Origin of the sequence: Kitasatospora sp. NPDC101183, from assembly GCF_044767945.1 — a bacterium.
In the GTDB taxonomy this organism is placed as follows: Bacteria; Actinomycetota; Actinomycetes; order Streptomycetales; family Streptomycetaceae; genus Kitasatospora.
In genome coordinates this window covers 109,727-163,670 of record NZ_JBIWOW010000012.1, presented here as the reverse complement: position 1 = coordinate 163,670, position 53,944 = coordinate 109,727, and the positions used below count along the sequence as shown (strand labels likewise).

58 protein-coding genes and 1 tRNA gene (2 of these 59 cut by a window edge) are annotated in these 53,944 nt (G+C 72.4%); 36 read left to right on the top strand and 23 right to left on the bottom strand.

Features of this window, described 5'->3' with window-relative positions:
- The 6 genes from ACIRRS_RS18815 to ACIRRS_RS18790 all read left to right on the top strand — a co-directional run.
- A protein-coding gene (locus tag ACIRRS_RS18815) for a DUF2017 domain-containing protein (RefSeq protein WP_402971936.1) crosses the window boundary here: on the top strand, positions 1-538 show its 3' portion. Its footprint begins 38 nt before the window's first position; 538 of the gene's 576 nt are visible here — the last part of the coding sequence; its start codon lies beyond the left edge, outside the window; it ends in the stop codon at positions 536-538.
- A 218-nt stretch (positions 539-756) separates the two neighbouring features.
- Complete coding sequence (locus tag ACIRRS_RS18810) at positions 757-2,211, top strand: amino acid permease (RefSeq protein WP_402971934.1); 1,455 nt, start codon at positions 757-759, stop codon at positions 2,209-2,211.
- 54 nt (positions 2,212-2,265) lie between these two features.
- Complete coding sequence (locus ACIRRS_RS18805) at positions 2,266-2,697, top strand: Mov34/MPN/PAD-1 family protein (protein ID WP_402971932.1); 432 nt, start codon at positions 2,266-2,268, stop codon at positions 2,695-2,697.
- A gap of 139 nt (positions 2,698-2,836) precedes the next feature.
- Positions 2,837-2,959, top strand: coding sequence for a putative leader peptide (locus tag ACIRRS_RS18800; protein WP_267884022.1), 123 nt, complete (start codon positions 2,837-2,839; stop codon positions 2,957-2,959).
- A gap of 124 nt (positions 2,960-3,083) precedes the next feature.
- Positions 3,084-3,362, top strand: coding sequence for a MoaD/ThiS family protein (locus ACIRRS_RS18795; protein ID WP_402971930.1), 279 nt, complete (start codon positions 3,084-3,086; stop codon positions 3,360-3,362).
- A gap of 78 nt (positions 3,363-3,440) precedes the next feature.
- Positions 3,441-4,409 carry a PLP-dependent cysteine synthase family protein gene (locus ACIRRS_RS18790; RefSeq protein ID WP_402971928.1) on the top strand — a complete coding sequence of 323 codons (969 nt, stop codon included), beginning with the start codon at positions 3,441-3,443 and terminating at the stop codon, positions 4,407-4,409.
- An 8-nt stretch (positions 4,410-4,417) separates the two neighbouring features.
- Here the strand turns inward: ACIRRS_RS18790 and ACIRRS_RS18785 are convergent, their stop codons facing one another.
- Positions 4,418-4,858: a type II toxin-antitoxin system PemK/MazF family toxin gene (locus tag ACIRRS_RS18785; protein ID WP_402971926.1), complete on the bottom strand. Its 441-nt coding sequence runs from the start codon at positions 4,856-4,858 to the stop codon at positions 4,418-4,420.
- Positions 4,859-5,049: 191 nt separating this feature from the next.
- Between ACIRRS_RS18785 and ACIRRS_RS18780 the strand changes: the two genes are divergently transcribed.
- The 3 genes from ACIRRS_RS18780 (at position 5,050) to ACIRRS_RS18770 (ending at position 7,693) form a co-directional block, all read left to right on the top strand.
- On the top strand, positions 5,050-5,235 hold the full coding sequence (locus tag ACIRRS_RS18780) for a MerR family transcriptional regulator (RefSeq protein ID WP_402971924.1): 186 nt from the start codon (positions 5,050-5,052) through the stop codon (positions 5,233-5,235).
- A gap of 174 nt (positions 5,236-5,409) precedes the next feature.
- Positions 5,410-6,156, top strand: a complete 747-nt coding sequence (locus tag ACIRRS_RS18775; protein WP_402971923.1) for an MBL fold metallo-hydrolase — start codon at positions 5,410-5,412, stop codon at positions 6,154-6,156.
- 217 nt (positions 6,157-6,373) lie between these two features.
- Positions 6,374-7,693 carry a hypothetical protein gene (locus tag ACIRRS_RS18770; protein ID WP_402971921.1) on the top strand — a complete coding sequence of 440 codons (1,320 nt, stop codon included), beginning with the start codon at positions 6,374-6,376 and terminating at the stop codon, positions 7,691-7,693.
- Positions 7,694-7,731: 38 nt separating this feature from the next.
- On the opposite strand, the gene ACIRRS_RS18765 is transcribed toward ACIRRS_RS18770, so the two are convergent.
- The 4 genes from ACIRRS_RS18765 to ACIRRS_RS18750 form a co-directional block, all read right to left on the bottom strand.
- Positions 7,732-9,018, bottom strand: a complete 1,287-nt coding sequence (locus tag ACIRRS_RS18765; RefSeq protein WP_402971919.1) for an LLM class flavin-dependent oxidoreductase — start codon at positions 9,016-9,018, stop codon at positions 7,732-7,734.
- Positions 9,015-10,085 carry an LLM class flavin-dependent oxidoreductase gene (locus ACIRRS_RS18760; protein WP_402971917.1) on the bottom strand — a complete coding sequence of 357 codons (1,071 nt, stop codon included), beginning with the start codon at positions 10,083-10,085 and terminating at the stop codon, positions 9,015-9,017. The genes ACIRRS_RS18765 and ACIRRS_RS18760 overlap by 4 nt, the downstream gene beginning before the upstream one ends.
- A gap of 364 nt (positions 10,086-10,449) precedes the next feature.
- On the bottom strand, positions 10,450-11,721 hold the full coding sequence (locus ACIRRS_RS18755) for a PTS transporter subunit EIIC (protein WP_402971915.1): 1,272 nt from the start codon (positions 11,719-11,721) through the stop codon (positions 10,450-10,452).
- Positions 11,722-12,268: 547 nt separating this feature from the next.
- Positions 12,269-13,558 (bottom strand): PTS transporter subunit EIIC, encoded by a 1,290-nt coding sequence (locus ACIRRS_RS18750; RefSeq protein ID WP_402971913.1) that lies wholly within the window; start codon positions 13,556-13,558, stop codon positions 12,269-12,271.
- A gap of 397 nt (positions 13,559-13,955) precedes the next feature.
- Here ACIRRS_RS18750 and ACIRRS_RS18745 point away from each other — a divergent pair, with 397 nt between their 5' ends.
- From ACIRRS_RS18745 to rdgB, 4 genes are all read left to right on the top strand, one after another.
- Positions 13,956-14,189 carry a glucose PTS transporter subunit EIIB gene (locus ACIRRS_RS18745; RefSeq protein WP_063349220.1) on the top strand — a complete coding sequence of 78 codons (234 nt, stop codon included), beginning with the start codon at positions 13,956-13,958 and terminating at the stop codon, positions 14,187-14,189.
- 107 nt (positions 14,190-14,296) lie between these two features.
- Positions 14,297-15,025: a ribonuclease PH gene (gene rph / locus ACIRRS_RS18740; RefSeq protein WP_402971911.1), complete on the top strand. Its 729-nt coding sequence runs from the start codon at positions 14,297-14,299 to the stop codon at positions 15,023-15,025.
- A 164-nt stretch (positions 15,026-15,189) separates the two neighbouring features.
- Positions 15,190-15,579 (top strand): hypothetical protein, encoded by a 390-nt coding sequence (locus tag ACIRRS_RS18735; protein ID WP_402971909.1) that lies wholly within the window; start codon positions 15,190-15,192, stop codon positions 15,577-15,579.
- Positions 15,580-15,609: 30 nt separating this feature from the next.
- Positions 15,610-16,215 carry an RdgB/HAM1 family non-canonical purine NTP pyrophosphatase gene (rdgB, locus tag ACIRRS_RS18730; RefSeq protein WP_402971907.1) on the top strand — a complete coding sequence of 202 codons (606 nt, stop codon included), beginning with the start codon at positions 15,610-15,612 and terminating at the stop codon, positions 16,213-16,215.
- 64 nt (positions 16,216-16,279) lie between these two features.
- Here the strand turns inward: rdgB and ACIRRS_RS18725 are convergent.
- Both ACIRRS_RS18725 and ACIRRS_RS18720 read right to left on the bottom strand, forming a co-directional pair.
- Positions 16,280-16,361, bottom strand: a tRNA-Leu gene (locus ACIRRS_RS18725).
- Positions 16,362-16,422: 61 nt separating this feature from the next.
- Entirely contained in the window at positions 16,423-17,070 is a 648-nt protein-coding gene (locus ACIRRS_RS18720) for an HNH endonuclease signature motif containing protein (RefSeq protein ID WP_402971905.1), read from the bottom strand.
- 362 nt (positions 17,071-17,432) lie between these two features.
- Between ACIRRS_RS18720 and ACIRRS_RS18715 the strand changes: the two genes are divergently transcribed.
- Positions 17,433-19,793, top strand: coding sequence for a chitinase C-terminal domain-containing protein (locus tag ACIRRS_RS18715; protein ID WP_402972080.1), 2,361 nt, complete (start codon positions 17,433-17,435; stop codon positions 19,791-19,793).
- Positions 19,794-19,910: 117 nt separating this feature from the next.
- On the opposite strand, the gene bcp is transcribed toward ACIRRS_RS18715, so the two are convergent.
- Complete coding sequence (gene bcp, locus ACIRRS_RS18710; protein ID WP_402971903.1) at positions 19,911-20,387, bottom strand: thioredoxin-dependent thiol peroxidase; 477 nt, start codon at positions 20,385-20,387, stop codon at positions 19,911-19,913.
- Positions 20,388-20,542: 155 nt separating this feature from the next.
- Here bcp and ACIRRS_RS18705 point away from each other — a divergent pair, with 155 nt between their 5' ends.
- The 3 genes from ACIRRS_RS18705 to ACIRRS_RS18695 all read left to right on the top strand — a co-directional run bounded on the left by ACIRRS_RS18705 (position 20,543) and on the right by ACIRRS_RS18695 (position 23,576).
- Positions 20,543-20,884 carry a DUF3618 domain-containing protein gene (locus tag ACIRRS_RS18705; protein WP_402971902.1) on the top strand — a complete coding sequence of 114 codons (342 nt, stop codon included), beginning with the start codon at positions 20,543-20,545 and terminating at the stop codon, positions 20,882-20,884.
- Positions 20,885-21,073: 189 nt separating this feature from the next.
- On the top strand, positions 21,074-21,376 hold the full coding sequence (locus ACIRRS_RS18700; RefSeq protein ID WP_097240225.1) for a co-chaperone GroES: 303 nt from the start codon (positions 21,074-21,076) through the stop codon (positions 21,374-21,376).
- 103 nt (positions 21,377-21,479) lie between these two features.
- Entirely contained in the window at positions 21,480-23,576 is a 2,097-nt protein-coding gene (locus ACIRRS_RS18695) for a tetratricopeptide repeat protein (RefSeq protein ID WP_402971899.1), read from the top strand.
- Between the two features lie 21 nt (positions 23,577-23,597).
- Here ACIRRS_RS18695 and ACIRRS_RS18690 read toward each other — a convergent pair whose 3' ends face one another.
- Positions 23,598-24,320 (bottom strand): SDR family oxidoreductase, encoded by a 723-nt coding sequence (locus tag ACIRRS_RS18690; RefSeq protein WP_402971897.1) that lies wholly within the window; start codon positions 24,318-24,320, stop codon positions 23,598-23,600.
- A gap of 122 nt (positions 24,321-24,442) precedes the next feature.
- Between ACIRRS_RS18690 and ACIRRS_RS18685 the strand changes: the two genes are divergently transcribed.
- Both ACIRRS_RS18685 and ACIRRS_RS18680 read left to right on the top strand, forming a co-directional pair.
- On the top strand, positions 24,443-25,324 hold the full coding sequence (locus tag ACIRRS_RS18685) for a LysR family transcriptional regulator (RefSeq protein WP_402971895.1): 882 nt from the start codon (positions 24,443-24,445) through the stop codon (positions 25,322-25,324).
- Positions 25,321-26,496 (top strand): winged helix DNA-binding domain-containing protein, encoded by a 1,176-nt coding sequence (locus ACIRRS_RS18680; RefSeq protein ID WP_402971893.1) that lies wholly within the window; start codon positions 25,321-25,323, stop codon positions 26,494-26,496. The genes ACIRRS_RS18685 and ACIRRS_RS18680 overlap by 4 nt, the downstream gene beginning before the upstream one ends.
- 5 nt (positions 26,497-26,501) lie before the next feature.
- Here ACIRRS_RS18680 and ACIRRS_RS18675 read toward each other — a convergent pair whose 3' ends face one another.
- Positions 26,502-28,796 (bottom strand): transglycosylase domain-containing protein, encoded by a 2,295-nt coding sequence (locus ACIRRS_RS18675; protein ID WP_402971891.1) that lies wholly within the window; start codon positions 28,794-28,796, stop codon positions 26,502-26,504.
- A gap of 248 nt (positions 28,797-29,044) precedes the next feature.
- Between ACIRRS_RS18675 and ACIRRS_RS18670 the strand changes: the two genes are divergently transcribed.
- From ACIRRS_RS18670 to ACIRRS_RS18620, 11 genes are all read left to right on the top strand, one after another.
- Positions 29,045-29,842 carry an ABC transporter permease gene (locus ACIRRS_RS18670; RefSeq protein ID WP_402971890.1) on the top strand — a complete coding sequence of 266 codons (798 nt, stop codon included), beginning with the start codon at positions 29,045-29,047 and terminating at the stop codon, positions 29,840-29,842.
- Positions 29,843-29,846: 4 nt separating this feature from the next.
- A complete protein-coding gene (locus ACIRRS_RS18665; RefSeq protein ID WP_402972078.1) occupies positions 29,847-30,680 on the top strand; it encodes an ABC transporter permease in 834 nt (277 codons plus the stop codon).
- 76 nt (positions 30,681-30,756) lie between these two features.
- Complete coding sequence (locus ACIRRS_RS18660; protein WP_402971888.1) at positions 30,757-31,716, top strand: ATP-binding cassette domain-containing protein; 960 nt, start codon at positions 30,757-30,759, stop codon at positions 31,714-31,716.
- 157 nt (positions 31,717-31,873) lie between these two features.
- Positions 31,874-33,100: a glycosyltransferase family 2 protein gene (locus ACIRRS_RS18655; protein ID WP_402971886.1), complete on the top strand. Its 1,227-nt coding sequence runs from the start codon at positions 31,874-31,876 to the stop codon at positions 33,098-33,100.
- The gene (locus tag ACIRRS_RS18650; protein WP_402971884.1) at positions 33,097-34,410 is read left to right on the top strand and encodes a nucleotide sugar dehydrogenase; all 1,314 of its coding nucleotides are present in this window, start codon (positions 33,097-33,099) and stop codon (positions 34,408-34,410) included. Before ACIRRS_RS18655 ends, ACIRRS_RS18650 begins: the two co-directional genes overlap by 4 nt.
- A gap of 81 nt (positions 34,411-34,491) precedes the next feature.
- Complete coding sequence (locus ACIRRS_RS18645; RefSeq protein ID WP_402971882.1) at positions 34,492-35,787, top strand: DUF445 domain-containing protein; 1,296 nt, start codon at positions 34,492-34,494, stop codon at positions 35,785-35,787.
- A gap of 152 nt (positions 35,788-35,939) precedes the next feature.
- On the top strand, positions 35,940-36,992 hold the full coding sequence (locus ACIRRS_RS18640; RefSeq protein ID WP_402972076.1) for an adenosine deaminase: 1,053 nt from the start codon (positions 35,940-35,942) through the stop codon (positions 36,990-36,992).
- Between the two features lie 152 nt (positions 36,993-37,144).
- On the top strand, positions 37,145-37,738 hold the full coding sequence (locus tag ACIRRS_RS18635) for a YlcI/YnfO family protein (protein ID WP_402971880.1): 594 nt from the start codon (positions 37,145-37,147) through the stop codon (positions 37,736-37,738).
- Between the two features lie 92 nt (positions 37,739-37,830).
- The gene (locus ACIRRS_RS18630) at positions 37,831-38,670 is read left to right on the top strand and encodes a DUF4097 family beta strand repeat-containing protein (RefSeq protein WP_402971878.1); all 840 of its coding nucleotides are present in this window, start codon (positions 37,831-37,833) and stop codon (positions 38,668-38,670) included.
- Positions 38,670-39,635, top strand: a complete 966-nt coding sequence (locus tag ACIRRS_RS18625) for an ATP-binding cassette domain-containing protein (protein WP_402971876.1) — start codon at positions 38,670-38,672, stop codon at positions 39,633-39,635. Before ACIRRS_RS18630 ends, ACIRRS_RS18625 begins: the two co-directional genes overlap by 1 nt.
- The gene (locus ACIRRS_RS18620) at positions 39,632-40,426 is read left to right on the top strand and encodes an ABC transporter permease (protein ID WP_402971875.1); all 795 of its coding nucleotides are present in this window, start codon (positions 39,632-39,634) and stop codon (positions 40,424-40,426) included. The genes ACIRRS_RS18625 and ACIRRS_RS18620 overlap by 4 nt, the downstream gene beginning before the upstream one ends.
- 87 nt (positions 40,427-40,513) lie before the next feature.
- Here ACIRRS_RS18620 and ACIRRS_RS18615 read toward each other — a convergent pair whose 3' ends face one another.
- Positions 40,514-41,413, bottom strand: a complete 900-nt coding sequence (locus ACIRRS_RS18615) for a LysR family transcriptional regulator (RefSeq protein WP_402971873.1) — start codon at positions 41,411-41,413, stop codon at positions 40,514-40,516.
- 134 nt (positions 41,414-41,547) lie between these two features.
- On the opposite strand from ACIRRS_RS18615, the gene ACIRRS_RS18610 reads away from it, so the two are divergent.
- Positions 41,548-42,552: an NADP-dependent oxidoreductase gene (locus tag ACIRRS_RS18610; protein ID WP_402971871.1), complete on the top strand. Its 1,005-nt coding sequence runs from the start codon at positions 41,548-41,550 to the stop codon at positions 42,550-42,552.
- A 14-nt stretch (positions 42,553-42,566) separates the two neighbouring features.
- Here ACIRRS_RS18610 and ACIRRS_RS18605 read toward each other — a convergent pair whose 3' ends face one another.
- Positions 42,567-42,773, bottom strand: a complete 207-nt coding sequence (locus ACIRRS_RS18605) for a hypothetical protein (RefSeq protein WP_402971869.1) — start codon at positions 42,771-42,773, stop codon at positions 42,567-42,569.
- Positions 42,774-43,010: 237 nt separating this feature from the next.
- On the opposite strand from ACIRRS_RS18605, the gene ACIRRS_RS18600 reads away from it, so the two are divergent.
- Positions 43,011-43,505 (top strand): RICIN domain-containing protein, encoded by a 495-nt coding sequence (locus ACIRRS_RS18600; protein ID WP_402971867.1) that lies wholly within the window; start codon positions 43,011-43,013, stop codon positions 43,503-43,505.
- Positions 43,506-43,552: 47 nt separating this feature from the next.
- Here the strand turns inward: ACIRRS_RS18600 and ACIRRS_RS18595 are convergent, their stop codons facing one another.
- The 4 genes from ACIRRS_RS18595 to ACIRRS_RS18580 are packed head-to-tail and all read right to left on the bottom strand — an operon-like array spanning position 43,553 to position 44,996.
- Positions 43,553-43,738 carry a DUF397 domain-containing protein gene (locus tag ACIRRS_RS18595; protein ID WP_402971865.1) on the bottom strand — a complete coding sequence of 62 codons (186 nt, stop codon included), beginning with the start codon at positions 43,736-43,738 and terminating at the stop codon, positions 43,553-43,555.
- A gap of 5 nt (positions 43,739-43,743) precedes the next feature.
- Positions 43,744-43,929 (bottom strand): DUF397 domain-containing protein, encoded by a 186-nt coding sequence (locus tag ACIRRS_RS18590; protein ID WP_402971863.1) that lies wholly within the window; start codon positions 43,927-43,929, stop codon positions 43,744-43,746.
- Positions 43,930-43,955: 26 nt separating this feature from the next.
- Positions 43,956-44,141 carry a DUF397 domain-containing protein gene (locus ACIRRS_RS18585; protein WP_402971861.1) on the bottom strand — a complete coding sequence of 62 codons (186 nt, stop codon included), beginning with the start codon at positions 44,139-44,141 and terminating at the stop codon, positions 43,956-43,958.
- Positions 44,142-44,144: 3 nt separating this feature from the next.
- Positions 44,145-44,996 (bottom strand): DUF5753 domain-containing protein, encoded by an 852-nt coding sequence (locus tag ACIRRS_RS18580; protein ID WP_402971860.1) that lies wholly within the window; start codon positions 44,994-44,996, stop codon positions 44,145-44,147.
- Positions 44,997-45,167: 171 nt separating this feature from the next.
- Here ACIRRS_RS18580 and ACIRRS_RS18575 point away from each other — a divergent pair, with 171 nt between their 5' ends.
- Together ACIRRS_RS18575 and ACIRRS_RS18570 are read left to right on the top strand one after the other, a co-directional pair.
- Positions 45,168-45,533, top strand: coding sequence for an ATP-binding protein (locus ACIRRS_RS18575; RefSeq protein ID WP_402971859.1), 366 nt, complete (start codon positions 45,168-45,170; stop codon positions 45,531-45,533).
- Positions 45,530-45,793, top strand: coding sequence for a hypothetical protein (locus ACIRRS_RS18570; RefSeq protein ID WP_402971857.1), 264 nt, complete (start codon positions 45,530-45,532; stop codon positions 45,791-45,793). The genes ACIRRS_RS18575 and ACIRRS_RS18570 overlap by 4 nt, the downstream gene beginning before the upstream one ends.
- On the opposite strand, the gene ACIRRS_RS18565 is transcribed toward ACIRRS_RS18570, so the two are convergent.
- The 6 genes from ACIRRS_RS18565 to ACIRRS_RS18540 all read right to left on the bottom strand — a co-directional run bounded on the left by ACIRRS_RS18565 (position 45,756) and on the right by ACIRRS_RS18540 (position 51,199).
- Positions 45,756-46,526: a class I SAM-dependent methyltransferase gene (locus tag ACIRRS_RS18565; protein ID WP_402971855.1), complete on the bottom strand. Its 771-nt coding sequence runs from the start codon at positions 46,524-46,526 to the stop codon at positions 45,756-45,758. The two genes, ACIRRS_RS18570 and ACIRRS_RS18565, sit on opposite strands and share 38 nt — an antisense overlap.
- Positions 46,527-46,636: 110 nt before the next feature.
- A complete protein-coding gene (locus ACIRRS_RS18560; RefSeq protein WP_402971853.1) occupies positions 46,637-46,789 on the bottom strand; it encodes a transposase in 153 nt (50 codons plus the stop codon).
- Between the two features lie 40 nt (positions 46,790-46,829).
- Positions 46,830-48,278, bottom strand: a complete 1,449-nt coding sequence (locus ACIRRS_RS18555) for an amidase (protein WP_402971851.1) — start codon at positions 48,276-48,278, stop codon at positions 46,830-46,832.
- Positions 48,279-48,499: 221 nt separating this feature from the next.
- Complete coding sequence (locus tag ACIRRS_RS18550) at positions 48,500-48,886, bottom strand: VOC family protein (RefSeq protein WP_402971849.1); 387 nt, start codon at positions 48,884-48,886, stop codon at positions 48,500-48,502.
- 208 nt (positions 48,887-49,094) lie between these two features.
- Complete coding sequence (locus ACIRRS_RS18545; RefSeq protein WP_402971847.1) at positions 49,095-50,258, bottom strand: alpha/beta hydrolase family protein; 1,164 nt, start codon at positions 50,256-50,258, stop codon at positions 49,095-49,097.
- A 104-nt stretch (positions 50,259-50,362) separates the two neighbouring features.
- Complete coding sequence (locus ACIRRS_RS18540) at positions 50,363-51,199, bottom strand: SDR family oxidoreductase (protein WP_402971845.1); 837 nt, start codon at positions 51,197-51,199, stop codon at positions 50,363-50,365.
- Positions 51,200-51,275: 76 nt separating this feature from the next.
- On the opposite strand from ACIRRS_RS18540, the gene ACIRRS_RS18535 reads away from it, so the two are divergent.
- Entirely contained in the window at positions 51,276-52,754 is a 1,479-nt protein-coding gene (locus ACIRRS_RS18535; protein WP_402971844.1) for a serine/threonine-protein kinase, read from the top strand.
- Positions 52,755-52,767: 13 nt separating this feature from the next.
- Here ACIRRS_RS18535 and ACIRRS_RS18530 read toward each other — a convergent pair whose 3' ends face one another.
- Entirely contained in the window at positions 52,768-53,754 is a 987-nt protein-coding gene (locus tag ACIRRS_RS18530) for a zinc-binding alcohol dehydrogenase family protein (RefSeq protein WP_402971842.1), read from the bottom strand.
- Between the two features lie 111 nt (positions 53,755-53,865).
- Between ACIRRS_RS18530 and ACIRRS_RS18525 the strand changes: the two genes are divergently transcribed.
- A protein-coding gene (locus tag ACIRRS_RS18525) for an ArsR/SmtB family transcription factor (RefSeq protein ID WP_402971840.1) crosses the window boundary here: on the top strand, positions 53,866-53,944 show its 5' portion. It continues 260 nt past the right edge of the window; 79 of the gene's 339 nt are visible here — the first part of the coding sequence; it begins with the start codon at positions 53,866-53,868; its stop codon lies off the right edge, out of view.

Below are 53,944 nucleotides of genomic sequence, written 5' to 3'. Positions count from 1 at the left end.
CGCGCTCGCGCTGGACGAGCTGGAGGTCGCGATCCTGCGCACCTTCGAGGTGCAGATGCTGGAGCTGATCGGCCCCGGCCCGGGTGGCGAGGACGGGGGCGACCCGCTGGCCGCCCTGTTCGCCGAGGGCCCGACGGAGGCGCCCGCCGACCCGGCGGTGGCCCGGCTCTTCCCCGACGCCTACGGCGACCCGGCGAAGCCCGAGGACGCGGAGAGCCGGGAGGCCTCCGGGGAGTTCCGCCGCTTCACCGAGCCCGACCTGCGCACCCGCAAGCGCGAGGACGCGCTCGCCGTCGTCCACTCGCTGAACGGCTTCGGCGACGGCGGGCTCGTGAAGCTCGGCGCCCCCGAGTGCCTGCGCTGGCTGGGCGCGCTGAACGACCTGCGGCTCGTCCTCGGCTCGCGGCTCGAGGTCACCGAGGAGGACGAGCAGGGCCTCTACGACCTGCCGGACGGCGACGACCGCAAGGCGCTGGTCGTGGCCTACCTGTGGTTCGGGGCGCTCCAGGAGTCGCTGCTGGAGGCGATCACGGACTGATCGCGGACCGATCGGGAACCGACTGCGGACCGATCCTGCCCGTTTCCGGATACGCCCCGGCCGATTCGTCCAGTATCTGGACCATCGACCGGGGCGTATCCGTTCAAATCGGGCGAACCATACCAGTCCATGCTCAAATGTCGCTCAGATGAACACCGCTATCCGAACCCTGCGTGGTACGACTTCCCCACCCCACGACACCCACCAGGACGGTGCCCATGGCCGAGCAGTCGTACGACCAAGTGGTCGACACCAAACCGGACGAGGAGGGCTACCAGCGGGGGCTGGGCAGCCGTCAGATCCAGATGATCGCGATCGGCGGCGCCATCGGCACCGGCCTCTTCCTCGGCGCCGGCACCGCGATCTCCAAGTCCGGGCCGAGCCTGATCCTCTCCTACGCCGTCGCCGGCGTGGTGATCTTCGCGATCATGCGCGCCCTGGGCGAACTGCTCACCTACCGGCCCGTGTCGGGCAGCTTCGCCGAGTACGCCCGCGAGTTCCTCGGCCCCTTCGCCGGCTACGTCACCGGCTGGACGTACTGGCTGTTCTGGGTCGTCACCGGCATGGCCGAGACGACGGCCGCCGCCGTCTACGTCCGCTTCTGGGCCCCCGGCATCCCCCAGTGGCTCAGCGCCCTGGTCTTCCTGGTCATCCTCTACGCGGCCAACCTGATCTCCGTGAAGCTGTTCGGCGAGATCGAGTTCTGGTTCTCGATGGTCAAGGTCACCGCCATCATCGGCATGATCCTCATCGGCATCGGCGTCCTGACCCTCGGGTTCAGCAAGGCCGGTGACACCGCGTCGGTCACCCACCTGTGGGCCAACGGCGGCTTCTTCCCCAAGGGCATCGGCGCCACCGTGATGACCCTGCAGATCGTCATGTTCGCCTACCTCGGCGTCGAACTCGTCGGCGTCACCGCGGGGGAGAGCGAGAACCCGCAGAAGACCCTCCCGCGCGCCATCAACACCCTGCCCTGGCGCATCGCGCTGTTCTACATCGGTGCCCTGGCCGTCATCCTCGCCCTCGTCCCGTGGACCGAGTTCCAGCCCGGCGTCAGCCCGTTCGTCGCCGCCTTCGGCAAGATCGGCATCCCCGCGGCGGCCGGGATCATCAACTTCGTGGTGCTCACCGCCGCCCTGTCCTCCTGCAACTCCGGCATGTACTCCACCGGCCGGATGCTGCGCGACCTCGCCCTGCGCGGCCAGGCCCCCGCACGGCTCACCGGGCTCAACTCCCGCCGCACGCCCGCCTTCGCGATCACCGTCTCCTGCCTGCTGATGGGCGCCGGCGTGGTGCTCAACCGCCTCGTCCCGGAGCGGGCGTTCGAGTACATCACCTCCGTCGCCACCGTCTGCGGCATCTGGACCTGGGCGATGATCCTCATCTCCCAGATCCGCTACCGGAAGGCGTGGAAGGCCGGTCACCTGCCGGCGCCCACCTTCAAGGCCCCCGGCGGCACCTGGGCCAGCTGGGCCGCCCTCGCCTTCCTCGCGATGGTCGTGGTGCTCATCGCCCTCGACAAGGACAACCGCATCTCGCTGTACGTCTTCCCCTGCTGGGCACTGCTGCTGGTGATCGGCTACCAGGTCCTCAAGCGCCACAACCCGCAGGCCGCCCACGGCCTGGCCCACGACCACCTGCACGCCCGCGACGGCGGTACGGACGCCCGCTGACCGGAGCGCGGACGCCCCGGCGGCGTGATGCCGGGGCGTGTCTATCCTGGCCCCATGCTGACCATCACCCGAGAGATCCGCGACCGGATCGTGGCCCACGCCCGCGCCGACCACCCGGACGAAGCCTGCGGCGTGGTCGCCGGACCGGAAGGCAGCGACCGGCCCGAGCGGTTCGTCCCCATGCTCAACGCCGCCCGCTCGCCCACCTTCTACGAGTTCGACTCGGGCGACCTGTTCAAGCTCCACCGCGAGATGGACGACCGCGACGAGGAGTTCGTGATCGTCTACCACTCGCACACCGCCACCGAGGCCTACCCCTCGCGCACCGACGTGAGCTACGCCTCCGAGCCCCAGGCCCACTACGTCCTGGTCTCCACCGCCGAGGGCAACGGCGAGGAGGACCCGTACCAGTTCCGCTCGTTCCGCATCGTGGACGGCGAGATCACAGAGGAAGACGTCCAGGTCGTCGAGGCCTACCCGGCCTGACCAGCACCCACCTGGGCGAGGCCCGCCGACCCCGTGCGAGCGGTCGGCGGGCCCGTGTCGTCTCACCCCTGGGAACGGGAACATCCGCACCATGAGACGGGCATGTCGGAGCGGGCCCGGGAATCTATACGATGAGCCCATGCGTTCCGTCGATGTGAGCAACCAGGCCCCGGGCACCCGCCTCGTGGCGCGCCTGCACATCGACCTGTGCCGGCACGCCGGCGCGATCTGTCCCGGCACGCCCGCGCGCTCGCGCCGATAGCCCAGAGCCGCCCTCCCCACCCGGGCCCCGCCACCACCGCGGCGTCGAGCCCCGGGCTGACCGCCCGCCCCGCCGCGCCCGCTGCGGCCCACCCACTCCACACGACTCGCACAGGAGCGCACCCATGGCCATCGAGGTCCGCATCCCGACCATCCTCCGCACCTACACCGACGGCGCCAAGGCCGTCGAGGGCACCGGAACCAACCTCGGCGAGCTCTTCACCGACCTCGACGCCCGCCACCCCGGCATCGCCGCCCGCCTGGTCGAGGGCGGCGAGCTGCGCCGCTTCGTGAACGTCTACCTCAACGACGAGGACGTGCGCTTCCTGGAGGGCATCTCCACCGCCCTCGCCGACGGCGACAGCGTCACCATCCTGCCCGCCGTGGCCGGCGGCGCCAGCTGATCTCCCGGCTCCCCCCGCTGGTCGACGGTGGGGGGAGCCGTCCTCGCGCACCCTCATCGCCGTGGCCGGAGGCCTCCCTTGCGTTACGACAGTCCGCTCGAAGCCGTCGGCAACACCCCACTGGTCCGCCTGCCCCGGCTGTCCGCCGCCGTGCCCGGCAACGGCGAGGGCCTGGTGAACCTCTGGGCCAAGCTGGAGGACCGCAACCCCACCGGCTCCGTCAAGGACCGCCCCGCGCTGCACATGATCGAGCGCGCCGAGGCCGACGGCCGGCTCACCCCGGGCTGCACCATCCTGGAGCCCACGAGCGGCAACACCGGCATCTCGCTCGCCATGGCCGCCAAGCTCAAGGGCTACCGCATGGTCTGCGTGATGCCCGAGAACACCAGCGAGGAGCGGCGCGAACTCCTGCGCATGTGGGGCGCCGAGATCATCTCCTCCCCGGCCGCCGGCGGCTCCAACACCGCCGTGCGCATCGCCAAGGAGACCGCCGCCGAGCACCCCGACTGGGTCATGCTCTACCAGTACGGCAACCCCGACAACGCGGGCGCCCACTACGCCGGCACCGGCCCCGAGATCCTCGCCGACCTGCCGACCGTCACCCACTTCGTCGCCGGCCTCGGCACCACCGGCACCCTCATGGGCGTCGGCCGCTTCCTGCGCGAGAAGGTCCCCGGCGTGAAGATCGTCGCCGCCGAGCCGCGCTACGACGACCTGGTCTACGGGCTGCGCAACCTCGACGAGGGCTTCGTCCCGGAGCTGTACGACGCCGAGGTCCTCACCACCCGCTTCTCGGTCGGCTCCGCCGACGCCGTGCGCCGCACCCGCGAACTCCTCCAGCAGGAGGGCATCTTCGCGGGCGTCTCCACCGGCGCCATCCTGCACGCCGCGATCGGCGTCGGCCGCAAGGCCGCGGCGGCGGGGGAGCGGGCGGACATCGTCTTCGTCGTCGCCGACGGCGGCTGGAAGTACCTGTCCACCGGCATCTACACCGCCGGGACCACCGAGGAGGCCGTCGAGGCGCTCCAGGGCCAGCTCTGGGCGTAGAGGGCTTCCTAGCTCTTGAGGGCCCGCTCCACGCGGGCCCAGGTCTGCCGGTCCACCGTGCCCGCGCGGCGGCGGAAGTCGCGCAGGGCCACCTCGCGCAGCTCGTCCGTCTCCAGCCAGCTCGCCCGCCCCTGGCGGTCGCCCACCGTGCCGGGCGGCAGGGCCAGCACCCCGGGGCGGGCGTGCTGCTTGCTGGTGATCTTCGCGACCGTCGCCGTACGGCCGTTCACCCGCAGCACCAGACAGGGGCGGTCCTTCGCGCCCGGGCCGTCCTCGAACGGCACCTCCGCCCACCAGATCTCCTGCGGACGCGGCCCGGCCTGCGCCGTCCGGCCCGGCTCCTGCGGCGCCCCCGTACGGGCGCGGCGCACCAGCGCCCCCGCGACGGCCGCGACCACGGCCACGGCCGCCACCGCCAGGACCAGCGAAATGCCACTCATGCCACTCATGCCGCTCACTCGGCGAACCGTACCGGCCCGGCGGCGGCCGGGACCACTGTGACGGGTGCGACAGTTGGCCATTTGTCCGTACGGTGCTCCCGGTTCGTCACGGATCTGCCACGGCGCCCGTTCTGCCGTGAACACCACAGAACGTCCGGAAAGGCTGCCTCACGACACCCGATCCGCCCCCGGAGGTGCCCATGAGAAGCGAGCTGTGGTCCTACACCGAGATCGCCCGCCACATCAACGTCCAGCCCGAGACCGTCCGCAACTATCGCCGCCACGGCCTGCTCCCCGACCCGGACGTCATGGACGGCAGCGGACACCCCCGCTGGTACCCGGACACCATCCGCGTCTGGGCCCGCAACCGCCCCCGCCGACGCTGATCACCACGTCCCCGCCCTTCTGGTGATTCCAGCCACAGCCCGGCACGGGGACGGGGGCAAAGTGCCCCACCGCCCTTACCCTCGACACACCAACGCAGTGCTACCGGTCGGTCAACCGGCCCGGCCTGCCGTTTTCCAGCAGCAGCCAGGACGTGTCGGGGCGGAGGGGCTCGGATGAAACTGACCGTGGTGGGGTGCTCGGGGAGCTTCCCGTCCGCCGACTCCCCCTGTTCCAGCTACCTCGTCGAGGCGGACGGCTACCGCATCGTCCTCGACCTCGGCAACGGCGCCCTCGGCGCGCTGCAGAAGTACACCGGGCTGTACGACGTCGACGCCGTGCTCCTCAGCCACCTGCACGCCGACCACTGCGTGGACCTGTGCGCCTACTGGGTCGCCCGCAACTACCGCGCCGAGGGCTGCCCCGAACTCCTGCCCGTCTACGGCCCCACCGGCACCGCCGAACGGCTCGCCCGCGCCTACGACATGCCGGAGAACCCGGGGATGAAGGAGGTGTTCGAGTTCCGCACCCTCACCCCCGGCGCCTTCCTCCTCGGCCCGTTCCGCGTCGAGGTCGCCCGCGTCAACCACCCCGTCGACGCCTTCGCCTTCCGCGTCGAGCACGACGGCCGCTCCCTGGTCTACTCCGGCGACACCGGCGAGAGCGCCGAACTCGTCGAACTCGCCCGCGACACCGACCTGTTCCTCTGCGAGGCCGCCTACATCGACGGCCGCGACACCTACCGGGCCGTCCACCTCAACGGCCGCGAGGCCGGCGAGCACGCCACCGCCGCCGGGGCCCGCCGGCTCGTCCTCACCCACATCCCGCCGTGGACGGACGCCGAGCACAACCGCCGCGACGCCCGGGCCGCCTACGCCGGACCGGTCGACCTCGCCAGGCCCGGCGCGGTGTACGAGATCTGAATCCGCATCCGCATCCGCCCAGGTCGGGCGGGGTGTCGAGAGTTCCCGAAAAAACTTCGGAACCCACCTGCAACCCCCGTGGCCCCCACACGTCTTGAAGGGTGAGAGGCGGGAACACACCGCCGCACCGGCCGGCCCATCGGGCACGGCCGACGAACACACCCGACGACCAGGCCTGCTTCGTGCTGCCCGGACGCAGAATCCAGGGGGGATTCCCATGCGTACGACCAACCGCGCCCTGCGCCGCTCCCGCCGCCTCGTTCCGGCGGTCGCGCTCACCTCCGCCCTGCTCGCCGGCGGTGCCGTCCTCGGCGCCGCCCCGGCCTCCGCCGAGTCCGGGCCGCTCGGCCTGAGCGTCCACGCGCCGAACGAGATCGGCGGCGCGGGCGGGCCCGTCGAGTTCACCGAGACCGTCGGCAACCGGTGGGACCGGGACCTCGCCGTGACGCTGGAGCTCTCGATCGACAGCGAGATCGGTACGCCGCCGTACTCGCTGAGCCTCGACTACCTCGACGACCGGGGCGCCTGGCAGAGCGTGCCGCTGACCGCCCGCACCGAGGCGGACAGGACCGTGACCAGCGGCGTCACCGGCGCGATCCTCGTCCCCCACGGCGGCAAGGAGGTCCGCCTGCGCATCGGCGCCCCGATGGGCCGGCCGCACGACGGCGCCACCAACGGCGGCCTCGGACACACCATCGTCCTCCGCAGCACGGCCAGGGGCCCGCAGGACGTCCCGGCCGTGACGCTCACCGAGACCCGCACGATCGTCGTCGGGTGGATCTCCAACTCGGTCGTCGGGGTGCCGGGGACGGCCGTCGCGGGCGGGGCGCCGATCGAGTTCGAGGTGCAGCTCCGCAACCCGACGCCCTCCGCCTACACCAACCTCGGCAACGTGCTCTTCGCCGACCGCCACGCCAAGGTCGAGGCCCGCGGGGCCGACGGCGCCTGGGCCCCGGTCGCGCCGGCCATCGGCATCCCGGACGACCCGGCGGGCTTCTACATGGACGGCCGCAACTCCACGGCCGCTGCCGGGAGTTACGGCGTCAAGCAGGTCCGGGTGACCTTCCCCGCGGACATGCCGCCCGGCAGGACCCAGCTGAACCCCTGCGTGTTCGTCAACGAGGGCCCGGACACGCCGTTCCGGGGCACCACCCTGTGCTCGCCCGGCGCGTCCGTGCAGATCCTCGCCCCCGCGGCTCCGGCTCCGGCGCCGACCACCGCGCCGGAGCAGGGGAGCACCCCGGCCGCGCCGAAGGCGGGCGGCGGCGCGACGGCCGTGCGGCCGGCCGCCGCCGTCACCCCGGCCGCGGCGGCTCCGGTCGCCGCCGCCGCGCCCGAGGCCGTGAAGCCCGTGGCCGCGGCGGACGGCGGGGTGACCCCGTTCTCGGAGCGCCCGGCGGAGGCGAAGGAGGGCACCCTCGCCGCCACCGGGGCCGACACCGGCTGGGACCGTCCGGTCGCGGGCGTCGCCGCCCTGCTGCTCGGCACCGGCGCAGGGGTGCTCGCGCTGGTCCGGCGTCGCCGGGCCGTGCGCTGACGCCGGGCCGACCGCCTCGGCCTCCCGCCTCGGAGCCGCTACCGGCGCCCGGGGACGGGGAGGCCGAGGTGGTCGCGGAGGGTCGAGCCGGTGTACTCGGTGCGGAAGACGCCGCGCTCCTGGAGGAGCGGGACGACGCGGTCGACGAACTCGTCCAGCCCGCCAGGGGTGATGTGGGGGACGAGGATGTACCCGTCCGAGGCGTCGTTCTGCACGAAGTGGTTGATCTGCTCGGCGACGGTGGCGGGGGAACCGATGAAGGACTGCCGGCCGCTCAGCTCGATGACGAGTTCGCGGCTGGTCAGCTTCTTCTCCGCCGCCACGGCCCGCCAGCGTTCGGCGGTGGCCACCGGGTCGTTGTGGCGGACGCGGCCCTGGATGATCGTGCTGGTCGGGTCGGGGTCGAAGGCGGGCAGCGGCCCGTCCGGGTCGTGGTCGCTGAGGTCCACGCCCCAGACCTGCTCCAGGAAGTTGATCGCGGTCTGCGGGCTGACCTGGGTCCGGCGGATCTCGGCGGCGAGTTCGGCGGCGTCGGCGTCGGTGTCGGCGAGGACGAAGGTCACCCCGGGCAGGATCTTCAGCTCGTCCGGCTTGCGCCCGTACGCGGCGAGGCGGCGCTTGACGTCCGCGTGGAAGGCCTGGCCGTCGGCGAGGGTGGAGTGCCGGCTGAAGATCACGTCGGCGTGGGCGGCGGCGAACTCCCGGCCCTCGTCGGAGTCCCCGGCCTGGATGACCACCGGGTGGCCCTGCGGCGGGCGGGGGAGCGAGAGCCTGCCCTCCACCTCGAACTGGAGGCCGCTGTGGCGGGCGCCGTTCTCGTCCGCGTCCCAGAACTCCCGTGCCAGCTCGACGAATTCGGCGGCCCTGGTGTAGCGGTCGGCGCGGTCGAGGTAGCCGCCGCGGCGGAAGTTCTCACCGGTGAAGGCGTCGGAGGAGGTGACCACGTTCCAGGCCGCGCGCCCGCCGGAGAGGTGGTCCAACGTGGCGAAGCGGCGGGCGAGTTCGTACGGCTCGTTGAAGGTCGCGTTGACGGTGGCGGCCAGGCCGAGCTTCTCGGTGACGGCGGCGAGCGCGTTCAGCACGGTGATGGACTCGGGGCGGCCGACCACGTCCAGGTCGTGGATGCGGCCGTTGGTCTCGCGCAGCCGCAGGCCCTCGGCGAGGAAGAAGAAGTCGAACTTCCCGCGTTCGGCGGTCTGCGCGAGGTGGCGGAAGGACTCGAACTCGATGTGGCTCCCGGCGGCCGGGTCGCTCCACACGGTGGTGTTGTTGACGCCGGGGAAGTGGGCGGCGAGGTGGATCTGCTTGAGCGGACGGTCCGTCATCGGGTCACCTCGGCGAGGGCGGTGGGGGCGGTGGGGGCGGTGTTCAGGGCGGCGGCAGTGGTAGTGGCGGCGGCAGCGGTGTAGCGGCCGGCCGGGCGGAGCAGGCCGAGGTGGTCGCGCAGGGTGCGGCCGGTGTACTCGGCGCGCAGCAGTCCGGCCTCGCGCAGGGTGGGGGCGAGGCGCTCGGCGAGGGCCGTCAGGTCGCGCTCGGGGCGTTCGGGCACGAGGTGGAAGCCGTCCACGCCGGTGCCGGTGGCGGTGAGTTCGGCGAGCAGCCGCTCCTCGGCGGCGCGGTCGGGGAGCGGGGCGCCGACCCGGGCGAGGATGCGCAGGTTCTCGCCGGAGCGCAGCCGCAGCTCGGTGGCGGCGGTCAGGCGGGTGGCCCGGTCGGGGGCGTCCAGCAGGACGACGTCCGCGTGGCGGATGGCGGTGGCCACCCGGGCGCGGCCCCCGGCGGAGGCGTCCGGGGCGAGGTCGGCGGCGGCCACGGGGACGACGACCACCGGGCGGCCCTGCGGCGGGCGGGGGGTGATGGAGGGGCCGCGGACGGAGAAGCGCGGGCCCTCGAAGTCGATGTAGTGGAGCTTCTCGCGGTCGATGAACCGGCCGGTGGCGGCGTCGCGGATCTCCGCGTCGTCCTCCCAGCTGTCCCAGAGCCGGGCGGCGACCTCGGCGGCGTCGGCGGCCTCGGCCCACAGCTCGTCGGCGGGGGCGACGCCGCGGCGGCCGAAGGCCCGGGCCTCGGCCTCGGTGGTGGAGACGCCGACCAGCCAGCCGGCCCGGCCCTCGCTGACCCAGTCCAGGGTGTTGACGGAGATCGAGGTGTGGAACGGCTCGGTGTGGGTGGTGGTGACGGTGGGCACCAGGCCGACCCTGCTGGTCACCGGGGCGATCCGGGACAGGGTGGCGAGCGCGTCGGGGCGTTGCGGCTCGGGGGCGAAGGAGTCGTCGAGGGTGACGAAGTCCAGGCCGGAGCGCTCGGCGAGGAGGGCGAGACGGGTGTAGTGGTCGGCGTCGAAGCGGCCGGGGCTGTCGATGGCGGCGGAGAGGTGCAGCGGACGGGACATGCTGGGCCTGACTTTCCTCGTGCGGACGCACGCCGACGGCCCTCCCGTACGGGCACGGGGGCGTGGCGGGGTGCGTGAAGACACGCCCCGGGAGGGGCGGGGAGGACGGCCGGGCGCCGGGCGGGACTCAGCCGGGCGGCGGCGGGGGAAGGAGTCGGCTCAGCCGCGACACGCCGCCGACCACACGCGACCGAAGTCGATGTGGCTGCGGGTCACCAGCGGGCACGAGGGGTACACACGTTCAGTTGACCAGGGCTTCCGTGGATTCGTCAACCGGCTTTCGCCCCGGGCCCGGGAACGCCGAAGGCCCCGCCCGCCGCCGGGTGAGCGGCGGTGGGCGGGGCCTTCGGGGAGGCGGAAGGCGTCAGGCCTTGGTGACGTCCTCGATCTCGGATTCGTCCTCGCGACCGGGGGTCTTGAGGTTGAACTTCGCGATCGCGAAGCGGAAGAGGAAGTAGTACAGCGCACCGAAGACCAGACCGATCGGGATGATCAGCCAGGGCTTGGTCGCCAGGTTCCAGTTGAGCAGGTAGTCGATCAGACCCGCCGAGAAGCCGAAGCCGTCGTGCACGCCCAGGCCCCAGGTGACGGCCATCGAGATGCCGGTGAGCAGCGCGTGGATCAGGTAGAGGACCGGCGCGATGAACATGAACGAGAACTCGATCGGCTCGGTGACGCCGGTCACGAAGCTGGTCAGGCCGACGGAGATCATCATGCCCATCACGGCCTTGCGGCGCTCGGGGCGAGCAGCGTGGGCGATCGCGAGGGCTGCGGCCGGGAGGCCGAACATCATGATCGGGAAGAAGCCCGACATGAACTGGCCGGCGGTCGGGTCACCGTGGAAGAAGCGCGGGATGTCGCCGGTCCAGACGTGGCCGGAGGCGTCGGTGTAGGTGCCGACCTGCTGCTGGAAGAAGGTGTTCAGGAACTGGTGCATGCCGACCGGGATGAGGCCGCGGTTCAGCACGCCGTAGATGCCGGCGCCGCCGGTGCCGAGGCCGGTCAGCCAGTCGCTCGCGTTGGTCAGGCCGGTGCCGATCGGGCCCCAGACGAGGCCCATGACGACGCCGAGCAGGGTGCCGACGAAGGCCATGATGATCGGCACGAGGCGACGGCCGTTGAAGAAGCCGAGCCAGTCGACGAGCTTGGTCCGGTGGAACCGCTGCCAGATCAGAGCGCTGAGCAGGCCGACCACGATGCCGCCGAAGACACCCGGGTCCTGCGGCTTGCCTGCGGGCAGGGCGGCGGTGACGGAACCGTCGATCGGGAAGACGGTGAGCACCTTGTGGAAGACGAGGTATCCGACCAGGGCGGCGAGGGCGGTCGAGCCGTCCGACTTCTTGGCGAAACCGATGGCGACACCGACGCAGAAGAGCAGCGCCAGGTTGCCGAAGACGGCGTCACCGGCGGTGGCGAAGACCTGGGCGACCTTCCCCCAGCCCAGTCCGTCCTTGCCGAACACGTCGTCCTGACCGAGCCGGAGCAGGATGCCGGCGGCCGGGAGGACGGCGACCGGCAGCTGGAGGCTGCGGCCGATCTTCTGCAGACCCTGGAGGAGGTTCTGTCCGAACTGCTTGGCCGGGCTTGGCGAAGCCGGAGCCGTGGCGGGCGCCGGTGCCTGCGCAGACTGACTCATGGGGGTGGGTTCCTAACGGCATGGCGGGTCGGTCGGGGGATTGGGCACAGGGGGGCCGAACCGCGAACTGGTCTACACCACACGTGGTGTAGACCAGTTTTGTAGCACGGGTGGAGAAGAGGTGGAACCCCGGAAACCGTCCCTCCCGGGAAGCGCTATGAAATCGAAACCTAGCCGGGGAACGACGATCTTGATAATCCTGGGGGTCCGCGATTTTGGCTATTTGCGCAACAAAAGAGCCGGGCCCCGTCGGACGGCGGGGCCCGGCCCAGCCCTGGTCGGGAGCGGCGGCGGGTGCGGGAGGGGTCGGGCTGCGCGGTCCGGTCGTACGGACCCGGGGGATCGTCGGGAATAACGATCCGGGCGTTCCCGAATGTGACCGAATTATCTGTGGGTCGAATATCACCCAGGGCATTAAGTCCCATTCGAAAAATGCCGAAAGCCCCCGGATCGAAGGGTCCGGGGGCCTTATGGGGGCGTTGCGGGGGCTGCTCGGGCGGGGCCCCGGGTAGCGGTCGGGGCAGGGCCGGGAGGGGCTGGGAGGCGCCTACGCCTTGGTGACGTCCTCCACCTCGCCCTCGTCCTCGCGCCCCGGGGTTTTCAGGTCGAATTTGACGATGATGAACCGGAAGAGCGTGTAGTACACCACCGCGAAGCAGAGCCCGATGATGATGATCAGCCACGGTTTCGTCGCCAGGCTCCAGTTGATCACGTAGTCGATCAGGCCCGCCGAGAAGCTGAACCCGTCGTGCACCCCCAGCCCCCACGTGACGGCCATCGAGGCCCCTGTCAGCAAGGCGTGGACGCCGTACAGGGCGGGGGCGATGTAGGCGAAGGAGTACTCGATCGGCTCGGTGACGCCGGTGACGAACGAGGTCAGGCCGACGGAGAGCATCAGCCCGTAGATCTCCTTGCGGCGGTGCGGCTTGGCCGCGTGCGCGATGGCGAGCGCCGCCGCCGGCAGGGCGAACATCATGATCGGGAAGAAGCCGGACTGGAACTGGCCCGCCGTCGGGTCGTGGGCCAGGAAGCGCGGGATGTCGCCGTGGACGACCGTGCCGTCCGGCTTGGTGAACTCGCCGAACTGGAACCACACGAAGGTGTTCAGCAGCTGGTGCATGCCGATCAGCAGCAGTGCGCGGTTGAACAGGCCGAAGATGCCCGCGCCGCCCGCGCCCAGGTCGGCGAGGTTCTGCGAGAAGTCGTTGAGGCCACGGCCGATCGGCGGCCAGACCCACAGGGCGACGCAGGCCGTCGCCATGCCGACCAGGGCGGTGATCATCGGGACGAGGCGGCGGCCGTTGAAGAAGCCCAGCCAGTCGACCAGCTTGGTGCGGTGGAAGCGCACCCAGAGCCAGGCCGACATCAGGCCGATGAGGATGCCGCCGAGCACCCCGGGGTTCTGGTACGTCGCGTTGGCGGACTTGGCCGAGGAGTAGTCCACGCACTGGTCGCTGACCAGCACCGTCGGCGCCTTGCAGTGCTCGGGGAAGGCGTGCAGGACCTTGTAGTAGACGAGGAAGCCGACCACGGCGGCCAGCGCCGTCGAGCCGTCCGCCTTCTTGGCCATGCCGATCGAGACGCCGATGCAGAACAGCAGCGGCAGGCCGAGCGCGGAGTCCAGCAGCGCGCCGCCCGCCGAGGCGAAGACCTTGGCGACGTTGTCCCAGCCGAGCCCGTCCGAGCCGAAGACGTCGGGCTGGCCGAGCCGGTTGAGGATGCCGGCCGCGGGGAGCACCGCGACAGGGAGCTGGAGCGAGCGGCCCATCTTCTGGAGCCCGCCGTAGAAGGTGTGCCACCACGTCGTCTGCGGGGCTGTGGCGCCTGCCGAACTCATCCTTCGCCCTCCGAGAGCAGTTGCCGACCGCTGGCCCCCTGCGGGACCCTCGGGCGGGGCTGGAACACCCGGGGTCCTTTCTGCGTTCATCGGAGTACACATATATTGGTGTAGACCACTGTGGAACGCAGGCCGCACTCCGGGACGCGAGCCCCGCTGATCGTCATCCTCGGGCGACGGTCCGGAGCCCGCCCGCCGGAATGGGCCGAAAGTGGACTAACGTGGCGGAACGGACCGCCGCGGGCGATGCTGGTCGCGCTGCCCGACAGCACGACCGCCACTGACCCCGCGTCAGCACCGGCCGACCCCTCGCCACCCCCCGGACGAGGACACCCAGCACAGCGCAGGACGGCGCCCGGCAGAGCGGCCGGCGGGCCGAGACAGAGGGAGAGAGCACATGGCCAGCAAGGCTGAGAAGATCGTCGCCGGTCTGGGCGGCATCGACAACATCGAAGAGGTCGAGGGCTGCATCACCCGCCTTCGCACCGAGGTCAAGGACGCCTCCCTCGTCAACGAGGCCGCCCTCAAGGCCGCCGGCGCCCACGGCGTCGTCAAGATGGGCACCGCGATCCAGGTCGTCATCGGCACCGACGCCGACCCGATCGCCGCCGACATCGAGGACATGATGTGAGCTGAGCCACCCAGGCTCGACCGCCCACGGCCCGCCGCCCCGCTCAGGGGGACGGCGGGCCGAGGCGCATCAGGAACCGTCCCCCGGAACGGCTACGCTCGGTTGCTATGTCACGCATCGACGGCCGCACCCCCGAACAGCTCCGCCCGATCACCATCGAACGGGGCTGGAGCAAGCACGCCGAAGGCTCCGTCCTCATCTCCTACGGCGACACCAAGGTGCTGTGCACCGCCAGCGTCACCGAGGGCGTCCCCCGCTGGCGCAAGGGCAGCGGCGAGGGCTGGGTCACCGCCGAGTACTCCATGCTCCCGCGCGCCACCAACACCCGCGGCGACCGCGAGTCCGTCAAGGGCCGCATCGGCGGACGCACCCACGAGATCAGCCGCCTCATCGGCCGCTCCCTGCGCGCCGTCGTCGACCACCGCGCCCTCGCCGAGAACACCATCGTCCTCGACTGCGACGTCCTCCAGGCGGACGGCGGCACCCGCACCGCCGCCATCACCGGCGCCTACGTCGCCCTGGTCGACGCCGTCGCCTGGGCCCGCGACCGCAAGCTCCTGCGCGCCAAGGGCCAGCCCATCACCGGCGGCGTCAGCGCCGTCAGCGTCGGCATCATCGACGGCACCCCCATGCTCGACCTCCGCTACGAGGAGGACGTGCGCGCCGAGACCGACATGAACATCGTCTGCACCTCCGACGGCCGCTTCGTCGAGGTCCAGGGCACCGCCGAGGGCGCCCCCTTCGACCGCGCACTCCTCGACCGGCTCCTCGACCTCGGCACCCTCGGCTGCGCCGAGCTCGACGACCTCCAGCGCAAGGCCCTCGAAACGCTCTGAGCCCCGGCGCGCGCACGTACGCTCCGGGCGCGCTCGTGCGGCCTGCTGTACAGGCCGGGCCCCGGAGTCGTACCGTTCCCGCAGCGACCCCCCACGCTGCGGGAACCGCGCACCCCCCGGCGCGCGTCCCACCCCACGGAACCCGCGCCCCACAGGAGGACCGGATGCCGTCCAGCATCGCCCGCCCCGCCGCCCTCGCCGTGGCCGGACTGATCGTCATCCTCCCGCTCAGCATGGTGAGCTGCTCCGCCGCGCAGAAGGCGCTCGACTGCGGCAACACCGCCGTGAAGATCACCGGCGACCTGGCCGACGTCACCAAGGCGTACGACAACGCGAGCAACGACTCGACCGCCGCGGGGAAGGCCCTGCAGAAGCTGAAGAACGACCTCGACCAGGTCGGGAAGAACTCCAAGAACACCGACGTCGCCAAGGCCGTCACCGACCTGCAGAAGCAGGCGGACAAGGTCCAGCAGGCCGTCGACCGCAAGGAGACCCCCGACCTCAAGCCGCTCGGCGACGCGGCCGTCAACCTCACCTCGGTCTGCGGGGGCTGAGCGCCCGGCTCCCTCGGTAGGGTGGGCGGTATGTCCACCCGATTGATCCTCGCCACCCGTAACCAGCACAAGGTCGCCGAACTCCGCGCCATCCTCGGCGAGGCCGGCCTGGACGTCGAACTCGTCGGCGCCGACGCCTACCCGGAGATCCCGGACGTCCCCGAGACCGGGGTCACCTTCGCCGAGAACGCCCTCCTCAAGGCGCACGCCCTGGCCAAGGCGACCGGCCTGCCCGCCGTCGCCGACGACTCCGGCCTCTGCGTGGACGTGCTCAGCGGCGCGCCCGGCATCTTCTCCGCCCGCTGGTCCGGCAAGCACGGCGACGACCTCGCCAACCTCGACCTGCTGCTCGCCCAGCTCTCCGACATCGCCGAGCCGCACCGCGGCGCCCACTTCTTCTGCGCCGCCGCCCTCGCCCTGCCGGACGGCACCGAGCGCGTCGTCGAGGGCCGCCTCCTCGGCACCCTGCGCACCGCCCCGGCCGGCACCAACGGCTTCGGCTACGACCCGATCCTCCAGCCGCTGGGCGAGACCCGGACCTGCGCGGAGATGACGGCGGAGGAGAAGAACGCCATCAGCCACCGCGGCCAGGCCTTCCGCGCCCTGGCCCCGGTCGTCAAGGACCTCCTGGGCTGAGATGATCAAAGGCCCTGACCGGAACTTGTCCGGTCAGGGCCTTTGATTTCAAGGTGGCATTCGGTGCGGCCGAAGGGATTCGAACCCTCAAGCCCTCACGGGCCAACGGACCTAAACCGTCTGCGTCGCCTCTGCGCCACGGCCGCCTGTCCTGCTGGCCATCATGTTACTGGGCTCGCGGAACGACCGACACCTTCGTTTCGGCGGTCAACTGGTGCTGAGCCGACTGGTCTTCCGCCTGCAGTAGGTCGGAGTCACGGAATGGCAGTTCGGGCAGAGCAGGCGGAGGTTCTCCGGCCGGTTGTCCGACCAGTCGCCGTTGATGTGGTCGACCTCCAGCGTCATCGGTTTGCCGCGCCACTCCGGACCGGTGCCGCAGCTCTCGCACCGTTCGGGGCGGCCGATCGCGGCAAGCGCCCGGCGGATGCGGAAGCCTGGGCGGCGCTTCGCCTCCGCCGGGTCCTTGACCAGGACCTCGGCGGGTACGAGCCGCCGGGGCGACACCTTGCCTCGATTGTGGGCCGCGCCCGTGAAGTGCGAGGTGTCGATGCCGAACTGCTTGATACGTCGTCCGACGTGCGCCTGAGTGCCGCCGGCTTGACGCCGATTGAGGTAGCGGATCACTCCGGCCACGCTGTGAGACGCGGCAACGGCTTCCTGGAGGAGCTCCTCCGTGTAGAACGTTCCGGGCTCCGGGAAGTGCGACGCATCGATGGCGTACGCCTTGATGCGCTGTCGCAGGTAGGAGCGGCTGTACGGGGTGGGCTCGCGGCCGAGTGCGGTGAGCATCTCGTCCAGCGAGGTCGCGGCCGCTGCGGCTTCGGCGAGCAGCTCGCGGGTGTACTTGACCGTCATGGTCAGTCCTTCGTGAGGGCGGATGAAGCCCCCTTCCTCGTGCGGGTAACGATCGACGTGGCGATCGGTTACGGGTGGCGGGGTTTCGGCCAGAAGGTGACCGGTTGTCGTCGGCGGGGTGACCGGGGGGTTTGGGGAACTGATTACTAATTGGTCCAGACCTATTGACCTGTGTGGTTCAGACCACATACCTTCGGCGCCAATTGAATCCCCCACGTGCGTGCTCCCCCACGGGCACGCGCCGACACTCTCTCCTGGAGGACCGAGTGTTGATACGAAGCACTGCGCAGCGGCGTCCCACCGCCGTTGGGCGTAGGGCGGGCGTGTTGTCCCTGGCGGCGGCGAGTGTGGCCGGGCTGGTGATGGCGACGCTGGCGGCGGTGCCCTCGCAGGCGTCGGCGGCCGTCGACAACTCGGCCTGTCGGCCGGACGGCCTGTACCAGACGCCCGGGGTCGACGTCCCCTACTGCTCGGTCTACGACACGAGCGGGCGCGAGCAGATGGGCGCGGACCACCAGCGGCGCATCATCGGCTACTTCACGGGCTGGCGCACCGGCAAGAACGGTGACAAGCCGTACCTGGTGAGCGACATCCCCTGGGACAAGGTCACCCACCTCAACTACGCGTTCGGCCACGTCGGCGGTGACAACAAGCTGTCGGTCGGCACGGACGGCCCGACGAACGAGGCGACCGGGATCTCCTTCCCGGGGGTGCCCGGCGCGGAGCTGGACCCGACGCTGCCGTACAAGGGCCACTTCAACCTGCTGACGAAGTACAAGAAGAAGTACCCGAACGTCAAGACCATGATCTCGGTGGGTGGTTGGACCGAGACCGGCGGGTACTTCGGTGACGACGGCAACCGGGTGAACACCGGCGGGTTCTACTCGATGACCGTCAACCCGGACGGCAGCGTGAACCAGGCGGGCATCGACACCTTCGCCGCGTCCTCGGTGGACTTCATCCGCAAGTACGGCTTCAACGGCGTCGACGTCGACTACGAGTACCCGACCTCGATGAAGGACGCCGGCAACCCGCTGGACTGGCAGCTGGCGAACGGCAAGCGCGGTTCGCTGGCCAAGGGTTACGCGGCGCTGATGAAGACGCTGCGCGAGAGCCTGGACAAGGCCGGTGCGGCGGACGGCAGGCACTACCTGCTGTCGGTGGCGGCCCCGTCCTCCGGGTACCTGCTGCGCGGCATGGAGACCTTCCAGGTGGCGCAGTACCTGGACTACGTGGACATCATGTCCTACGACCTGCACGGCGCCTGGAACAAGTACGTCGGCCCGAACGCCTCGCTGTTCGACGACGGCAAGGACGGCGAGCTCGCGGCCGCGAACGTGTACGGCACCGGGCAGTACGGCGGCATCGGCTACCTGAACGCCGACTGGTCGTACCACTACTTCCGCGGCGCGATGCCGGCCGGCCGGATCAACGTCGGACTGCCGTACTACACGCGCGGGTTCAAGAACGTGCAGGGCGGGACGAACGGCCTCTGGGGCACCGCCTCGGCGACCACCTGCCCGGCCGGGTCGGGGCTGACCGCCTGCGGTGACGGCGCGGTGGGCATCGACAACATCTGGAACGACAAGGACACCGCGGGCAAGGAGTCCCCGGCCGGGTCGAACCCGATGTGGCACGCGAAGAACCTGGAGAAGGGCATCGTGCCCGACTACCTGGCCAAGTACGGCGTGACGGACACGGCGCTGCAGGGCACCTACACCCGCAACTACAGCTCCACGCTGGTGGCGCCGTGGCTGTGGAACGACACCAAGAAGGTGTTCCTCTCCACCGAGGACGAGCAGTCGGTGGGTGCCAAGGCCGACTACATCGTCAACCAGGGCGCCGGCGGCGCGATGATCTGGGAGCTGGCGGGCGACTACAAGTGGGACCCGACGGCCAACGGCGGCCAGGGCGAGTACGTGCCCGGCAGCACGCTGACCTCGCTGATGTACGACAAGTTCAAGTCGGCGTCGTCGTACGGCGCGACGCGCTCGACGATCTCGCTGCCGCAGCAGACCCTGCCGGTGGACGTGTCGTTCACCAACTTCGCGCTGGGCGACTCGAACTACCCGATCAACCCGAAGATCCACATCGTCAACAACTCGACGCTGACGCTGCCGGGCGGCACGGAGTTCCAGTTCGACTACAGCAACTCGGCTCCGGGCAACGCGAAGGACCAGTCCGGCTTCGGCCTCCAGGTGATCCGTCAGGACAACCCGGGCCCGGGCAACGTGGGCGGTCTGAAGGGCACCTACAACCGGGTGTCGGTGAAGCTGCCGGGCTGGCAGTCGCTGGCGCCGGGGGCCTCGGTGGACCTCGACTTCGTCTACTACCTGCCGGTGTCGACGCCGTCCAACTGGACGGTCAACGTGGGCGGGACGCTGTACGGCCTCAAGGGCGACCTGACCCGGGGCGCGGTGGACGGCGGCACGACGCCTCCCACCACTCCGCCGACGACGCCCCCGACCACGCCTCCGACCACTCCGCCCACGACCCCGCCGACGACGCCTCCGACCACTCCGCCCACCACGCCTCCCACGACGCCGCCGACCACGCCGGCCGGCTGCGCGGGTGCGCCGGGCTGGGACGCGGGCACCACGTACGCCTCGCCCACGAAGGTGTCGTGGAAGGGCCACTACTACCAGAACAAGTGGTGGACCAAGGGCGACGACCCCGCGGCCAGCGGCGCGTGGGGCGTCTGGAACGACCTCGGGGCCTGCTGAACGGCTAGCGGTGCGCTGAGGTGAGGAACGGCGGTGGCGGCACACCCGGTCGGGGGGTGGCCGCCACCGCTTTTCGTGCGCCGCAGTTTCGTGCGCCGCTGTTTCGCGCGTCGGCCCTCAGGAGGCCTCGACCTTGAGGTCGCGCAGCAGCTTGGCGACGTGCCCGGTCGCCTTGACGTTGTAGAGGGCGTGCTCGACCTTGCCCTGCTCGTCCACGACGACGGTCGAGCGGATCACGCCGGTCACGGTCTTGCCGTACAGCTTCTTCTCGCCGAAGGCGCCGTACGCCTCCAGCACCTTCTTCTCCGGGTCGGAGACCAGGGTGACCTTCAGGTTCTCGGCCTCGCGGAACGTGCCGAGCTTCTCCGGCTTGTCGGGGGAGACGCCGATGACGTCGTACCCGGCGGCGGCGAGGACGTCGAGGTTGTCGGTGAAGTCGCAGGCCTGCTTGGTGCAGCCGGGGGTGAGCGCGGCGGGGTAGAAGTAGACGATCACCTTGCGGCCGAGGTGGTCGGCCAGGGACACCTGGTTGCCGTCGGCGTCGGGCAGGGTGAAGGCGGGTGCGGTGTCGCCGGACTGGAGACGCTCACTCACGGTCGTACTCTCCTGGGGGTGGACGGGCGGTCGTACCACGGCAAACTTACCTCCGTTGGTGGGTGGGGCCGCGCGGTGCGGCCCGGCGCCTGAGAGACTGGTCCGGTCGCACTGGACGATCAGGACTACATCGGCAAGTGAATGGGGTGGCCCGAGTGGGCGAGGCGAGCACGCAGGACAAGTCGGAGCGGACGGCCGCCCAGATCGAGGCGGACATCGAGCGCACGCGCACCCAGCTGGCCTCGACGCTGGACGAGCTGGCCGTGCGGGTCCACCCGAGCACCATCACCGCCCAGGCGAAGGCCAAGGCGCAGGCCGCGGTCGAGGAGAAGACGGCGAAGGTCTACGTGGCCGCGAGCGGTCTGCTGGAGCAGGTGCGGGCCAACTTCGTCGACGAGAAGGGGCAGCCGCGCAAGGAGCGGATCCTTCCGGTGGCGGCCGTCGGCCTGGGCGTGGTGCTGCTCCTGGCGTCGCGCCGCAGGCGCCGCAAGGGCTGAGTGCGCGAACGCGGAAGGCCGGGCGCTGATGTGCCCGGCCTTCCGCGTGTCGGGGCGGACGCCGGGCCGACGTCACGCTCCGCGCCCGGGGAGGGTACCTTCGGACCCGTGAGTACGTACGACGAACCGACCGTCTCCGAGCACGACCATTCCCGGCACGACCGCCTGGGCGAGAAGCTGCCGATCCGGATGCTGCACGACCGGGTGCTGGTGCGCATCGAGGGTGCCGAGGGCGAGCGCCGCTCGACCGGCGGCATCCTGATCCCGGCGACGGCCGAGCTGTCCAAGCGCTGCACCTGGGCCGAGGCCGTCGCGGTGGGCCAGAGCGTGCGCTCGGTGGAGCCGGGGGACCGGGTGCTGTACGACCCGGAGGACAAGCTGGAGGTCGAGGTGCGCGGCGCGACCTATGTGCTGCTGCGCGAGCGGGACCTGCACGCGGTGGCGGCCACGCGCTTCGGCGACACCGAGGGTTCGACGGGCCTGTACCTGTAGGGCGCCGTTCGACGGGGCTCCACCTGTCGGGCGCCGGGGGCAGCGGGGAGACCCGTCGGCGTGAGAGCCTGCTGGGGATCGCGGGCCGAGTTCGGGGGGACGCATGCGTGGGACGGTTCTTGACGGGCGCTACCGCCTGGACGCCCTTCTGGGGCACGGCGGGATGGGCGCCGTCTGGCGTGCGTACGACCAGCGGTTGGAGCGCCACGTCGCCGTCAAGGTGATCCGGGACGCGGCCGTGGGCGCGGCCTCGGAGCTGGACTCGCGGTTCCGGCGCGAGGCGAGGCTGGCGGCGCAGCTGCTCGGGCACCCGCACATCGTGGCCGTGCTCGACTTCGGGATCCACCGGGGCGTGGGGGAGCCGGCCACGCCGTTCGTGGTCATGGAGCTGATCCGGGGCGGTTCGCTGTCGGAAGTCGCCGCGCGGGAGCCGCGGTTGTCGATCGCTCAGGCCGTCGAGTGGTGCGCGCAGATCTGCGACGCGCTCGCCGCCGCCCACGAGGCCGGGATCGTGCACCGCGACATCAAGCCCGACAACGTGCTGCTGATCGGGCGGTCGTCCGGTGCCGGCCACGGCATGGTCAAGGTCGTGGACTTCGGGATCGCGGCGATGGCCGATCCGGAGCGTACGAGGATCACGCGGGCGGGGGAGGTTCTCGGGTCGCCTCGGTACATGGCGCCGGAGCAGACGACCTCGGAGCGCCTGCCGGACGCGCGGGTGGACCTGTACAGCGTGGGGTGCGTGCTGTACGAACTCCTCACGGGGAAGCCCCCGTTCGAGGCCGACAACGCCCTCGGCCTGCTGTGGGCGCATGCCCACACGGAGCCGGAGCCGCCCGGTCGTCACCGTGAGGGCGTCGGGGCCGAGTTGGAGGCGCTGGTGCTCGGCCTGCTGGCCAAGCAGCCCGGGGACCGGCCCGCCGACGCGGCGACGGTCCGGGACCGGCTGCGGAGTCTCGTCGCCGGGATCGCCCCGGCGCCTCCCGTCGAGGCCGGGGGCGAGGGTGGGGGAAAGACGGAGGCCAAGGCGGAGGGCAGGGTCGACGACAAGGCCGAGCAGCGGGCCGAACTCGCGCGCCTGCACGGGCGGTTGGCCGCCGATCGGGAGCGCGCCCTGGGGGCCGACCACGCCGACACCCTCCGGAGCCGGGAGGACCACGCCCGGAGCGTGGGCGAGACGGGGGAGCACGCGGAGGCGGCGCGCCTGTACACGGCGCTGGCCGTCGACCGTGCGCGCGTCCTGGGGGCGGACCACCTGGACACGCTCAGGAGCCGGGCCAACCAGGCGTTCCACGTCGGTGCGGCGGGGAACCACGCGGAGGCGGCGCGGCTGTACGAGCGGGTCGCCGCCGATCGCGGGCGGGTTCTGGGGCCCGACCACGCGGACGCGTTCCGCAGCCGGAACGACCATGCGTGGAGCCTCGGTGAGTCGGGGGAGCGTGCGGAGGCGGCGCTGCTGTACGAGCAGTTGGCCGCGGACCGTGCGCGGGCCCTGGGGGCCGACCATCCGGACACGCTGGGGAGCCGGTTCCGCCATGCCTGGAACCTCGGCAAGGCGGGGCAGTACGTGCAGGCGGCGCGCCTGCACGAGCAGTTGGCCGCGGACCGTGAGCGTGTCCTGGGGGCCGACCACCTGGACACGCTCGGGAGCCGGCACGACCGGGCGTGGAACCTCGGCGAGTCGGGGGCGTACGCGGAGGCGGCCCGCCTGCACGAGAGGCTGGCCGCCGATCGGGCGCGGGTGCAGGGTCCGGAGCATCCCGAGACGCTCGGGACGCGGTACCGCCACGCGTGGAACCTCGGTGAGTCGGGGGAGCGCGCGGAGGCGGCGCGGCTGTTGGCGCCGCTCGTCGTCGACCGCGACCGGGTCCTGGGGGCCGATCACCTGGACACGCTCCTGACCCGGGCCTGCCACGCGTGGAACGTGGGCAAGGCGGGGCAGTACGCGGAGGCGGCGCGCCTGCACGAGCAGTTGGCGGTGGACCGTGCGCGGGTCCTGGGCGCGGATCACCCCGACACGCTGGTGAGCCGGGCCTGTCAGGCGTGGAACCTCGGCGAGGGGGGACACTCCGCCGAGGCGGCACGGCTGTACGCGCAGGTCGCGGCCGACCGGGAGCGGGTCCTGGGGCCGGACCATCCCGAGACGCTGCGGAGTCGGGAGAACCACGCGGTGTACCTCCGTGCCGCCCTCGGCGGGTGACACTCCCTGGAGCCTCTCGGCTCAGACGAGCAGGCTGCCGCCGTCGACGGTGAGGACGGTGCCGGTGGCGTAGCGCTGGTCCATCAGGTAGGCGTACGCCTCGGCGGCGTCCTCGGGGGTGCCGATGCGGGCGAGGGGGAGGGTCTCGGCGGTGCGGGAGAACAGGGCCTCGCGGTCGGCCTCGGGGACGCCGTCCCAGAGCGGGGTGCGGATCAGCCCGGCGCGTACGGCGTTGACGCGGACGGGGGCGAGTTCGACGGCGAGGGCCCGGACGAGGCCTTCGACGGCGCCGCAGATGCTGGCGGCGACGCCCCAGCCGGTGGGCCCGGGCCGGGGGCCGGCGGTGCCGGAGGTGAGGGTGACGGAGCCGCCGGGGCGCAGGTGCGGGAGGGCGGCGCGGACGGCGTCCAGGGCGCCGAAGTAGCGGATGGTGAAGAACCTCCGGGCGGCGTCGAGGTCGAGGGCGTCGACGGGCATCAGGCTGATGGCGTCGCCCGCCGTGTAGACGAGGTGGTCGAGGGGGCCGAGGCGGTCGAACAGGGCGGCGACCTGGGCGCTGTCGCCGAGGTCGGCGGTGTCGGCGGCGGTGCCGTCGGGGAGGGTGGCGAGGGCGCGTTCGGCGCTCTGGGGGCGGCTGGAGACGACGGTGACGCGGGCGCCGCGGCGGGCGGCGAGGTCGGCGGTGGCGAGGCCCATGCCGGAGGTTCCGCCGAGGACGACGACGTGCTGGTCGGTGAGGGGCATGCGAGGACCTTCCCGGGGTGTTCCAAGTGGATGCCTCGATCCTGCGCCGGGGGTGGTCGGGGCGTCCAAGACCTGTTCGGTCGGCTGTGATACCCCTGGGGTATCAGTGGGAGGTGGTGGCGGTGGCGGACGTCGATCTGCGCAAGCTGCGGTACTTCGTGGCGGTGGCACGGGAGTTGCATTTCGGGCGGGCGGCGGAGGGGCTGCACATCGCGCAGCCGGTGCTGTCGCGTCAGATCCGCGCGCTGGAGGGGGAGTTCGGCGCGCAGCTGTTCCGGCGTGACCGGCGTGCGACGGAACTGACGGACGCGGGGCGGCAGTTGCTGGAGGACGCGCCGCCGCTGCTGGCGGCGGCGGAGGCGTTGCGGCGCCGGGTCTCGCGGTCGGCGGCGCAGGGGCCGAGGTTCGTGGTGGGGTTCATGCCGGGGATCACGGTGACGGCGGCGGTGCGGGCGCTGTCGCTGCGGCATCCGGAGCTGGTGGTGGACGTGGTGCGGACCTCGTGGGTCGACCAGGCGCGGGTGGTGCTGGACGGCCGGGTGGACGTGTCCTTCGTGCGGCTGCCGGTGGACCTGCGGGGCCTGCGGGTGCGGCCACTGTTCGAGGAGCCCCGGGTGGCGGTGCTGCCGGCCGGGCACCGGCTGGCGGGGGCCGGGTCGGTGTCGATGGGGCAGCTGCGCGGAGAGCGGCTGCTGCAGTGCCCGGAGCTGGTGCCGGAGTGGTGCGGGCTGCCGGCGCCCGAGGGGCGGCGGGGGCGGCCGTGGCCCCGGCCGGAGACGGTGGAGGAGAAGCTGGAGTACGTGGCGGCGCGGGAGGGGACGGTGGTGCTGCCGCTGTCGGTGGCGGCGTTCTACACCCGGCCGGACGTGGTGCACGTGCCGATCGCGGGGATCGCGCCGAACCGGGTGGCGCTGGCGTGGGCGGAGGGGCGGGACTCGCCGTTGCCGGAGGAGTTCGCGGAACTGGCGGCGTTGTCGGAGCGGGGCGCTAGGGTCCCGGCATGAGCGAAGCGCTGCCGGTGATCGGTGACGGGGAGCGGCGGGCCCGGATGGGCCGTCGGCTGTTGTTGGAGCCTTCGGCCCGGGTGTCCGGGGTGGAGGCCGTGGCGGACGCGGTGGTGGGGCTGCACGCCACGGACGCGGCGACGGTGTACCTGTCGGCCTGCGCGCGGCTGGCCGAGCCCTCGGCGGCGGAGGTGGACCGGGCGCTGTACGAGGACGTCTCGCTGGTGAAGCTGCTGTCCATGCGGCGGACGATCTTCGCGGTGACGGAGGGCTTCGCCCCGTACGTGAGCTCGGGCGCGGCGCGGGCGATCGCGGTGAAGGAGCGGGCGACGCTGCTCAAGCACCTGCGGGAGCACCTGCCGGAGTGGGACGAGGCGCGGCTGGCGCGGACGGAGCGCGAGGTGCTGGCCGCGCTGGAGGCGCGCGGCGAGGCGACGACGAAGGAACTCGGCGAGGACGTCCCGCAGTTGCGGGAGACGATGCTGATGTCGGCGGGCAAGGCGTACGAGGCGAAGCAGAGCGTCGGCAGCCGTCTGCTGCGGGTGATGGCCTCGGACGGGCACGTGCGGCGGTGCCGTCCGCGCGGGTCCTGGCTGAGCAGCGTCTACCCGTGGGCGCCGGTGCCGCAGTGGCCGGACGTGCCGGTGCGGGAGGCGAAGGCGGAGGTGGTGCGCCGCTGGCTGGCCTCGTACGGGCCGGGGACGGTCGAGGACGTGAAGTGGTGGACGGGCTGGACGCTGGGGGACGTCCGCGGGGCGCTGGCGGACGTGGGCGCGTGCGAGGTGGCGCTGGCGGACGGGACGCCCGCGCTGGTGCTGCCGGGGGACGCGGAGCCGGAGCCGGCGCCCGAGCCGTGGGTGGCGCTGCTGCCGGCCCTGGACCCGGCGGTGATGGGCTGGCGGGGCCGGGACTGGTACCTGCGGCCGGAGGACGTGCCGGCGCTGTTCGACCGGGCGGGCAACGCAGGGCCGACGGTGTGGTGGTGCGGCGAGGTCGTGGGCGCCTGGGCGCAGCGGGCGGACGGTGAGGTGGTGTGGCGGCTGTTCCGGGAGGTGGGGGCGGAGGCGGAGCGGGCGGTCGCGGCGGAGGCGGGGCGGCTGGCGGGCTGGCTGGGCGAGGTGCGGGTGACGCCGCGCTTCCGTACGGCGGCGGAGCGGGAGTTGGTCCGGTAGGGCGGCTACGGCTGCTGCGCGGCCGGTGAGGTGGCCCCGCCGGTGGCCGTGGGCGGGTCGGTGGGCCGGCCCGGGCGGGTCTGGGTGGGGCGGGCGGTGGGGCTGGGCTGTTCCTGGCTGCGGGTGGGGCGGGGGTCCTGCGGGGTGGTGGGGGCGGGCTCGCCGGTGGGTGCGGGGGTGGCGGGCCCGGTGGGGGTGTGCTCGGGGGCCTGGGTGGTGCCCGGCTCGGTGGTGGCGGTGGGGGTGGTGCCGGGGCTGGTGGTGCCGACGGGCCAGTCGGGGGTGGGCTGGTCGCCCTTGCCGGTCTGGAGGTCGAACTGCTGGGTGGGGCTGCCGTCGAGGACGGCGCCCATGTAGGCCGTCCAGATCCTGGTGGGGAAGGCGCCGCCGTTGACGCGGGTGAGGCCGGCCGTCCCGGCCAGGGGCTCCTTGGCGTGGGTCTTGGGGTTCTCGCGGAACAGGCCGACGACGGTGGCGAGTTCGGGGGTGTAGCCGGCGAACCAGGCGGAGAGGTTGGAGTCGGTGGTGCCGGTCTTCCCGGCGGCGGGGCGGCCGAGTTCGAGGGCGGCGGAGCCGGTGCCCCGGGGGCTGACGACGTCGCGCAGGACGTCGGTGACCTTGTCGGCGGTGGGCCGGTCGAGGGCGTCGACGGCCTTGTGGTCGGGCATCTTGGGGACGTCGACGGCGCCGCCGGGGTGGACGCGTTCGAGCTTGAGGACGGACCACGGGGTGTGCGCCTGGCCGTGGTCGGCGAGGGCGGCGTAGACGCCGGCGAGGTCGAGGGCGCTGGGGGTGGCGGTGCCGAGCGTCATGGAGGTGTTGGCGGGGTCGAGGCCGCGGACGCTGTCGGGGATGCCGAGCTTGAGGGCGGTGTCGCGCACCCGGGGGAGGCCGGCGTCGACGCCGAGTTGGGCGTAGACGGAGTTGACGGACTTCACCATGGCGTAGCGCAGGGTGATGTTCCCGTAGTCGACGCCGTCCTCGTTGGGCGGGGCGTACGGGGTGGGGCCGCCGGTGACGGGGCGTTCGCTGGTGCCGTCGTAGCGGCTCTCGGTGGTGATGGGGCGGCCGTCGACGGTGTGCTGGGCGAGGAGGCCGGCGGCGAGGTCGATCGGCTTGAAGGTGGAGCCGATCTGGTTGTCCTGGCGCAGGGCGTCGTTGTAGGGCTGCTTGGCGTAGTTGGGGCCGCCGTAGACGGCGAGGACGCGGCCGGTGGCGGTGTCGACGGAGGCGCCGGCGACGCGGACGTCGGTGTCGGTGGTGGGGCGGTTCACCGGGTCGAGTTCGCCGGTGAGTTCGTCGTGGACGGCTTTGACGAAGGCGTCCTGCCGGGGCTTCTCGAAGGTGGTGGTGATGCGCCAGCCGCCGGCCTTGAGGGTGGGGGCGTCGATGATCCCGGCGGTGACGAGGTAGTCGTCGGCGACGCCCACGAGGTAGCCGGCCTGGCCGGAGAGGCCGGTGGCGGGCTGGGGGTCGATCGGGTCGGGGAAGGTGGTGGCGGCGCGGTCGGCGGTGCTGAGGAAGCCGAGTTGGACCATGCCGTCGAGGGTGTAGTTCCAGCGGGCGAGGGCCTTCTCGCGGTTGGCGGGGGTGGCCGTCCTGACGTCGTAGATGCTGGGGGCCTGGAGGAGGGAGGCGAGGTAGGCGCCCTGGCCGAGGGTGAGCTGGGAGGCGTCGACGCCGTAGTAGGCGCGGGCGGCGCTCTGGACGCCGTAGGCGCCGCGGCCGAAGTAGCTGCTGTTGAGGTATCCGGCGAGGATGTCCTTCTTGTCGCGCTGCTGGTCGACCTTGAGGGCGATGAAGAGCTCGCGGCCCTTGCGCTCGATGGTCTTGTCCTGCGTCAGGTAGTAGTTCTTGACGTACTGCTGGGTGATGGTGGAGCCGCCCTGCATGCCCTTGCCGGTGAGGGTGTTCCAGCCGGCGCGGACCATGCCCTTCAGGTCGATGCCGCGGTTCTGGTAGAAGGTGCGGTCCTCGGCGGAGACGACGGCCTGCTGGGTCTGGAGCGGGATCTGGTCGATGGTGACGTCGGTGCGGTTGACGGCTCCGGTGCGGGCGATCTCGGTGGTGCCGTCGGAGTAGAGGTAGATGTTGTTCTGGGCGGTGGCGTGGGCGTTGGCGTCGGGCACCGGGACGATCACGTAGAGCACGGCGAAGGAGCCGACCGCGAGCAGCAGCAGGGCGGCGAGGGTGCCGAGGGTGAGGCGCCAGGTGGGGAGCAGCCGACGCCAGAAGGGCAGGGCTCGGCGGGCTGCGCGGCGGGCGGCCCGTTTGGCCTGGCGTCGGGTGACGAAGCTCATGCCGCGATTATGTGCTATTTGACGTCACCTCAGGGGCGGGCGGGGCGGCTGATCGGGACGGGGAAAACCGGGTGCGGGCCGGGGTGCCCGGAGGTACGGTGAAAGATGCGAAGTTCATAGCGCAGCCACTTCGACAGCTCCGCCCGCCGCCCCGGGGACCCCCGGGTCGGGCCGGTCGGAGCCGTACCGGCGTGCGCGGATGTCGGCGGGCGCACCCCTGCGCCCTCAAATGTCGATAAGGAGACAATATGCTCTATGCCGCCGTTGCTCGCGGCGCCTTCCGCCGCTACTCCACCTACCGCGCGGCCACCCTGGCCGGCACCTTCACCAACACCGTCTTCGGGGTGATCCTCGCCTCCACCTTCCTCGCCCTCTGGCAGGCCCGCCCGGGCCTCGCGGGCTACGACCAGAGCCAGGCCGTCACGTACATCTGGGTCAGCCAGGCCCTGCTGGTCACCGTCGCCGTCTGGGGCGGCGGCTTCCAGGACGACATCCAGGAGCGCTTCCGCAGCGGGGACATCGCCGTGGACCTCTACCGGCCCGTCGACTTCCAGGGCTGGTGGCTGGCCACCGACCTCGGCCGGGCCGCCTTCCAGGCGCTGGTGCGCGGCACCGTGCCGCTGCTGTTCGGCGCGCTGGTGTTCCGCGTCCGGATGCCCGAACACCCGCTGACCTGGCTGGTCTTCCTGCTCTCCGTGCTGCTCGCGCTGCTCGTCAGCTTCGGCATCCGGTTCCTGGTCTCGCTCACCGGCTTCTGGCTGCACGACTCGGAGGGCATCCGCTCGGTCATGCTGGTGACCTCGATGTTCTTCTCCGGGATGCTGCTGCCGATCGCCCTCTTCCCCGGCTGGCTGGGCACGATCGGCCAGGCGCTGCCCTGGGCCTCGCTCATCAAGGTGCCCACCGACGTCTTCCTGGAGCGCTCCACCGGCCTCGCGCTGGTCGGGGCGCTGGGCTTCCAACTCGGCTGGGCCGCCGTGCTGCTGGCCGCCGGCCGGGGCGCGCAGTGGCTCGCCACCCGCAAGGTGGTGGTGCAGGGTGGCTGAGCAAATGGTCCTGCGGGAGGGCCTGGCCGCCCGTACGTCCTGGGCCGTCCGCTCCTGGTGGCTCTGCGCCCGGATGTGGATGCGCGCGATGGCCTCGTACCGGGCCTCCTTCGTGCTGAGCACGATCACCGGCGTCGTCGCCCAGACGCTCGACTTCCTCGTGGTCGTCATCATGTTCCAGCACACCGACACCCTCGGCGGCTGGCGCCTGCCCGAGATCGCCTTCCTCTACGGCACCGCCACCTTCTGCCTCGGCGTCGCCAACCTGCTCGTCGGCTCGGCGGACGCCCTCGGCCAGCGGATCGTCACCGGGACGCTGGACGGCATGCTGGTGCGGCCCGCGCCCGCGCTCTCCCAGCTGTGCGCCGAACGCTTCTCGCTGCGCCGCCTCGGCCGCCCGCTGCAGGCCGCCGCGGTGCTCGTCTGGTCGCTGACCGCCCTGGACGTGCACTGGACCTGGGACAGGGTGCTGCTGGTGCCCGGCATGCTGGTCTGCGGCAGCGTCATCTTCGGCGCGATCTTCGTCGGCGGCGCCACCGTGCAGTTCTGGTGGGGCGAGTCCAAGGAGATCCAGAACTCCTTCACCTACGGCGGCGCGACCCTGCTGCACTACCCGCCGACCGTCTTCGCCAAGGAACTCGTCGCCGGGGTCGTCTTCGGCGTCCCGCTGGCCTTCGTCAACTGGCTGCCCAGCCTGCGCGTCCTCGACCGGCCGGACCCGCTGGGCCTGCCCTCGGCCCTCCAGTACGCCTCGCCGGTGGCCGCCGCGCTGTGCGTCGCCGCCGCGGGGCTCGCCTGGCGGGCGGGGCTGCGGGCGTACCGCGGCACCGGCAGCTGAACCGGCCGTTGAACCGGCTGTCGAGCCGGCTGTTGAACCGGCCGTTGAATCACCGTCTCCCGTAAGGACTTTCACCGTGGCACTGATCGAACTCCAGGACGTCCACCGCACCTTCACCGTGCGCGCCCGCGCCGGCCGGTTCAGCCGCACCAAGCGCGAGGTGCGCGCCGTGGACGGGCTCAGCTTCACCGTCGAGGCCGGCGAGTGCGTCGGCTACATCGGGCCCAACGGCGCCGGCAAGTCCACCACCATCAAGATGCTCACCGGCATCCTCGTCCCCAGCAGCGGCCGGCTGCGCGTCGCCGGGGTCGACCCGGCCCGCGAACGCGTCGCGCTGGCCCGCAGGATCGGCGTGGTCTTCGGCCAGCGGACGACTTTGTGGTGGGACCTCCCGCTGCGCGACTCCTTCGAACTCGCCCGACGCATCTACCGCGTACCGGAGGGGCGATATCGCGAGAACCTCGACCGCTGCGTCGAACTGCTGGACCTCGGCGGCCTGTTGGACACCCCGGTGCGGCAGCTCTCGCTCGGCCAGCGGATGCGCGGCGACCTCGCGGCCGCCCTGCTGCACGACCCGCAGGTGCTCTACCTGGACGAGCCGACCATCGGGCTCGACGTGATCAGCAAGGGCAGGGTCCGCGAGTTCCTGCGCGAGGTCAACCGCGAGCGCGGCACCACCGTGCTGCTCACCACCCACGACCTCACCGACATCGAGCAGCTCTGCGACCGGGTGATGGTCATCGACCACGGCCGGGTCGTCCACGACGGCGGGCTCGACGGGCTGCACGCCACCGGCCTCAGCGAGCGCACCCTGGTCGTCGACCTCGCCGAGGCCCGGCCCGCGATCGAGGTGCCCGGGGCGCGGGTGGTCAAGGTGGACGGGCCGCGCCAGTGGCTGGCCTTCCCCGCGCAGGAGAGCGCGGCGCCGATCGTCGCCTCCGTCGCCGACCGGTACCCGCTGGTGGACCTGTCGGTGCGCGAGCCGGCGATCGAGGACGTGATCGCGCGGATGTACGCGGAGGTCGCGATCGGGTGAGCGGGCGCGCCGCTGCTGCTCCGGCGCTCGGCCGCCCAGGAGCAGCGGCGGCGCGGCGTCCTGTTCACCGATACGGGTGACGGACGTGACCCTCCGCGGGCGTGTCGAGTTGACCATGCGTCACTCGCCAGCACCAGCACCGGAGGCCCGCCGCCCGATGACCGTACCCGACGTGACCGTGGTGGTCGCGGTCTACAACACCCTGCCCTACCTCACCGCCTGCCTGGACTCCCTGGTGGGGCAGACCCTGGCGCCGGGGCGGATGGAGGTGGTGGCCGTCGACGACGGCTCCACGGACGGCGGCGGCGAGCTGCTGGACGCGTACGCCGACCGCCACCCCGGGCTGTTCCGGGTGGTGCACCAGCCCAACTCCGGCGGCCCGGCGGCGCCCACCAACCGGGCCCTGGACCTCGCCCGGGGCCGCTACGTGCTCTTCCTCGGCGCGGACGACTGGCTCGGCGAGGAGGCCCTCGAACGCCTGGTGGCCGCCGCCGACGCCTGGGGCTCGGACGTCGTCGTGCCCAAGCAGGTCGGGGTGAACGGCCGGCTGGTGCCGCAGGGCATCTTCCACGCCGACGCCGAGTCCGTCCGCTTCGAGGACTCCGCCCTGGCCTGGGCGCTGGCCGACACCAAGCTGTTCCGGCTGGAGCCGCTCCGCCGCCACGGGCTGCGCAGGGACGAGTCGTTGAAGGTCTTCTCCGACCAGCCGTTCACCCTGGCGGCCTGCCTGCGGGCCCGGAAGGTCTCCGTCCTCGCCTCGTACGACTGCTACCACCTGGTGCTGCGCGAGGACCGGGGCAACGTCACCGAGCGGGCCGGGGTGCTCGACCGGCTGCGCGGGATCGCCGCGCTCCAGCAGGTGGCCGCCGAACTCGCCGGGCCCGGCGAGGCGTTGGACGCGATCCGGGCCCGGAGCTTCTCCTGGGACGTCCCCCGGCTGCTCTCGGACGGCTTCCTGCTGCTGGACGCCGGGACGCAGCGGCGGGTCTGCGCGGAGGCCGCCCGGCTCGTCGAGCGCTTCGGCGCCCGCGAGGTGTACGGGCGGCTGCCCGTCGAGGCGCGGCTGCGGCTCGAACTCGCCGCCGCCGGACGGCCGGAGGCGCTGCGCGACCAGATCCGGTACGAGGCCGCGCACGGCGCCCCGCCGGTCGTGGTGGAGGAGCGGCGGCACTACGCGGCCTACCCGGCGTTCCGCGGGGCCGGGCTCGCTCTGGCGGACGAGCTGTTCCTGCTGCGCGAGGAGGAGGCCACCGTGGCCGTGCCGCCGCTCAACCTCGCCCAGCAACTGTGGCGGGGCCTCGTCCCCGAGCAGGTGCGGCGGGGGCTGCGGCGCCATCCGGTGTGGCGGCGGCTGGCGGACTCGGTGAGCGGGGGACGGGCATGAGCATCGACCGTTTCGACATCTGCGTGGTCGGGCTGGGCAAGCTCGGCCTGCCGCTGGCCGTCCGGTTCGCCCTGAGCGGCCACCGGGTCACCGGGGCGGACATCGCCCCCGGGGTGGTGCGCAGCGTCAACCTCGGGGTGCCGCCGTTCCCCCGGGAGGAGGGTTTGGACGAGGCGCTGAAGGAGATGGTCGCCGAGGGCCGGCTGCGGGCCACCACCGACACCACGGCCGCCGTCTCCACCGCCGACGCGGTGGTGCTGGTCGTCCCGCTGGTCACCGCGCCGGACGGCACCCCCGACTTCTCGCTCCTCGACGCCGCGACGGACGCGGTGGCCGCCGGGCTGCGCCGGGGCGCCCTGGTCAGCTACGAGACCACCCTGCCGGTCGGCACCACCCGGCAGCGCTGGGCGCCCCGGCTGGAGGCCGGCTCGGGGCTCGCGCCCGGCGCCGACTTCGCCCTGGTGTTCAGCCCCGAACGGGTGCGCACCGGGCGGGTCTTCGCCGACCTGCGGCGCTACCCGAAGCTGGTCGGCGGCCTGGACGAGGCCTCGACCCGCCGGGGCGAGGAGTTCTACCGGGCCGTGCTCGACTTCGACCCCCGGCCCGACCTGCGCCGGCCCAACGGGGTCTGGGCGCTGGCCTCGGTGGAGGCCGCCGAGTTCGCCAAGCTCGCCGAGACGACGTACCGGGACGTGAACATCGCGCTCGCCAACCAGTTCGCCCGCTTCGCGGACCGGGCCGGCGTGGACTTCGCGGAGGTCGCCGACGCCTGCAACTCGCAGCCGTACAGCCACCTGCACCGGCCGGGCGTGGCCGTCGGCGGGCACTGCATCCCGGTCTACCCGCGGCTGTACCTGTGGAACGACCCGGGGGCGACGGTGGTGCGCGCGGCCCGGGAGGCCAACCTGGAGATGCCCGGGTACGCGGCCGGGCTGCTGGCCGGGGCCGTGCCCGGGGGCCTGGCCGGGCGGGGGGTGCTGGTGCTCGGGGCCTCGTACCGGGGCGGGGTGAAGGAGACGGCGTACTCCGGGGTGTTCCCGCTGGTCGAGGCGCTGCGGGCGGCGGGGGCGCGGCCGTACGTCGCCGATCCGCTGTACGGGGCCGAGGAACTGGCGGCGCTCGGGCTGCCCCCGTACGGCGGGGAGCCGGTGGTGGCGGCGGTGCTGCAGGCGGACCACCCGGAGTACCGGGAGCTGGCGCCGGGGGACCTGCCGGGCGTGCGGGTGCTGCTGGACGGGCGGCGGTGCACCGACCCGGGGCGCTGGGAGGGCGTGCCGGGGGTGCGGAGGATGGTGCTGGGAGGGGCGTGAATCCCGGTGCGCCTTTCGGGCGAGGGCGCGTGATCGCGAGGCGCGCCCCCGTCCGCGCCGGGCAACGGGCAGACTGGCGGGGTGAGTGACGAAGCCATCAGCGGGACCGGCCCCGGGGTCAGGTTCACCGCGGCCGACGAGGAGAAGCGACGCGGCGTCCGCCGGATGAAGACCATCGCGACCGGCCTGCTGGCCTTCGCGACCCTGGTCTTCGCCCTCGCGACCTGGGCCAAGGCGGCGGGCGCCGGCGCCTGGGCCGGGTACGTGGCGGCCGCGGCCGAGGCGGGCATGGTCGGCGCGCTGGCCGACTGGTTCGCGGTGACGGCCCTGTTCCGCCGCCCCTTCGGCCTGCCGATCCCGCACACCGCGATCATCCCGACCAAGAAGGACGCCTTCGGGCGCTCGCTCGGCGACTTCGTCGGCGAGAACTTCCTCTCCGGCCACGTGGTGCGCGGCCGGCTCGCCTCGCTCGGCATCGGCCGGCGGCTGGGGGAGTGGCTGGCGGCGCCGGGCAGCGCCGAGAGGGTCACCAAGGAGGGCTCGGCGGCGCTGCGCGGGGTCCTCGCCGTGCTGCGCGACGACGACGTGCAGGCCGTCGTGGCCGAGGCGGTGACCAGGCGGGCCTCCGCGACCTCGGTGGCCGAGCCGATGGGCCGGATGCTCGGCAAGGTCGTCGCCGACGGCGGGCACCACGGGGTGGTCGACCTCGTCGCCGTGCGCGCCCACGACTGGCTGACGGCCAACCACGAGGACGTCGTCCGCAAGGTCACGCAGAAGACCCCCGGCTGGACGCCCAAGTTCCTGGACCAGCAGGTCGGCGAGCGGGTCTACCGCGAACTGCTGCGCTTCGTCACCGACATCCGCGACGACCCGGAGCACCCGGCGCGCGGCGCGGTCGACAACTTCCTCGCCGACTTCGCCACCGAGCTGCAGACCGACCCGGAGACCATCGCCCGGGTCGAGCGGGCCAAGGCCGACCTGCTCGCCCGGCCCGAGGTGCGGGACCTGATCGCCTCCACCTGGACGGCCGTGCGGACGCTGGTGATGAACGCGGCCGAGGACGAGGACAGCGAACTGCGCCGGCGCATCCGCGAGGGCGTGCGCGGCTTCGGCGGGCGCCTGGCCACCGACGCCAAGCTCCAGGCCAAGGTGGACGGCTGGCTGCAGGACGCCGCGCAGTACCTCGTCGACACCTACCGCGCCGAGATCACCTCGCTGATCTCCGAGACCGTCGCGGGCTGGGACGCCGACGACGCCTCCCGCAAGATCGAGGCCAACGTCGGCCGCGACCTGCAGTTCATCCGGATCAACGGCACGGTGGTCGGAGCCCTGGCCGGGCTGCTGATCCACACCGCGGCCGTGGCGCTGGGCGGTTGAGCGTAGTCTGGCGACGCGACGCGCCCGAACGCGCGTAGAAGCGTCGAAGCGCGGAACACGTGCGCAAGCGCGGAAGAACCGAAGAGCCGAAGAACCGAAGAACCGAAGAAGGAACGAAGGGAACCACCGTGGTCCAGCCGGACGGAAGTCGGATCGGAAACCCCAGCGGAGGCACCACCGCGGGCGGCATCGAGGCGTTCATCGCCGGGATGCCGAAGGCGGAGCTGCACGTCCACCACGTCGGCTCGGCCTCGCCGCGTGTGGTCGCCGACCTCGCGGCCCGCCACCGGGGCGCCACCGAGGTGCCGACCGACCCGGCGGCGCTCGCCGAGTACTTCAGCTTCACCGACTTCCGGCACTTCATCGACGTGTACCTGAGCGTCGTCGACCTCGTCCGCGACGCGGAGGACGTCCGCTCGCTGACCTACGGCGTCGCCGAGGACATGGCCCGCCAGAACATCCGGTACGCCGAGCTGACCATCACCCCGTACTCCTCGGTCAAGCGGGGCATCCCCGAGGTCGCCTTCATGGAGGCCATCGAGGACGTGCGGCTGCGCGCCGAGAAGGACCTCGGCCTGGTGCTGCGCTGGTGCTTCGACATCCCGGGCGAGTCCGGGCTGGAGTCGGCCGAGATCACCGCCCGCCTGGCCACCGAGCTGGCCCCGGAGGGCCTGGTCAGCTTCGGCCTCGGCGGGCCGGAGATCGGCGTGCCGCGGCCGCAGTTCAAGCCGTACTTCGACCGGGCGCGCGCGGCCGGCCTGCACTCCGTCCCGCACGCCGGCGAGGCCACCGGGCCGCAGACCGTCTGGGACGCGATCCGGGAGCTGGGTGCCGAGCGCATCGGGCACGGCACCCAGTCGGTGAAGGACCCGGCGCTGGTCGACTACCTGGGCGAGCACCGGATCCCGTTGGAGGTCTGCCCGACCTCCAACATCGCCACCCGGGTGGTGGAGCGGATGGAGGAGCACCCGATCCGGCAGATGGTGGACGCCGGGCTGCTGGTCACGATCAACAGCGACGACCCGCCGATGTTCGGCACCGACCTCAACACGGAGTACGCCGTCGCGGCGCGGCTGCTCGACCTGGACGAGGCCGGGGTGTCGGCGCTGGCGCGCAACGCCGTCGAGGCCTCGTTCCTGGACGCGCCGGGCAAGGCGAAGCTGGTCGCGGAGATCGACGCCCACCTGGCGGGCTGGCAGCGCTGAGGCGTTTCCCCTGGTGAACCGCCCCGTCGGCCTCGGCCGGCGGGGCGGTTTCCGTTCGCCCGGAGCCGCCGTGGCGCCGAGTGGTACTGCGTGGTGCCAGAGTGGTGCCATAAATGCTGGACACGGTGCCACGTGCGTGCCATGCTTGAGCCATGGACCTCACGCCGTACGTCGAAAACCTCCGGAACGAGCTCGCGGTGGCCGCCGCCGCAGGCGGGGACGAAGCCCGCGCGCTGGCCGACCGGCTGACTCTCCCGCTGGAGTCGGCCGCACGGCTCACGCTGCTCAACGCGCTCTCCGCCGCCATGGGCGAGGTCACCCGCGACCTCGCCCCCGGCTCGGTGGACGTGCGCCTGCGTGGGACGGACCCGGAGTTCGTCGTGACGCCGCCACCCGGCGCCGAGGGCTTCCGGAGCTTCCACGGCGAGGGGTCGCCCGTGGTGCCGCCCGTGGTGCCGCCGGTGGCCGACGCGGTGCCATCCGCGCCGCCGGTGGTGCCACCGGCGGCACCGGAGTCCGATGAGACGGGCACCGCCCGGATCAACCTGCGCCTGCCCGCGGGCCTCAAGGCCCGGGCCGAGGAGGCGGCCACCCAGGAGGGGCTCTCCCTCAACGCCTGGCTGGTCCGCGCCGTCGCCGGTGCGCTGGACGGCGGCCGGCCGGCCGCCCGCCCGGCCTCCGCCCTCGGCACCGTCCGGACGCCGCCCAACCTCGGCGGGCAGGCCTTCACCGGCTGGGTCCAGTAGAGCCTCCGCAGCACCCCACCATCCGCCCCTTCGACGTCACCCCCGCTCCGACCGGCGGGAACAGCCACGAGAGCCAAGAGGACGGCACAGCCATGCCTTCGTACGAGTCCAACGGACCGATCTCCGCAGTCATCGAGTTCAACATCGGCGCCCTCTGGGTGCGGGCCGGCAAGAGCGCCGAGGCCACGGTGGACGTCCGTCCGGCCAACCCGGGCCGGGAGGCGGACGTCCGCGCGGCCGAGCTGACCCAGGTCGACTTCTCCGGCGGCCGTCTCACCGTCACCGGCCCCGCGCAGCGCACCGTGTTCACCAGCAAGAAGGGCTCGATCGAGGTCGAGGTAGAGCTGCCCGCCGGCTCGCAGGTGGACGTCGAGTCCCCGGTCGCGGACATCGTCGCGGAGGGCCCGCTCGGCGTCCTCCGGGCCAAGACCTCCATGGGCCGGATCCAGGTCGACCGGGCCGAGGCGGTGCGGCTCAGGACGGGCCAGGGCGACGTCCGGGTCGGCGTCGTCACCGGGAACGCCGAGGTGTCCGGCTCCGGCCGGATCGAGATCGGCACCGTCGGCGGCCGGCTGACGGTCAAGAACAGCAACGGGGACACCGAGATCGACGAGGTCGGCGGCGAGCTGGAGGCCAACTCCTCCAACGGCCGCATCCACGTCGGCGCCGCCGGGTCGGACGTGGACGCCAAGTCGGCGAACGGCCACATCCGCCTCGGCCGGGTCGTCCGCGGCCACGTCACCCTCCAGACCAGCGTGGGGGACCTGGAGGTCGGCATCGCCGAGGGCACCGCCGCCTGGCTGGACGTGCACAGCAAGTTCGGCGGCGTCCGCAACGAGCTCGGCCCCACCGAGGGCCCGGGCGACGCCCGGGAGACCGTCGAGGTCCGCGGGCGCACCCAGGTCGGCAACGTCACCGTCCGGAGGGCCTGATGACCACCACCACCGCGCTCGCGACCGGGACGGGGACCGGAACGGCCATCGAGGTCCGCGGGCTCACCAAGTCCTACGGCGACAAGGCCGTGCTCCGGGGCATCGACCTGACCATCCCGGTCGGCAGCGTCTTCGCCCTCCTCGGGCCCAACGGCGCCGGCAAGACCACCACCGTGGAGATCCTCTCCACCCTCATCCCCGCCGACGGCGGGTCGGCCCGGGTCGCCGGGTACGACGTGGTCCGCGAGGCGGACGGCGTACGCAGGACGATCGGCGTCACCGGCCAGTTCTCGGCGGTGGACAACCTGCTCACCGCCGAGGAGAACCTGCTGCTGATGGCCGACCTCAACCACCTCCGCCGTCGGGAGGGGCGGAGGCGGGCCGAGGACCTGCTGCGCCGCTTCGAGCTGACCGAGGCCGCCGGCAAGCCGGTCTCCACCTTCTCCGGCGGCATGCGGCGCAAGCTCGACCTCGCGATGACGCTGGTCGGCGACCCGAAGGTGATCTTCCTCGACGAGCCGACCACCGGGCTGGACCCGCGCAGCCGGCGCACCATGTGGGAGATGATCCGGGCGCTGGTCGCCGACCACGGGGTGACGATCTTCCTCACCACCCAGTACCTCGACGAGGCGGACGAACTCGCCGACCGCATCGCCGTCCTGGACGGCGGCCGGATCGTCGCCGAGGGCACCGCCGAGGAGCTCAAGCGGATCGTCCCCGGCGGCCACATCAAGCTCCAGTTCGCCGACGAGGCCCAACTGCGCACCGCCGCCGGGCTGTTCGAGTACGCCAAGGCGAACGTCGAGGCCCTGCGGCTGGACATCCCCGGGGACAACTCCGTCCTCACCGTCAAGACCGTCCTGGACGCGCTCGACAACGCCTCCGTCCGCGCGGAGTCGATGGTCGTCGAGACGGCCGACCTGGACGACGTGTTCCTCACTCTGACCGGGGAGGGCTCCCGATGAGCACCGTCACCCTCGCGGGCACCGGCTCCGCCAGGTACGCCCTGCGCGACTCGCTGACCATGCTGCGGCGCAACCTCAAGCACGCGCTGCGCTACCCGTCGCTGACCTTCGCCGTCGTGGTGATGCCGGTGATGATGCTGCTGATGTTCAACTACGCCTACGGCAACGCCCTGGGCGCCGGCATCGGCGGCGGGAAGTACATCGACTACGTGGCGCCCGGCATCGTGCTGATGGCGGCGACCTCGGGATCGATCGTCACCGCCATCGGCATCTGCACCGACATGACCGAGGGCATCGTCAACCGCTTCCGCACGATGGCGATATCGCGCTCCGCCTTCCTGGCCGGGCACGTCGTCGGCAGCGTCATCCAGACGATGATCGGGCTGGTCCTGGTGGTCGGCGCGGCCCTCGCGATGGGCTTCCGGCCGAACGCCGGAGTCGTCGAATGGCTGGCGGCCATCGGCCTGCTGCTCTTCGTCACCATCGCCCTGACCTGGATCTCCGCCGGGATCGGCCTCGTCGCCAAGACCGTCGAGAGCGCCAGCAACCTGCCGATGCCGCTGCAGTTCCTGCCCTTCATCGGCAGTGCCATCGTCCCGACCGACACCATGCCGACCGCCCTGCGCTGGTTCGCCGAGTACCAGCCCTTCACCCCCGTCATCGAGACCCTGCGGGGCCTGCTGATGGGGACGGAGATCGGCGCGGTCTCCGCCTGGAGCGCCCTCGGCTGGTGCACCGGACTGACGCTGATCGGCTACTTCTGGTCGAGGAGCGTCTTCTACCGGCGGTGACGGGGGTACGGCCGGTAGATCCCTGCCGCGGCCCGGGCGACGGAATCCATCCGCCGCCCGGGCCGCGGCGCCTGTGCGTCGCGGCGGCTACGCCGTGCGGGCCGGGGTGAGGCCCTCGGGGAGGGGCAGGTCGCGCAGTTCGCGGATCAGGGCGCGGACGGCAGGGGTCGGCGCCAGCTCGGGGGTGGTGACGTAGCCGACCAGCCGGGTGGGCGGCTCCGGGCCGAGCGGGGTGACGGCGAGCCCGGCCGGGGCGCCGAGCAGGGCGGTGGCGGGCATGATGGCCATGCCCAGCCCCTGGGCGACCATCGAGACGGCCACCGCGTCGTCCTCCACGTCCACCGTCGTGGGCGGGATCCAGTCCTGGCGCCGCCACCAACTCCGGGTGTAGGAGCCGCAGTTCTCGTCCCAGTCGACCAGTGGCAGCCGGCGCGGCTCCCGGTGGCCCCGCGGGTGCGCCAGCGCGTACTCCTCCTCGTACAGCCTGGCCGAGACCAGGCCGGGCACGGGCTGCGCGCCGTCGAGCGTGGCCAGCCCGAGGTCCGCCCGTCCGTCCGCGACCTCCCCGGCGGCGCCGCGCCCGACCTCCCGGACGATCCGCACCCGGGCGTTCAGCCCCGGGTGCCGCTCGGCGAGCCGGGCGAGGACGGGCGGCAGCAGGTGCGCGGCGGCGCTGCGGAAGGCGACGATCCTCAGGGTGCCGGTCAGCGGCCCGTCCGCGCCCGCGCCCCGCACCTCCGGCCCCATCGCGGCCAGCAACCGCAGCAGCCGGCGGGCGTACGCCACCGCCCGCGCGCCCGCCTCGGTGGGCCGCGCGCCGTGCCGTCCGCGCTCGAACAGCACCGCGCCGAGCTTGCGCTCGCAGCCCCGGACGGTGTGCGAGACGGCGGACTGGGTGGTGCCCAAGCGGGCGGCGGCGGCGGTGAAGGCGCCCTCCTCCTCGACCGCGACCAGGACGCGCAGCTCGTGCGGGGCGAGATCGGTCATGCGCCCGACCCTACCGGCATCCATCGATCCCGCTCATGGAAGGGGCCCTTCCATCGACGCGGACCCCTGCCCGGGAGGGGGCCGCGATTCCTACCGTGGGCACGGCCACGACCCGCCGTCAGTTCGGAGCACCGATGTCCCGCCCCACCGCCCACGCCGTTCACCTCGTCTCCCGCCCCGCCGGCGCGCCGACCGCCGAGAACTTCGCCTTCGTCGAGGAGAGCGTCCTGGTGCTGGCGGCGGGCGAGGCGCTGATCGAGAACCTCTACCAGTCCGTCGACCCGTACATGCGCGAGGAGATGGACGAGGGCGGCTGGGACCTCCACGCCCCGCTGGAGGGCCGCACCCTCGGCCGGGTGGTGGAGTCCCGCGCCGACGCCCTGCCCCTCGGCGCCCTGGTCTTCCACCGCCAGGCCTGGCGCACCCACTCGGTGGTCACCGCCGAACGCGCCCAGCTGCTGCCCGACTTCGAGGGCGTCCCGCTCAGCAATCACCTGTCGGTGCTGGGCGGCACCGGCCTGTCCGCCTGGGTCGGCCTGACCAGGGTCGCCCGGCTCCAGGCCGGCGAGACGCTCTTCGTCTCGGCGGCTGCGGGCGGCGTCGGGACGGCGGCCGGGCAGCTGGCCCGGCTGCTCGGCGCCGGGCGGATCGTCGGCAGCACGGGCTCGGCGGAGAAGGCGGCCCGGCTCGTCGAGCACCTCGGCTTCGACGCCGGGTTCGACTACCACGACGCCCCGATCGCCGACCGCCTGCGCGAGGCCGCCCCCGACGGCCTGCACGTCTACTTCGACAACGTCGGCGGCGACCACCTGGAGGCCGCGATCGACGTCCTGCGCGACCACGGCCGGATCGCCTGGTGCGGCGCCGTCGCCCAGTACGACCGCCCCCAGGACCCGCCGGCCGCGCCCCGCAACCTCTACGACGTGGTCGGCAAGAGCCTGCGGTTGGAGGGGTTCCTCGTCCGCAACCACCTCGACGCCCGGCCGGAGTTGTACGAGTTTCTCGTTCCGCACCTGCGCTCGGGCGCGGTGGTGGCGGACGAGACGGTCGTGGACGGGTTCGGGAACGTCGTGGACGCCTTCCTCGGCATGCTGCGCGGGGCCAATACGGGGAAGATGATCGTTCGTCTTGCGGACTGAGCCCCGGGCGCCTGTTACAGCACCAGTCCGAGGACCACGCCGATGGTGCCGCCCAGGGCGAGGAGTGCCCCGAGCAGCCGCATGGTCCGCAACGAGACGTCGGTGCCCCGGTACTGGTAGTTGAACAGCTGCCACCACTTGGCCGCGTTGCGGATGTCGAAGGCGATGGCGTACCCGATGATGGCCAGCCCCGCCCCGGGAACGATCGCCTGGGAGTTCACGGCGTCATCCTAGGACCGCGGGCGGTGGGACGGGAGGGGGTGGGCGCCGTCCGCCGCCGGGGGAGAGGGAGGGGTGCTCAACCTGAACGGGCGATCGAGTGCGGGCGTTCGAGGCAATGTCGTTCGCATGCGGAGGCCACCCGGATGACTTGGCCTTGCGGGCCCCTGGGGCCGGTGGTTGCCTCGCGGTCGTGACCGATGGACGGTCGCGCGCAACACCCGCAGAAGGAGAAGTCCTTGTTCAGCATCAAGAAGGCCACCGCCGTCGCCGTAGCCGTCGTGGCCGCCGCCGGCGTCGTCGCCACCGCCGCGCCCGCGTCGGCCGAGGGCCGACTGATCAACGAGAACGTGCGGTTCTACAACGAGTCCACGAACGGGGCCCTGGACGCCAGCTCGTTCGGGCCGACGGCGATCACCTGGCAGGCCAACGGGACGGCGTACCAGGACTGGATCCTGCACCCGAGCCCGCGCGGGTACCTGATCGAGAGCGTCGCGAAGGGCGGTAACTGTCTCCAGGCGCCGGCGAACCCGGGCGACGCTGTGCCGGTGGTCGCGTGCAACCCGAACATCCCGACCCAGCAGTGGCGGCTCGACCAGGTCGGCGACAAGGTGGTGATCGCCCAGGTGCTGGACGAGAACCTCGTCATCCAGGCGACCAGCACCACCAACAACGTGGTGAAGGCGTTCCGCGACGAGAGCCCGGCCCAGCTGTGGGACGTCACCCCGTCCTGAGGCAGTAGCGCCCCGCCGGACCACGGTCCGGCGGGGCGCCCGCGTGTTCAGACGTCGAACTCCCCGGCACGGATGGAGGAGACGAGGTCGCGCCATTCCGTGGGGGTGAGCTGGGCGATGGCGTCGGGCAGGAGGCTGCTGCGGACGTAGACGGCCTCGGGCGTGATGGCCACCTCCGGGCAGTTGTTGCCATCGCCGCATGCCCCGGGCTGCTTCCAGTCGAGTTCCTTCATCGAAACTACGCGTCGAACTCGCCAGCGCGGATCGCGGTGAGGAGGTCGCGCCACTCGATGGGGGTGAGTTGGGCGATGGCGTCGGGGAGGAGGCTGCTGCGGACGTACACGGCATTGGCGCCAATGGCCACCTCGGGGCAGGCATTGGCGTCCGCGCACGTCTTGGGGCGCTTCCAGTCGAGTTCCTTCATGGAACTGTCCTCCATTGTTCTGGCGGCTACGCCTCGAACTCCCCAGCGCGGATCGCGGTGGAGAGGTCGCGCCATTCCTTCGTGGTGAGTTGGGCGATGGCGTCCGGGAGGAGACTGCTGCGGATGTAGACGGCGTCGGGGGTAATAGCGACCTCTGGGCAGTTGCTCGCGTTGGCGCATGCGCTCGGGCGAGTCCAGGAGCGGTTCTCCATCGGCTATATCTCCTTCTTGATCTTCGCGATCAGATCGCGGGATCCTTCAACCGAAAGAGACCTGTCAGCCATCTGCTCAATGATCGCGCGGTACTCCTCCAGGTGCTCGGACAGGTGCAGGAAAACCGGCCCCTGCATCGAATCGTAGCTAACGGTGTTGAGTCGCGGTACGGGCCCGTTCGCGTAGTTGATGGCCTGACCGGGGCCCTTGAAGCCTCCGGCCGCGAAGGTGATCACTCGAAGCGTGACGTGGGGCAGCTCCGACAACTCCAGCATCCAGTCCAACTGCTCCTGGGCGACGTCGCGGCCTCCGAACTGCATGCGGAGAGCCGCTTCGTGGACGAGCGCCGTGTAGGGCTTGGTGCCCTTCGCCATCAACATCTCTGATCGCCGCATTCGTTGCTCGACGCGCGTCTCGACGACGCGCGGAGTCAGGCGAACTTGGCTCTCTTGGAAGATCGCGCGGCTGTAGCGCTCCGATTGCATCGGGCCGGGCGGATGGCAGATCTGGTAGGAGTACATCCCCTGCGCATGGTGCTCGAACTCGCAGATGTCGAGGAATCCCTGCGGAACGAAGCCTCGAAACTCGTCCCACCAGCCCTTGCGTTTCTCTTCCGCCATGGCTGCGAGGGCGTCGATGTACGCGGCATCGGTCTCGCCGAAGGCGTCGGCAAGCGTCCGGACTCGCTCGGCGGTGATCGGGTAGTGCCCCTTCTCCACCTGGGTGATCTTCGTTCGATCCAGGTTGAAGACGGCGGCGGCCTGAGCGGTCGTCTGGCGGGCGCTGTCGCGCATCTTTCGCAGCTCGATGCCCAACCGGGCCTGCCGGGCCGTTGGGATGGTACGTGGTGGCATGGCCCAAGCATCTATGCCGACCCGTGAACAGTCCAGCGGCCATGGGTGGACCATGTTTTTAGATCTGGTGGCACATGTGAGTCATCGTGCCCTACAGTCTGTGATGCACCGATCACCAAACGGAGCGTCAGAAGTGCTGTTTGGTGCCCTCATTCCCTCTGGGAGACCGCTGTGCGCAACCTCAACTCCCCCTGCCTCACCCTCTCCCGCGACACCCTCCGCGACTCCATGAACCGCGCGGGCTGGCCGCCCTCCCTCATCGCCGACGCCGAACTCGCCATGGTCGAACTCATCGTCAACGCCTGGCGGCACGCCGACACCACCGCCCCCGTCGTCCTCATCCTCTTCCTCGACAACACCCTCCGCGTCAACGTCTCCGACCGCTCCTCCCGCCTCCCCGACCCCCGCACCCCCTCCCCCCTCGCCGAGTCCGGACGGGGCCTCCAACTCGTCGCCGCCCTCACCGACCGCTGGGGCGTCGACCCCCAGAAGCTCGGCAAGACCATCTGGTTCGAACTGGACGGAGTCGCCGCGTGAAGGCCCACCACCCCATCCACCCCACCGACCCCGCGCTCGTCTACCTCTCCCGCCGCGAGATCACCGAACTGATCGTCGATCTCCGCGTCGAGGGCCGCGAGTTCGGAGCCCTCTGGCCCTGCGCCACCCCCGGCACGGCCGACATGAACGGCGTGCGCCTCGTCAATCTCGGCGTCGTCCCGGTCAGCACCGTCGTCAACCTCCTCGCGGTCCTCCGCGAGTTCAAGCGCGGTCGCGACGCCGGGCGAGGTGTGCGGTGATCTCCCCGTCGACCTCCACGCGCTCGGGCAGGACCTGCCGCACCCTCGCGAACGCCTCCCGGCGCTGCTCGGCCGGCAGCATGATGTAGGCCGACACCGTCGACAGATGCCCGATGTACTCCTCGGCGCTGACGCTCAACCTCCTCTCCACCACCTCCTGTTGGACGTCTTCGAACCACTCCGACGCCTCCAGCTCCGTGCCGGGCCACTGCATCTCCCGCCCCCTCGGAGTCCCGTCCGGCGACGGCAGGTCGTCGCTCTCCAGGTACGGTGCCCGCGCCGCCCGTACGGCCTCCGCCAACTCCCGGTCGGCCAGCACGATCGGCCCCCCGAACGAGGCGAACACCCCGCCCGGCTCCACCAACGCCGCGACCCGATCCCAGCGGCCCGCCGGGTCCGTCCAGTGCAGTGCGGCCGCCGCGTACATCAACCCGAACTGCCGCCCCCCGAGCTCCAGTTCCTCGAAGGCCCCCTGCTCCACCTGGACGCTCGACGGCACGTTCCTCCGCAGTTCGGCGAGCATCGCCGGATCGGGGTCGGTCGCCGTGACCGCCACCCCGTGCGCGGCGAACAGCCGCGTCGCCTTGCCCGTACCGGCGCCGATCTCCAGCGCCGTCCGCAGCGGCCGGCCCGCGTAGGCCGCCACCCGTGCGTACAGCTCGTCCGGATAGCCCGGCCGGTACCGCTCGTACGCTTCCGCTATCGACCCGAAACTCCGCGCGCGCTCAGACATGCTCAGCATCCTGGCACGGCGACCTGCTTGTTTCCTCCGCCTTTCATGCGCAGGAAGTCGGCCCGGCCGACTTCCTGCGCACAAGGCTTACGGGCGGTCGTAGGGCCGGGTCATGACCTCCACGGTGTGGCCGTTGCGTGAGGAGGGAAGCCGTGCGGCAGGTGCCGCCAGGCGATCCCGGTCCGTGCGGCGTAGAGGATCGCGTTCGCCAGCTCTGGAGCCGGCCGCCACGAGATCCTGGAACCGAGTCCGTGCCGCACCATTCAGAGCCGGACAGGTGGGGAATCCCCTGTCGAACCCCTCTCAGAATCCCGGCGGACGGCGGAACCCGCCGATCACCTCCGCCAGGCACTGCACGAAGCGGACCGCGGTGCGGTCGTGCAGGTAGGGGGCGATCACCTGGATGCCGACCGGAAGCCCGTCCCGGGTCGCCCCGACGGGCGCCACCGCCGCGGGCAGGTGATTGACCGCCGACGGCGCCATCCACGTGAGCATCTCGCGATACGGCCGGTCGGCGCCGTCGACCCGCAGTGTCCGGACCGACCACCCGGGATCGGGGCGTTGGTCGTGGGGGAAGGCGGCCGTGGGGCTCACCGGGCAGAGGAGCACGTCGACGTCGCGGAAGAACTCCGCCCAGCGGCGGCGGGAGTGTTGCCGACGTTCATCGAGCGCGTGCCAGCCACGGAAGCTGATCGTCAGGTCCGACGCGAACCCGCCGGCGGCCCCTTCCGCCGTGGCGAGTTCCACGAGCCCGGCATACGACTCGTCGGGCTCGACCAGCCCGCTCTGTGCCATCAGCAACGGCTGGTAGAGGGCCATCGTCTCTTCGAGCCCGACGGGCCCGCTGCCCTCGACCACGACGGCGCCCTCGGCCCGCACCGCCTCCAGCACGGCCTGCATGATCGCGACCAACTCGCTGTCGACGGGGCAGAACGGGTCGTCGACCCAGGCCGCGACCCGAAAGTCCCGCAGGGTGCTCGGCCGGGCGGCGGGCAGCTCCAGCCGCCATCCCGGGGCGCGGTCGTGGTCCGCTCCGGCGAGGACGTCGAGACCCAGGTCGAGGTCGTCGGCGTGCCTGGCGAGCGGGCCGAGTACCGCCATGTCGAAGTCCGCCAGCGTTCCCGGAGCGTGTCCCGAGACGCTGCCGTACCTCGGCACGATCCCGAACGACGGGCGCAGCCCGTACACGCCGCAGAAGTGGGCGGGCACCCGGATCGAGCCTGCCGTGTCGCCGCCGAGTTCCAGGCCGGTCAGCCCCGCGGCGACCGCCGCGGCGGACCCGCCGGACGACCCGCCGGGTCCGCGCGTCGGGTCCCACGGATTGTTCGTGGTCCCGTAGACCTCGTTGTAGGTCTGCCAGTCCCGGGCGTCGGCCGGCAGGTTGGACTTGCCGAAGACGATCGCTCCCGCGTTCTTGAGCCGGGCGACCGACTCGGCGTCGTTCGTCGAGACGTGCTCTCCCCAGCGGGCCGAACCTCCGGTGGTCCGCATGCCCGCGACCTCGAGACTGTCCTTGATCGTCACGGGGACCCCGTGCAGGCGGCCGAGCGGCTCGCCACGGGAGACCGCGCGGTCGGCCGCCAGCGCCGCGGCCCTCGCGCCCTCCTCGTCCCGGGCGACGATGGCGTTCACCTTCGGATCGAGCCGCTCCACCCGGGCGAGGTAGTGGTCGAGCACCTCGGTGCTCGACATCTCCTTCGCCGCGATGGCGGCAGCGAGTTGGCCTGCGGAGCGAAATGCCGGATCGGTCATGCGATCTCCAGAAAGGCTGGACCCGCGGCGATCACATCGCTGTGGCCGACGCAGAACCCCAGTTCAGGGCGGGTCCCAGGCCGACCTTAGCGGAGGTGGAGGACCATGCCGGGGTGTGGCCTTGCTCACTTTTCGCGAACGGGACCGCCCGGGCGCAGGCCAGCCCCCGTACGCGGGAAGTCGGCCAGGCCGACTTCCCGCGCAGGAGGCTCGTCGGTGACCTACGGACGGTCGTAAGGCCGGGTCAGGACCTCCATGTTGTGGGCGTCCGGGTCGTTGAAGTAGGCGCCGCGACCGCCGAACCATCCGTTGGTCCGGCCGGGCTCGGTGTGGGAGGGATCGGCGTAGTAGGTGACCCCGGCCGCCTCCAGGCGGGCGATCACGGCGTCGAACTCCTCCTCGGGGATCAGGAAGGCGTAGTGCTGCGACTGGATCGGCTCGTCCCGCTTCTCGTAGTAGTCGAGCGTCACGCCGTTGCCGAGGTCCACGGGAAGGAACGGCCCGAACGGGGCGCCGACCTCCAACCCCAGGATCTCGGCCAGGAATTCGGCGGACAGGCGGCGGTCACTCGCGTAGACGACGGTGTGGTTCAGCTGGACATGGGACATCAGTGGTGGGTCTCCGGTCTCGGGATCAGCTGGAACGGGGCGCCGAACGGCGGCGCCGGGAGCTGGAACTCGAAGACGGGGGCGGGCCTCGTGCCCGCCTCGGGCTCACGCCGGGGCCGGGAGCCTCACTCGTGCGTGGCCCGTGGCCGACCCGGCAGTCACCCGACCGACCTACCGATCGCCACGAGCAGGGACAACACCCCAATGGTCAGCCCCGCGACCAGACGAAGGCGACCTCCGGGTAGCGCGGCGAGGGGGCGTCGAGCAGCGGCGCCGGGCGCTCGCGCAGGAAGCGGTCGAAGTAGGCCCGTACGTAAGCGCGGGGGATCGCCGTGGCACGGGCGGGGGCGATGGTGCCGAAGAGCCGGGTGTAGAACTCCTGGGAGGTGTTCTCCGTGAAGCGCCCCGGCCCGGCGGCGTGCGGCAGGTCGGTGAAGCTCAGGTGCCCCGAGTCGTTCTGCCGCAACTGCCGCCCCCAGCCGCGCTGGTGCTCCCTCCACCGCTGCCAGGTGTCGTGGTCGGCGATCGAGGTGAGCAGGAGGAACGGCCGGTCCAGGCCCTGCTCCGGCACGGGCGAGCCGAAGAGCCCGCCGTCCAGGTTGAGCCCGGCCGCGAACCGCCCGTCCTGGCGCACGGCCTCGGCGGCGGCCGCGCCGCCCATCGAGTGGCCGAGCACGCCGATCCGCTCCGGGTCCACGCACGGAAGACCGGGCGCTCCGTTGATCAACTCCGAGGCCACGAACCGCAGATCGCCGACCCGGGCGGCGATCTCCTTGCGCTCGGCCGCGTCCCAGTCGGCCGGCTCCTCCTCCAGGACCGTCTGCACCACCCGCCCGTCCGGGAACTCGACGGCCGCCGCGTCGTAGGTGTGGTCGATCGACGCGACCAGGTACCCGTGCGCGGCCAACTCCTCGGCCAGTGCTGTGCAGTTGGTGCGGGTGCCCTGACGCCCGTGCCCGAGCAGCAGCAGCGGCAGCGCCCCCGGCGCCGGCCGCGCGCCGAGCAGGGCGGTGGGGCGGACCCGGCCGAGAGTGCCCGGGTCGAGGTGGACCCGTTGCTCCAGCACGGCCGCCACCCGCGCCGTGGTGTACGGCGCGCGGGCCCGCCCTCCGCCGCCGCGCGCCGGGTACCAGAGCTGCACCATCAGCTCGCGCGGCCCGGGCGCGGGGGCGAACGGGTCCTGGCGGCTCGCGTCGACGAGGTGCAGCGAGACCGTGCCGATCGGCCGCCCGACGGTCGGTGCCGGGAGGTCGATCGGCGGGAGGCCGGTCGGCGGCGGTGCAGCGGGCGCGGCCTGGGCGACGGCGCCGGGGAGCGCGAGCGCCGCGCCCCCCAGGCCTGCGGCTGCCAACAGCGAACGACGTCCGATCATCGCATCCACCCTTCAGTCGAACGAATCTGACGATTCCTCAACCTAGGCGGGCCGAACTGCGCCGACCAGTGCACGTTTTGTGGACGAACTGGACGCGTGGCCCGTCAGCGGAAGTCCGCCGCGTGCTCCCGCGCCCAGGCACGGAAGTCGAGCGCAGGGCGGCCGAGCACCCGCCGCACGGTGTCCGTCACCTCCTCCGGCTCATGGGTGAACGACTCCCAGGCCCGCAGCCGGGACTCCACGAACGCCGCGTTCCCCCAGGCCGCCGTCAATTGCTCCCGCGCGGCCTGCGGCTCCAGTTCCTCCCACCGCACCTCGACGCCCGCCTCCTCACCGATGATCCGCACCAGCTCCGCGTGCTCCAGCGACTCCGGGCCGGTGACCAGGTGCTTCGCCCCCTGGTGCCCGTCCTCGACCAGGGCCCGCACCGCGACCTCGGCGATGTCCCGCTCGTGCACCAGCGAGCGGCGCGCCCGCCCGTACGGCCACCGGACGACGCCCTCGCGGACCTGGCCCGCCCAGCCGAGGGCGTTGCCCGCGAAGTCGATCGCCCGCACGAACGTCCAGTCCAGGCCGGACTTGCGGATCAGTCGCTCGATCTCCTGATGGAAGATCACGGCCGGTTCGTCGTCCGCGAGATCGGGGACCTTCGCCGACAGGTACACCACCCGCTCGGCACGCGCGGCGACCGCCGCGACCACCCCCGCCGGGTCCACCCCGGGCAGGCCGGGCCACATCAGGTACACCCGCCGCACGCCGTCCAGCGCGCCCGCCAGGCTCTCCGGCTCCGCCAGGTCTCCCCGTACGACCTCCACGCCCTCGGGCAGGCCGTCCGCCGTGCTTCGCACCAACGCCCGTACGGCGTGGCCCCTTTCGACCAGACCGGCCACCACGTGCCGTCCGACGCTGCCGTTCGCCCCGATCACCAGAATCCGTTCCATGGCTGACCCCAACACCACGGGGCCAGGGTCTATTCTCCGTGCGTCGACCGGATACAGGCAGGATGCAGGGGGGCGCGTGGACGCGGAGACCGGGCAACTCGTCGGAGGCCGTTACCGGTTGGGCCGCCGCCTGGGCGCCGGGGGGTTCGGCCAGGTGTGGGCCGCCGAGGACACGGTGCTCGGCGTGGAGGTGGCGATCAAGGAGGTACGGCTGCGCAACGCCTCGCCCGAGCAGCGGCGGGACCTCCTCGCCCGGGCCTCGCGCGAGGCCCGCCACGCCGCCCGGCTGCGCACCCATCCCAACGTCGTCACCGTCCACGACGTCCTGGACGTGGACGGCGTGCCGTGGATCGTCATGGAGCTGGTGGACGGGTGCTCCCTCGCCGAGGAGCTCAAGGAGCGCGGCCCGCTGCCGCAGGCCCGGGCGGTCGCCGTCGCGGAGGCGGTGCTGAGTGCGCTGGAGGCCGCCCACGACGCGCACATCATCCACCGCGACATCAAGCCCGCGAACGTGATGCTCTCGCGCCAGGGGGAGGTCCTGCTCGCCGACTTCGGCATCGCGGTGGACAACGCCGACACCCGCATCACCGCGAGCCACCTGGTCATCGGGACGCCTGGGTACTCCGCGCCCGAGCGCTGGCAGGGCAAGCCGCCCAGCCCGGCCTCGGACCTCTTCTCGCTCGGGGTGACGCTCTACGAGGCCGTCGAGGGGGAGCCGCCGTTCCCCCTGGAGAACCCGGTCGCCGCCCTCACCCAGGCGCCGAGGCCGACGGAGCGGGCCGGGAGGCTGGAGCCGCTCCTCGCCGTGCTGCTGGCGAGGGACCCGGCCGGGCGGCCGACGGCGGGGGAGGCGCTCGCCCTCCTGGCGGCGGAGCCGCTGCCCGAACCCGAGCCGCTGCCCGAACCCGAGCCGCTGCCCGAGCCGGCGCCGCTGCCCGAGCCGGCGCCGCTGCCCGAGCCGGCGCCGGTACCCGAGCCGCCGTCCCACGTGAGGGTCTCGCTCACCAGGAGGGAGGTCGTGTCCGCGCTGGCGGACCGCTTCGGCGAGGTGTTCGCGATCCCCGCACTGATCCTCGCCGCCGTCGCCGCGTACACCATCGACAGGGACCCGGTCCTGAGCCTCGGCTCACTCGTGGTGCGGTTCGACGACCCGGCGAGCAACCGCGTCGCGGCCGGGGTGGCCGCGTTCCTCCTGGTCGGAGGCCTCGGCCTGCTGATCGGAGCGATGGCGGGGCTCTTCGAGAAGTCCCAGGTGGTGACGGTCGACGACGCCGGCTTCTCGGTGACCTGCGACTGCCCGCCCGCGAAGAACCACGCCTTCACGATCAGCTGGGCCGACGTCGAGCGCATCGCCGTCGTCACGGACGAGGTCCGGGCCTGGCCCCGCGACGGCGCCGGCCCCACCCGCTCCTGGCGCGGACTGAAGCAGCACCGCAACGGCAGCCGCACCGTCTACCCGAACCGGCACTTCCCCCGCATCCCGGCCGCCCGCCTCCACCACCCCTTCCGCACCTTCGCCGGCGACCGCTGGCGCCCCGCCACCCCGGAGGCCTGAGCGCCACCAGGGCTCAACCGCGTACGCGCACCACGTACTTGCCGAGGGCGCGGCGGTCGTGCATGGCGTCGTGGGCGGCGGGGACGGCCTCCAGCCCGGCCAGTTCGGTGACCGGGGTGGTGAGGGAGCCGGCGGCGAGGAGGGCGAGGACGCGGGTGATGGCGCGGGCCAGGCGGTCGGGGGCGGTGGCGGCGAGGGCGCGGTGGCTGAAGCCGGTGACGGTGAGGTTGCCCGCCATCAGGCGGCCGAGGGGCGGGAGGGCGTCGAGGCCGCCGCCGCCCGCGTTGCCGAAGAGGACGATGCGGCCGCCGGGGGCGGCGAGGTCGAGGTCCAGGTCGAGGGCCTCGGTGCCGAGCGGGTCGAGGATCAGGTCGACGCCCCGGCCGGCGGTCGCGGTGCGGACGGAGTCGGCGAGCGTGGCGTCGCGGGCGAAGGCGTGGTCGTAGCCGGAGGCGACGGCGGCGGCGGTCTTGTCGGGGCGGCCGACGGTGCCGATCAGGGTGCCGCCGCCGAGCAGGGGCAGCAGGCGGGCGATCGCCTGGCCGATGCCGCCGCCGGCCGAGTGCACCAGCACGGTGTCGCCGGGGGTGAACCGCCCGGCGTCGTCGAGCAGCAGCATCGCGGTGGCCAGGCCGAGGGGGACGGCGGCGGCCTCGCGCAGCGGGACCCCGTCGGGGGCGGGGACGGTGAGCGCGGCCGGGGCGATCGCCACCTCGGCGAGGCCGCCGCCGACGGGGGCGGCGACCACGCGGTCCCCGACGGCCAGGCCGGTGACGCCCTCGCCGAGGGCGCGGACGGTGCCGGAGACCTCCTTGCCCGGCCGGTACGGCCACTGCTGGACGTAGCCGGCGTCGCCCCGGCGGGCCATGACGTCGACGAAGTTCAGCCCGGCGTACGCGACGTCGATCGTGACCTCGCCGGGGCCGGGGAGCGGGGCCTCCACCTCCTGGACCTGCGATTCGTCGCTTCCGCCGGGGGCGGTCATCACCAGTGCGCGCATGTCGGAACCCCTTCCGTTACGATGTTCTACGAACATCGAAGCTGCTGTGCCGACATTGATAGCACCGCTCTTCGACGGTTGTCGAACATCGCAGATCAGGAGGGTCGTGACATGCCCCGGAGTACCCGCCGCCGACCGGCGCTCACCCACCCCGCCGTCGAGGAGATCGACCTCTTCGACGTCCTGCACG

Excerpts from the sequence above, each read along its gene's own strand:
- ACIRRS_RS18810 (WP_402971934.1), top strand. The coding sequence starts at position 757 with ATGGCCGAGCAGTCGTACGACCAAGTGGTCGACACCAAACCGGACGAG.
- ACIRRS_RS18805 (WP_402971932.1), top strand. The coding sequence starts at position 2,266 with ATGCTGACCATCACCCGAGAGATCCGCGACCGGATCGTGGCCCACGCC.
- ACIRRS_RS18800 (WP_267884022.1), top strand. The coding sequence starts at position 2,837 with ATGCGTTCCGTCGATGTGAGCAACCAGGCCCCGGGCACCCGCCTCGTG.
- ACIRRS_RS18795 (WP_402971930.1), top strand. The coding sequence starts at position 3,084 with ATGGCCATCGAGGTCCGCATCCCGACCATCCTCCGCACCTACACCGAC.
- ACIRRS_RS18785 (WP_402971926.1), bottom strand. The coding sequence starts at position 4,858 with ATGAGTGGCATGAGTGGCATTTCGCTGGTCCTGGCGGTGGCGGCCGTG.
- ACIRRS_RS18780 (WP_402971924.1), top strand. The coding sequence starts at position 5,050 with ATGAGAAGCGAGCTGTGGTCCTACACCGAGATCGCCCGCCACATCAAC.
- ACIRRS_RS18775 (WP_402971923.1), top strand. The coding sequence starts at position 5,410 with ATGAAACTGACCGTGGTGGGGTGCTCGGGGAGCTTCCCGTCCGCCGAC.
- ACIRRS_RS18770 (WP_402971921.1), top strand. The coding sequence starts at position 6,374 with ATGCGTACGACCAACCGCGCCCTGCGCCGCTCCCGCCGCCTCGTTCCG.
- ACIRRS_RS18765 (WP_402971919.1), bottom strand. The coding sequence starts at position 9,018 with ATGACGGACCGTCCGCTCAAGCAGATCCACCTCGCCGCCCACTTCCCC.
- ACIRRS_RS18760 (WP_402971917.1), bottom strand. The coding sequence starts at position 10,085 with ATGTCCCGTCCGCTGCACCTCTCCGCCGCCATCGACAGCCCCGGCCGC.
- ACIRRS_RS18755 (WP_402971915.1), bottom strand. The coding sequence starts at position 11,721 with ATGAGTCAGTCTGCGCAGGCACCGGCGCCCGCCACGGCTCCGGCTTCG.
- ACIRRS_RS18750 (WP_402971913.1), bottom strand. The coding sequence starts at position 13,558 with ATGAGTTCGGCAGGCGCCACAGCCCCGCAGACGACGTGGTGGCACACC.
- ACIRRS_RS18745 (WP_063349220.1), top strand. The coding sequence starts at position 13,956 with ATGGCCAGCAAGGCTGAGAAGATCGTCGCCGGTCTGGGCGGCATCGAC.
- rph (WP_402971911.1), top strand. The coding sequence starts at position 14,297 with ATGTCACGCATCGACGGCCGCACCCCCGAACAGCTCCGCCCGATCACC.
- ACIRRS_RS18735 (WP_402971909.1), top strand. The coding sequence starts at position 15,190 with ATGCCGTCCAGCATCGCCCGCCCCGCCGCCCTCGCCGTGGCCGGACTG.
- rdgB (WP_402971907.1), top strand. The coding sequence starts at position 15,610 with ATGTCCACCCGATTGATCCTCGCCACCCGTAACCAGCACAAGGTCGCC.
- ACIRRS_RS18720 (WP_402971905.1), bottom strand. The coding sequence starts at position 17,070 with ATGACGGTCAAGTACACCCGCGAGCTGCTCGCCGAAGCCGCAGCGGCC.
- ACIRRS_RS18715 (WP_402972080.1), top strand. The coding sequence starts at position 17,433 with ATGGCGACGCTGGCGGCGGTGCCCTCGCAGGCGTCGGCGGCCGTCGAC.
- ACIRRS_RS18700 (WP_097240225.1), top strand. The coding sequence starts at position 21,074 with ATGCTGCACGACCGGGTGCTGGTGCGCATCGAGGGTGCCGAGGGCGAG.
- ACIRRS_RS18695 (WP_402971899.1), top strand. The coding sequence starts at position 21,480 with ATGCGTGGGACGGTTCTTGACGGGCGCTACCGCCTGGACGCCCTTCTG.
- ACIRRS_RS18690 (WP_402971897.1), bottom strand. The coding sequence starts at position 24,320 with ATGCCCCTCACCGACCAGCACGTCGTCGTCCTCGGCGGAACCTCCGGC.
- ACIRRS_RS18680 (WP_402971893.1), top strand. The coding sequence starts at position 25,321 with ATGAGCGAAGCGCTGCCGGTGATCGGTGACGGGGAGCGGCGGGCCCGG.
- ACIRRS_RS18675 (WP_402971891.1), bottom strand. The coding sequence starts at position 28,796 with ATGAGCTTCGTCACCCGACGCCAGGCCAAACGGGCCGCCCGCCGCGCA.
- ACIRRS_RS18670 (WP_402971890.1), top strand. The coding sequence starts at position 29,045 with ATGCTCTATGCCGCCGTTGCTCGCGGCGCCTTCCGCCGCTACTCCACC.
- ACIRRS_RS18665 (WP_402972078.1), top strand. The coding sequence starts at position 29,847 with ATGGTCCTGCGGGAGGGCCTGGCCGCCCGTACGTCCTGGGCCGTCCGC.
- ACIRRS_RS18655 (WP_402971886.1), top strand. The coding sequence starts at position 31,874 with ATGACCGTACCCGACGTGACCGTGGTGGTCGCGGTCTACAACACCCTG.
- ACIRRS_RS18650 (WP_402971884.1), top strand. The coding sequence starts at position 33,097 with ATGAGCATCGACCGTTTCGACATCTGCGTGGTCGGGCTGGGCAAGCTC.
- ACIRRS_RS18635 (WP_402971880.1), top strand. The coding sequence starts at position 37,145 with ATGGACCTCACGCCGTACGTCGAAAACCTCCGGAACGAGCTCGCGGTG.
- ACIRRS_RS18630 (WP_402971878.1), top strand. The coding sequence starts at position 37,831 with ATGCCTTCGTACGAGTCCAACGGACCGATCTCCGCAGTCATCGAGTTC.
- ACIRRS_RS18625 (WP_402971876.1), top strand. The coding sequence starts at position 38,670 with ATGACCACCACCACCGCGCTCGCGACCGGGACGGGGACCGGAACGGCC.
- ACIRRS_RS18620 (WP_402971875.1), top strand. The coding sequence starts at position 39,632 with ATGAGCACCGTCACCCTCGCGGGCACCGGCTCCGCCAGGTACGCCCTG.
- ACIRRS_RS18615 (WP_402971873.1), bottom strand. The coding sequence starts at position 41,413 with ATGACCGATCTCGCCCCGCACGAGCTGCGCGTCCTGGTCGCGGTCGAG.
- ACIRRS_RS18610 (WP_402971871.1), top strand. The coding sequence starts at position 41,548 with ATGTCCCGCCCCACCGCCCACGCCGTTCACCTCGTCTCCCGCCCCGCC.
- ACIRRS_RS18595 (WP_402971865.1), bottom strand. The coding sequence starts at position 43,738 with ATGAAGGAACTCGACTGGAAGCAGCCCGGGGCATGCGGCGATGGCAAC.
- ACIRRS_RS18590 (WP_402971863.1), bottom strand. The coding sequence starts at position 43,929 with ATGAAGGAACTCGACTGGAAGCGCCCCAAGACGTGCGCGGACGCCAAT.
- ACIRRS_RS18585 (WP_402971861.1), bottom strand. The coding sequence starts at position 44,141 with ATGGAGAACCGCTCCTGGACTCGCCCGAGCGCATGCGCCAACGCGAGC.
- ACIRRS_RS18580 (WP_402971860.1), bottom strand. The coding sequence starts at position 44,996 with ATGCCACCACGTACCATCCCAACGGCCCGGCAGGCCCGGTTGGGCATC.
- ACIRRS_RS18565 (WP_402971855.1), bottom strand. The coding sequence starts at position 46,526 with ATGTCTGAGCGCGCGCGGAGTTTCGGGTCGATAGCGGAAGCGTACGAG.
- ACIRRS_RS18560 (WP_402971853.1), bottom strand. The coding sequence starts at position 46,789 with ATGGTGCGGCACGGACTCGGTTCCAGGATCTCGTGGCGGCCGGCTCCA.
- ACIRRS_RS18555 (WP_402971851.1), bottom strand. The coding sequence starts at position 48,278 with ATGACCGATCCGGCATTTCGCTCCGCAGGCCAACTCGCTGCCGCCATC.
- ACIRRS_RS18550 (WP_402971849.1), bottom strand. The coding sequence starts at position 48,886 with ATGTCCCATGTCCAGCTGAACCACACCGTCGTCTACGCGAGTGACCGC.
- ACIRRS_RS18545 (WP_402971847.1), bottom strand. The coding sequence starts at position 50,258 with ATGATCGGACGTCGTTCGCTGTTGGCAGCCGCAGGCCTGGGGGGCGCG.
- ACIRRS_RS18540 (WP_402971845.1), bottom strand. The coding sequence starts at position 51,199 with ATGGAACGGATTCTGGTGATCGGGGCGAACGGCAGCGTCGGACGGCAC.
- ACIRRS_RS18530 (WP_402971842.1), bottom strand. The coding sequence starts at position 53,754 with ATGCGCGCACTGGTGATGACCGCCCCCGGCGGAAGCGACGAATCGCAG.